The 56303-nt window shown below is 68.5% G+C and carries 56 protein-coding genes (1 of these 56 cut by a window edge); 24 read left to right on the forward strand and 32 right to left on the reverse strand.

Going from position 1 to position 56303, the window contains the following annotated elements; all coding sequences use genetic code 11:
• Window positions 1–59: 59 nt before the first annotated feature.
• Window positions 60–1166 (forward strand): magnesium and cobalt transport protein CorA, encoded by a 1107-nt coding sequence (locus tag ACWF0M_RS30245; protein ID WP_452239124.1) that lies wholly within the window; start codon window positions 60–62, stop codon window positions 1164–1166.
• Between the two features lie 147 nt (window positions 1167–1313).
• Window positions 1314–2336: an ArsR/SmtB family transcription factor gene (locus ACWF0M_RS30250; RefSeq protein WP_452239125.1), complete on the forward strand. Its 1023-nt coding sequence runs from the start codon at window positions 1314–1316 to the stop codon at window positions 2334–2336.
• Between the two features lie 61 nt (window positions 2337–2397).
• Here ACWF0M_RS30250 and ACWF0M_RS30255 read toward each other — a convergent pair whose 3' ends face one another.
• Together ACWF0M_RS30255 and ACWF0M_RS30260 are read right to left on the reverse strand one after the other, a co-directional pair.
• Complete coding sequence (locus ACWF0M_RS30255) at window positions 2398–3588, reverse strand: acyl-CoA dehydrogenase family protein (protein WP_452239126.1); 1191 nt, start codon at window positions 3586–3588, stop codon at window positions 2398–2400.
• 93 nt (window positions 3589–3681) lie between these two features.
• Complete coding sequence (locus ACWF0M_RS30260; RefSeq protein WP_452239127.1) at window positions 3682–5124, reverse strand: serine/threonine-protein kinase; 1443 nt, start codon at window positions 5122–5124, stop codon at window positions 3682–3684.
• Window positions 5125–5260: 136 nt separating this feature from the next.
• Between ACWF0M_RS30260 and ACWF0M_RS30265 the strand changes: the two genes are divergently transcribed.
• On the forward strand, window positions 5261–5911 hold the full coding sequence (locus tag ACWF0M_RS30265) for a peptidylprolyl isomerase (RefSeq protein WP_452239128.1): 651 nt from the start codon (window positions 5261–5263) through the stop codon (window positions 5909–5911).
• 40 nt (window positions 5912–5951) lie between these two features.
• Window positions 5952–6575, forward strand: a complete 624-nt coding sequence (locus ACWF0M_RS30270) for a VOC family protein (RefSeq protein ID WP_452239129.1) — start codon at window positions 5952–5954, stop codon at window positions 6573–6575.
• A gap of 1092 nt (window positions 6576–7667) precedes the next feature.
• On the opposite strand, the gene ACWF0M_RS30275 is transcribed toward ACWF0M_RS30270, so the two are convergent.
• Window positions 7668–8630, reverse strand: a complete 963-nt coding sequence (locus ACWF0M_RS30275) for an HpcH/HpaI aldolase/citrate lyase family protein (RefSeq protein ID WP_452239130.1) — start codon at window positions 8628–8630, stop codon at window positions 7668–7670.
• 197 nt (window positions 8631–8827) lie between these two features.
• Between ACWF0M_RS30275 and ACWF0M_RS30280 the strand changes: the two genes are divergently transcribed.
• The 7 genes from ACWF0M_RS30280 (at window position 8828) to ACWF0M_RS30310 (ending at window position 14456) form a co-directional block, all read left to right on the forward strand.
• Window positions 8828–9343 carry a hypothetical protein gene (locus ACWF0M_RS30280; RefSeq protein WP_452239131.1) on the forward strand — a complete coding sequence of 172 codons (516 nt, stop codon included), beginning with the start codon at window positions 8828–8830 and terminating at the stop codon, window positions 9341–9343.
• A 62-nt stretch (window positions 9344–9405) separates the two neighbouring features.
• Window positions 9406–10683, forward strand: coding sequence for a magnesium transporter MgtE N-terminal domain-containing protein (locus ACWF0M_RS30285; RefSeq protein ID WP_452239132.1), 1278 nt, complete (start codon window positions 9406–9408; stop codon window positions 10681–10683).
• The gene (locus ACWF0M_RS30290; RefSeq protein ID WP_452239133.1) at window positions 10673–11206 is read left to right on the forward strand and encodes a DUF1003 domain-containing protein; all 534 of its coding nucleotides are present in this window, start codon (window positions 10673–10675) and stop codon (window positions 11204–11206) included. The genes ACWF0M_RS30285 and ACWF0M_RS30290 overlap by 11 nt, the downstream gene beginning before the upstream one ends.
• Before the next feature lie 39 nt (window positions 11207–11245).
• Window positions 11246–12139, forward strand: a complete 894-nt coding sequence (htpX, locus tag ACWF0M_RS30295) for a zinc metalloprotease HtpX (protein WP_452239134.1) — start codon at window positions 11246–11248, stop codon at window positions 12137–12139.
• 4 nt (window positions 12140–12143) lie between these two features.
• Window positions 12144–12707: a PspA-associated protein PspAB gene (gene pspAB, locus ACWF0M_RS30300; RefSeq protein ID WP_452239135.1), complete on the forward strand. Its 564-nt coding sequence runs from the start codon at window positions 12144–12146 to the stop codon at window positions 12705–12707.
• A 67-nt stretch (window positions 12708–12774) separates the two neighbouring features.
• Window positions 12775–13920: an Mrp/NBP35 family ATP-binding protein gene (locus tag ACWF0M_RS30305; protein ID WP_452239136.1), complete on the forward strand. Its 1146-nt coding sequence runs from the start codon at window positions 12775–12777 to the stop codon at window positions 13918–13920.
• Between the two features lie 2 nt (window positions 13921–13922).
• Complete coding sequence (locus tag ACWF0M_RS30310) at window positions 13923–14456, forward strand: GNAT family N-acetyltransferase (RefSeq protein ID WP_452239137.1); 534 nt, start codon at window positions 13923–13925, stop codon at window positions 14454–14456.
• A gap of 31 nt (window positions 14457–14487) precedes the next feature.
• Here the strand turns inward: ACWF0M_RS30310 and ACWF0M_RS30315 are convergent, their stop codons facing one another.
• From ACWF0M_RS30315 to ACWF0M_RS30345, 7 genes are all read right to left on the reverse strand, one after another.
• On the reverse strand, window positions 14488–14823 hold the full coding sequence (locus ACWF0M_RS30315; RefSeq protein WP_452239138.1) for a sec-independent translocase: 336 nt from the start codon (window positions 14821–14823) through the stop codon (window positions 14488–14490).
• A gap of 65 nt (window positions 14824–14888) precedes the next feature.
• Window positions 14889–16304: a trypsin-like peptidase domain-containing protein gene (locus ACWF0M_RS30320; RefSeq protein ID WP_452239139.1), complete on the reverse strand. Its 1416-nt coding sequence runs from the start codon at window positions 16302–16304 to the stop codon at window positions 14889–14891.
• Window positions 16305–16377: 73 nt separating this feature from the next.
• Complete coding sequence (locus tag ACWF0M_RS30325; protein WP_452239140.1) at window positions 16378–17442, reverse strand: sigma-E factor regulatory protein RseB domain-containing protein; 1065 nt, start codon at window positions 17440–17442, stop codon at window positions 16378–16380.
• A gap of 3 nt (window positions 17443–17445) precedes the next feature.
• The gene (locus ACWF0M_RS30330; RefSeq protein ID WP_452239141.1) at window positions 17446–18048 is read right to left on the reverse strand and encodes an anti-sigma factor family protein; all 603 of its coding nucleotides are present in this window, start codon (window positions 18046–18048) and stop codon (window positions 17446–17448) included.
• On the reverse strand, window positions 18045–18725 hold the full coding sequence (gene sigE / locus ACWF0M_RS30335) for an RNA polymerase sigma factor SigE (protein ID WP_452239142.1): 681 nt from the start codon (window positions 18723–18725) through the stop codon (window positions 18045–18047). Before sigE ends, ACWF0M_RS30330 begins: the two co-directional genes overlap by 4 nt.
• A gap of 150 nt (window positions 18726–18875) precedes the next feature.
• On the reverse strand, window positions 18876–19097 hold the full coding sequence (locus ACWF0M_RS30340) for a biotin/lipoyl-binding carrier protein (RefSeq protein WP_452239143.1): 222 nt from the start codon (window positions 19095–19097) through the stop codon (window positions 18876–18878).
• 1035 nt (window positions 19098–20132) lie between these two features.
• Window positions 20133–21017: an SIS domain-containing protein gene (locus ACWF0M_RS30345; RefSeq protein ID WP_452239144.1), complete on the reverse strand. Its 885-nt coding sequence runs from the start codon at window positions 21015–21017 to the stop codon at window positions 20133–20135.
• 101 nt (window positions 21018–21118) lie between these two features.
• On the opposite strand from ACWF0M_RS30345, the gene ACWF0M_RS30350 reads away from it, so the two are divergent.
• Entirely contained in the window at window positions 21119–21901 is a 783-nt protein-coding gene (locus ACWF0M_RS30350) for a DeoR/GlpR family DNA-binding transcription regulator (protein WP_452239145.1), read from the forward strand.
• A gap of 150 nt (window positions 21902–22051) precedes the next feature.
• Complete coding sequence (locus tag ACWF0M_RS30355; RefSeq protein WP_452239146.1) at window positions 22052–22753, forward strand: O-methyltransferase; 702 nt, start codon at window positions 22052–22054, stop codon at window positions 22751–22753.
• Window positions 22754–22831: 78 nt separating this feature from the next.
• Here ACWF0M_RS30355 and ACWF0M_RS30360 read toward each other — a convergent pair whose 3' ends face one another.
• From ACWF0M_RS30360 to glgC, 8 genes are all read right to left on the reverse strand, one after another.
• Complete coding sequence (locus ACWF0M_RS30360) at window positions 22832–23554, reverse strand: alpha/beta hydrolase family protein (protein WP_452239147.1); 723 nt, start codon at window positions 23552–23554, stop codon at window positions 22832–22834.
• The gene (locus ACWF0M_RS30365) at window positions 23551–24546 is read right to left on the reverse strand and encodes an amidohydrolase family protein (protein WP_452239148.1); all 996 of its coding nucleotides are present in this window, start codon (window positions 24544–24546) and stop codon (window positions 23551–23553) included. Before ACWF0M_RS30365 ends, ACWF0M_RS30360 begins: the two co-directional genes overlap by 4 nt.
• On the reverse strand, window positions 24543–25058 hold the full coding sequence (locus ACWF0M_RS30370) for a 3-hydroxyanthranilate 3,4-dioxygenase (protein ID WP_452239149.1): 516 nt from the start codon (window positions 25056–25058) through the stop codon (window positions 24543–24545). Before ACWF0M_RS30370 ends, ACWF0M_RS30365 begins: the two co-directional genes overlap by 4 nt.
• Before the next feature lie 2 nt (window positions 25059–25060).
• Window positions 25061–25480, reverse strand: a complete 420-nt coding sequence (locus tag ACWF0M_RS30375) for a RidA family protein (protein WP_452239150.1) — start codon at window positions 25478–25480, stop codon at window positions 25061–25063.
• A complete protein-coding gene (locus ACWF0M_RS30380) occupies window positions 25477–26979 on the reverse strand; it encodes a 2-hydroxymuconic semialdehyde dehydrogenase (RefSeq protein WP_452239151.1) in 1503 nt (500 codons plus the stop codon). Before ACWF0M_RS30380 ends, ACWF0M_RS30375 begins: the two co-directional genes overlap by 4 nt.
• Before the next feature lie 70 nt (window positions 26980–27049).
• Window positions 27050–28351, reverse strand: coding sequence for an FAD-dependent oxidoreductase (locus tag ACWF0M_RS30385; protein ID WP_452239152.1), 1302 nt, complete (start codon window positions 28349–28351; stop codon window positions 27050–27052).
• On the reverse strand, window positions 28348–29583 hold the full coding sequence (gene kynU / locus ACWF0M_RS30390) for a kynureninase (protein ID WP_452239153.1): 1236 nt from the start codon (window positions 29581–29583) through the stop codon (window positions 28348–28350). Before kynU ends, ACWF0M_RS30385 begins: the two co-directional genes overlap by 4 nt.
• Window positions 29580–30839 carry a glucose-1-phosphate adenylyltransferase gene (glgC, locus tag ACWF0M_RS30395; protein ID WP_452239154.1) on the reverse strand — a complete coding sequence of 420 codons (1260 nt, stop codon included), beginning with the start codon at window positions 30837–30839 and terminating at the stop codon, window positions 29580–29582. Before glgC ends, kynU begins: the two co-directional genes overlap by 4 nt.
• A gap of 64 nt (window positions 30840–30903) precedes the next feature.
• On the opposite strand from glgC, the gene ACWF0M_RS30400 reads away from it, so the two are divergent.
• The 4 genes from ACWF0M_RS30400 (at window position 30904) to ACWF0M_RS30415 (ending at window position 34918) form a co-directional block, all read left to right on the forward strand.
• Window positions 30904–31449, forward strand: a complete 546-nt coding sequence (locus ACWF0M_RS30400) for a GNAT family N-acetyltransferase (protein ID WP_452239155.1) — start codon at window positions 30904–30906, stop codon at window positions 31447–31449.
• A 19-nt stretch (window positions 31450–31468) separates the two neighbouring features.
• Window positions 31469–32626 carry a glycogen synthase gene (gene glgA, locus ACWF0M_RS30405; protein WP_452239156.1) on the forward strand — a complete coding sequence of 386 codons (1158 nt, stop codon included), beginning with the start codon at window positions 31469–31471 and terminating at the stop codon, window positions 32624–32626.
• Between the two features lie 70 nt (window positions 32627–32696).
• Complete coding sequence (locus ACWF0M_RS30410) at window positions 32697–33935, forward strand: hypothetical protein (RefSeq protein WP_452239157.1); 1239 nt, start codon at window positions 32697–32699, stop codon at window positions 33933–33935.
• 128 nt (window positions 33936–34063) lie between these two features.
• Window positions 34064–34918, forward strand: coding sequence for an oxidoreductase (locus ACWF0M_RS30415; RefSeq protein WP_452239158.1), 855 nt, complete (start codon window positions 34064–34066; stop codon window positions 34916–34918).
• A 152-nt stretch (window positions 34919–35070) separates the two neighbouring features.
• Here ACWF0M_RS30415 and ACWF0M_RS30420 read toward each other — a convergent pair whose 3' ends face one another.
• Window positions 35071–36606, reverse strand: a complete 1536-nt coding sequence (locus ACWF0M_RS30420) for a leucyl aminopeptidase family protein (protein ID WP_452239159.1) — start codon at window positions 36604–36606, stop codon at window positions 35071–35073.
• Window positions 36607–36720: 114 nt separating this feature from the next.
• The gene (locus ACWF0M_RS30425; RefSeq protein ID WP_012923066.1) at window positions 36721–36888 is read right to left on the reverse strand and encodes a DUF3117 domain-containing protein; all 168 of its coding nucleotides are present in this window, start codon (window positions 36886–36888) and stop codon (window positions 36721–36723) included.
• Between the two features lie 167 nt (window positions 36889–37055).
• On the opposite strand from ACWF0M_RS30425, the gene ACWF0M_RS30430 reads away from it, so the two are divergent.
• The 3 genes from ACWF0M_RS30430 (at window position 37056) to ACWF0M_RS30440 (ending at window position 41112) form a co-directional block, all read left to right on the forward strand.
• On the forward strand, window positions 37056–37874 hold the full coding sequence (locus ACWF0M_RS30430; protein ID WP_452239160.1) for a PaaX family transcriptional regulator: 819 nt from the start codon (window positions 37056–37058) through the stop codon (window positions 37872–37874).
• Between the two features lie 32 nt (window positions 37875–37906).
• Window positions 37907–38698: an enoyl-CoA hydratase/isomerase family protein gene (locus ACWF0M_RS30435; RefSeq protein WP_452239161.1), complete on the forward strand. Its 792-nt coding sequence runs from the start codon at window positions 37907–37909 to the stop codon at window positions 38696–38698.
• A 281-nt stretch (window positions 38699–38979) separates the two neighbouring features.
• On the forward strand, window positions 38980–41112 hold the full coding sequence (locus ACWF0M_RS30440; RefSeq protein WP_452239162.1) for an alpha/beta hydrolase-fold protein: 2133 nt from the start codon (window positions 38980–38982) through the stop codon (window positions 41110–41112).
• 227 nt (window positions 41113–41339) lie between these two features.
• Here ACWF0M_RS30440 and ACWF0M_RS30445 read toward each other — a convergent pair whose 3' ends face one another.
• The 7 genes from ACWF0M_RS30445 to ACWF0M_RS30475 are packed head-to-tail and all read right to left on the reverse strand — an operon-like array spanning window position 41340 to window position 46617.
• The gene (locus ACWF0M_RS30445; RefSeq protein ID WP_452239163.1) at window positions 41340–41900 is read right to left on the reverse strand and encodes a DNA-3-methyladenine glycosylase I; all 561 of its coding nucleotides are present in this window, start codon (window positions 41898–41900) and stop codon (window positions 41340–41342) included.
• Window positions 41897–42376: an SRPBCC family protein gene (locus tag ACWF0M_RS30450; RefSeq protein ID WP_452239164.1), complete on the reverse strand. Its 480-nt coding sequence runs from the start codon at window positions 42374–42376 to the stop codon at window positions 41897–41899. Before ACWF0M_RS30450 ends, ACWF0M_RS30445 begins: the two co-directional genes overlap by 4 nt.
• Entirely contained in the window at window positions 42376–43296 is a 921-nt protein-coding gene (locus ACWF0M_RS30455) for a DivIVA domain-containing protein (protein WP_452239178.1), read from the reverse strand. The genes ACWF0M_RS30450 and ACWF0M_RS30455 overlap by 1 nt, the downstream gene beginning before the upstream one ends.
• Before the next feature lie 54 nt (window positions 43297–43350).
• Window positions 43351–44208 (reverse strand): LOG family protein, encoded by an 858-nt coding sequence (locus ACWF0M_RS30460; RefSeq protein ID WP_452239165.1) that lies wholly within the window; start codon window positions 44206–44208, stop codon window positions 43351–43353.
• Between the two features lie 38 nt (window positions 44209–44246).
• Entirely contained in the window at window positions 44247–45311 is a 1065-nt protein-coding gene (dapE, locus tag ACWF0M_RS30465; RefSeq protein WP_452239166.1) for a succinyl-diaminopimelate desuccinylase, read from the reverse strand.
• Complete coding sequence (locus ACWF0M_RS30470) at window positions 45308–45991, reverse strand: VOC family protein (protein ID WP_452239167.1); 684 nt, start codon at window positions 45989–45991, stop codon at window positions 45308–45310. Before ACWF0M_RS30470 ends, dapE begins: the two co-directional genes overlap by 4 nt.
• Window positions 45992–46014: 23 nt before the next feature.
• Complete coding sequence (locus ACWF0M_RS30475; protein WP_452239168.1) at window positions 46015–46617, reverse strand: CGNR zinc finger domain-containing protein; 603 nt, start codon at window positions 46615–46617, stop codon at window positions 46015–46017.
• A gap of 54 nt (window positions 46618–46671) precedes the next feature.
• Between ACWF0M_RS30475 and ACWF0M_RS30480 the strand changes: the two genes are divergently transcribed.
• Window positions 46672–47337, forward strand: a complete 666-nt coding sequence (locus ACWF0M_RS30480) for a maleylpyruvate isomerase family mycothiol-dependent enzyme (protein ID WP_452239169.1) — start codon at window positions 46672–46674, stop codon at window positions 47335–47337.
• A gap of 105 nt (window positions 47338–47442) precedes the next feature.
• Here the strand turns inward: ACWF0M_RS30480 and ACWF0M_RS30485 are convergent, their stop codons facing one another.
• From ACWF0M_RS30485 to ACWF0M_RS30500, 4 genes are read right to left on the reverse strand one after another with little or no spacing between them, the layout of a single operon-like run.
• Window positions 47443–49467: a DUF4185 domain-containing protein gene (locus ACWF0M_RS30485; RefSeq protein ID WP_452239170.1), complete on the reverse strand. Its 2025-nt coding sequence runs from the start codon at window positions 49465–49467 to the stop codon at window positions 47443–47445.
• 10 nt (window positions 49468–49477) lie between these two features.
• A complete protein-coding gene (locus ACWF0M_RS30490) occupies window positions 49478–50275 on the reverse strand; it encodes a carbohydrate ABC transporter permease (protein ID WP_452239171.1) in 798 nt (265 codons plus the stop codon).
• Window positions 50265–51215 carry a carbohydrate ABC transporter permease gene (locus ACWF0M_RS30495; RefSeq protein ID WP_452239172.1) on the reverse strand — a complete coding sequence of 317 codons (951 nt, stop codon included), beginning with the start codon at window positions 51213–51215 and terminating at the stop codon, window positions 50265–50267. Before ACWF0M_RS30495 ends, ACWF0M_RS30490 begins: the two co-directional genes overlap by 11 nt.
• Window positions 51215–52570 (reverse strand): ABC transporter substrate-binding protein, encoded by a 1356-nt coding sequence (locus tag ACWF0M_RS30500; protein ID WP_452239173.1) that lies wholly within the window; start codon window positions 52568–52570, stop codon window positions 51215–51217. Before ACWF0M_RS30500 ends, ACWF0M_RS30495 begins: the two co-directional genes overlap by 1 nt.
• A 242-nt stretch (window positions 52571–52812) precedes the next feature.
• On the opposite strand from ACWF0M_RS30500, the gene ACWF0M_RS30505 reads away from it, so the two are divergent.
• The 3 genes from ACWF0M_RS30505 to ACWF0M_RS30515 all read left to right on the forward strand — a co-directional run bounded on the left by ACWF0M_RS30505 (window position 52813) and on the right by ACWF0M_RS30515 (window position 55463).
• Window positions 52813–53466 (forward strand): KpsF/GutQ family sugar-phosphate isomerase, encoded by a 654-nt coding sequence (locus ACWF0M_RS30505; RefSeq protein ID WP_452239174.1) that lies wholly within the window; start codon window positions 52813–52815, stop codon window positions 53464–53466.
• On the forward strand, window positions 53463–54395 hold the full coding sequence (locus tag ACWF0M_RS30510) for a ribokinase (protein WP_452239175.1): 933 nt from the start codon (window positions 53463–53465) through the stop codon (window positions 54393–54395). The genes ACWF0M_RS30505 and ACWF0M_RS30510 overlap by 4 nt, the downstream gene beginning before the upstream one ends.
• A 69-nt stretch (window positions 54396–54464) precedes the next feature.
• The gene (locus tag ACWF0M_RS30515; RefSeq protein ID WP_452239176.1) at window positions 54465–55463 is read left to right on the forward strand and encodes a LacI family DNA-binding transcriptional regulator; all 999 of its coding nucleotides are present in this window, start codon (window positions 54465–54467) and stop codon (window positions 55461–55463) included.
• A gap of 108 nt (window positions 55464–55571) precedes the next feature.
• Here the strand turns inward: ACWF0M_RS30515 and ACWF0M_RS30520 are convergent, their stop codons facing one another.
• On the reverse strand, window positions 55572–56303 hold the 3' portion of the coding sequence (locus tag ACWF0M_RS30520; protein ID WP_452239177.1) for a GH92 family glycosyl hydrolase. The gene runs 2349 nt beyond the window's last position; only the last 732 of its 3081 coding nucleotides appear in the window; its start codon lies off the right edge, out of view; the stop codon is at window positions 55572–55574.

Raw genomic sequence — 56303 nt, forward strand, 5'->3', positions numbered from 1 at the left:
TGCTTCCACCCCCATCATTGCCGACAGCTGGTTACCGCGTCTTGATAGCCTCGCCGGTAATGACCGGGCGACGATGGGACATGGGCGCGACACGCCGTGTTGGACGGGTCTTCGCCCGCCGCGGCGTCGGCCCCGGACGCCCGCCGGACGACGTGGTCACCGGCAAGCTCGAGGGCGCCCTGGTCGACTGGGGGCTGTACCGCGACGGCGTCCGCGACAACCGGGTCAACTCCTACACCGAGGCGCTGGTCCGAGCGCAGCGCGGCCAGGGGTTCGTGTGGATCGGCCTGTTCGAGCCGACCGACCATCAGCTCGCGATCATCGGTGCGGAGTTCGGTCTGCACAAGCTGGCGCTCGAGGACGCTTACGAGGCGCATCAGCGCCCCAAGCTGGAGCGGTACGGCGAGACGCTGTTCGCAGTGTTCAAAACGGTCACGTATGTCCCGCACGACGACCTGACCGCCACCAGCGAGGTGGTGGCGACCGGTGAGGTCATGGTGTTCTGTGGACCCGGCTTCGTCGTCACGGTCCGCCACGGTGAGCACAGTGAGCTGACCGGGCTGCGGCAGGAGCTGGAGCGCGAGCCGCAACGGCTCGCCACCGGTCCAGGCGCCGTACTGCACGCCATCGCGGACCACGTCGTGGACCGGTACCTGGAGGTCGCGGACGCCGTACAGGCCGATATCGACCTGATCGAGACCGGCATGTTCACACCGCGTGGCTGGCGGAATATCGACAAGGTCTACCAGCTGAAGCGCGAGGTGCTGGAGCTCAAGCGGGCCGTAGCTCCGCTGACCGGCCCGATGCGGACACTTGCCACGCTGCGGCACCCACTGATCGCCGAAGAGACCAGGAACTACTTCCGCGACGTCGACGACCATCTGCAACGGGTGAAGGAGCAGGTCATCTCGTTCGACGAACTGCTCAGCTCGATCCTGCAGGCCGGGCTCGCCCAGGTGCAGGTGGCCGAAAACGAGGACATGCGGCGGATCTCGGCCTGGGTGGCGATCCTCGCCGTACCGACGATGATCGCCGGGATCTACGGCATGAATTTCGATTACATGCCGGAACTACGGCTCAAGTACGCGTACTTCGTCGTACTCGGAGTGATGGCGTCGGCATGCACCGTCCTTTACCGGTTGTTCAAGCGGAACCACTGGCTCTAGCTGGCAACCTTTTGCCATGGCCAGGACTGCTCCCGGATTGGAATGTTCAAACGGTTGTCGCCGAATCCGCTGCCTTGATTGAATTCCCGAGTCGCATTCGGTCAGTAATTGATTACGTTCCGCGACCATCAGGATGGGAGGGGAATCGTGGTGCTGCGCATTCATTTCACGCCGCGCGACCTGACCCGGGTCACGGTCGCCACCACGCCGGCACCGCTCTGGGAGGTGCTGCTGAGCCTGCACATGCTCCAGCACTCGGAAGGCCGGCTGATCTTCGAGGACTGGCGGCGCCACGTGCGGGCCACCGTCGCACCGGACCAGATGCGGCTGCTGCTGGAACTATGCCCGTCGAAGGGCTACTCCCCCGACTTCCTCACCCCGTCGGAGCCCGCACCGGACTTCGACACCGCACTGGAGCAGGCGCTGGCGACACCGCGGCAGCAGATCCACAGCCAGCTCGACCTGCTCGCGCAGTACCGGCCGGCCTCCCCTTGGACACGGGAGCTGGCGCAGGGCGGCCGGACGTCGATGCAGAAGCTCGGACGGGCCATTCGGACGTATCACGACGCCGCGATTGCGCCGTACTGGAAGTCGATCGGGACGCACGTGTCCGCCGACCACGCCCATCGAGGGGAGGCGTTGGCCCGGCACGGCGTCGACCGGCTGCTGTCGTCGCTGCATCCGCGGGTCCGGTGGGTCGCACCGGTGCTGCAGGTGCTGGACATGAACGACAGAGATCTGTATCTCGATGGCAGGGGAATCGAGTTGCAGCCTTCGGCGTTCTGCTGGCAGGTACCGACCAAGCTGCGGGACCCGGACCTCAAACCGATCCTGGTGTACCCGATCCAGCATGCGCCCGGGATCCTGCGGCAGACGCCGATGGAGCACTCGCCGTCGAGTGATCCCCTGGGCTCCCTCCTCGGCTCGACCCGGGCCGCCGCACTGGAGGCGACCGTCAGCGGCTGCACGACGACGGAGCTGGCGAAACGCTGTCGGATCTCCCCGGCCGCCGCGAGCCACCAGGCGACGGTACTGCGGGAGGCCGGCCTGATCACCACCCGCCGAGACGGCGCGTCGGTGCGCCACGAGATCACCCAACTGGGCATCTGGCTGCTGTCCGGCCACGGCTCCGGCAACACCCGGGAAGTCCCGACCCGCAGTACCGCTTAGCCCCTGCCCCGCCGCGCGCTGGGCCGACCGGCACCGCCCCGCCTGTCGACCCAGCGCACGGTCAGAGCTTGTAGTCCTCGAGCAGGCGGCGGCCGATGATCATCCGCTGGATGTCCGCCGTGCCTTCTCCGATCAGGAGCATCGGCGCCTCGCGGTAGAGGCGCTCGATCTCGTACTCCTTGGAGAAGCCGTAGCCGCCGTGGATGCGGAACGAGTCCTCCACGACCTGCGAGCAGTACTCACTGGCCAGGTACTTCGCGACGCCGGCCTCGAAGTCGTTGCGGGAGCCGCTGTCCTTCTTGCGGGCCGCCTTCACCATCAGCTCGTGCGCGGCCTCCACCTTGACGGCCATGTCGGCGAGCCGGAACAGCACCGCCTGGTGTTCGGCGATCTTCTTGCCGAACGTCTCGCGCTGCTGCGCGTACGAGATCCCGAGCTCGAACGCCCGCCGCGCCACGCCACACCCGCGCGCGGCGACGTTCACGCGCCCGACCTCGACGCCGTCCATCATCTGGTAGAAACCCTTACCCGGTACGCCGCCGAGAATCTGGCCCGCGTCGATCCGGTACCCGTCGAACACCAGTTCCGTGGTGTCGACGCCCTTGTAGCCCATCTTCTCGATCTTGCCGGGGATCGTGAGGCCCTTGTCGACCTCGCCGAACCCGGGCTCCTTCTCGACCAGGAACGTGGTCATGTTCTTATAAACCGACTCCGCGCCCTCGTCGGTCTTGGTCAGCACCGCGACCAGGTTCGACGAGCCGCCGTTGGTCAGCCACATCTTCTGGCCGTTGATCACATAGGCGTCGCCGTCCTTGACGGCCTTGGTCTTGATCGCGGCCACATCGGAGCCGCAGCCCGGCTCGGACATCGAGAACGCGCCGCGGACCTCGCCGGTCGCCATCCGGGGCAGGTACTTCTGCTTCTGCTCGTCGGTCCCGTGCTGGAGCAGCATGTACGCGACGATGAAGTGCGTGTTGATGATGCCGGACACACTCATCCAGCCGCGGGCGATCTCCTCGACGCACAGCGCGTAGGTGAGCAGCGATTCGCCGAGGCCGCCGTACTCCTCGGGGATCATCAGGCCGAACAGGCCGAGTTCCTTGAGGCCCTCGACGATCTCGGTCGGGTACTCGTCGCGGTGCTCGAGCTCGGTGGCGACCGGGAGGATCTCGGCCTCGACGAAGGCCCGGACCGTCTTCAGGATCTCTTCCTGGATGTCGGTCAGCCCGTCGGTCTGCTGCAACCTGCTCATCGTGCGTCTCCTTCGCGCCGGCTTACCCGCGAGTATCCCGGTACGAGGGTGACACACACTGTGACACCGGCCACCTGTCGAAGGTCGCGTGCCTCACTCGTTGTTGTTGTTGTGCTGCTGACGCGGGAGTGACTGGCTGATGGTGGAGAACAGCGCGACGATCTGCTGGGTCGGCTGCCAGCGCTGGCGTTGCTGTGCCTCGAACAGCCGCTGCTGCGCCTCGTAGAAATGCTGCGCGGCGGAGTCGGTGTCGCCGTGATCGATTGCCTGAGCAGCCTGGTCCAGGTCGTTCGCAGCCTCCCGCGGCGCCTTGCTACGGCTGCCTTGCTGCGTTGCGCGTACCTGTGCGGCCAGAGTGCGCAGCTGCTGCACCAGGACCGCCTGCGGGTTCTGCGTCTGCTCGGGCGTCGCCTTTTGCGTCGGAGTCGTCTTGGTGGGACTAGGGGTCGGCTTTGGCTTCGGTGTGGTCTTGGGGGCCGTCGTAGCCCTCTGCACCGGAGCAGCAGACGGTGTGCCGCCTGCTGCTGCGGGCGGATCGTTCGACACGCCCGCTCGCAGCAGGAGGGCCGCAACCACACCCGCCACCACCACGGCAGCAGCAATACCCGCCTTGGCCAACGGGAAGCCTGCGCGGGTCGCCCGGTGCGCCGGTTCGTCCGAGTCCTGCTCCCACGTGCCCACACCGATCACCTCGGCGGCCGCAGGTGGCGTGAAGGACAGCACCTGGGTCTGGCTGGCCGGTGCGAGCAGTGCGGCCACGTCCTGCTCCGACGACGGGCGGTCCGCCGGGTCCTTGGCCAGCAGGTGCGTCACGAGGTTCGACAGCTGAGGCGGTACGTCGGCACGCGTCACAGGCGGAGGCGGTACGTCGAGGTGCTGCCGCATGACCACGTCGACGGTCGGCCCGGTGAACGGCGGCGTACCGGTCAGGAGCTCGTGCAGGACGCAGCCGAACGAGTACCAGTCGCTCGCCGCGGTGGCGGGCTCGCCACGGACCTGTTCCGGTGACACGTACGACGCCGTACCGAGCAGAACGCCCAGTCCGGTCGTCTCGTTGCCGGCCTGCTTCGCGATCCCGAAGTCGGTCATCTTGAGCGTGCCGTCGGGAGCCATCAGCAGGTTGCCCGGCTTCACGTCGCGGTGCACGATCCCGGCTTCGTGCGCCGCGTCCAGCGCGCGGGCGCCCTGCAGGGCGATGTCCTCGACCAGGGCGGCGGCCGGGAGTCCCGACGTACGCATCAGTTTGGCGAGATCGGGGCCTTGCACGAGTTCCATCACCAGGAACACGCGATCGCCCTCGGCGCCGACGTCGTACGTCGCGACGACGTTCGGATGCGTCAATCGAGCGGCTGATTGAGCCTCGGCGCGAAACCTCTGGACAGCATCCATCGGGTCGCCATCGAGGCTGCGCAGCAGTTTCACCGCGACCTGACGGGCGAGGACCGAGTCCTCCGCCTGCCAGACCTCACCTGCACCGCCCCTGCCCAGCAGGGTCAGCAACCGATACCGACCGGCCAGTACCTCGCCGTTCAACACACAACACCTTCCGCAGCGGACCGCATCACTTGAGGCGGACCGCATCACCTTAGGCGGGAAGCGCGGGATGTTCGAGTCCGCGGCCAATTCCTTGAACAACCTCTGCAGAGAGCGAGCGAAGCACTACGGTGTGGTGATGAAGCGATCACTCACCGCCCTGATCGCGGCCGCTCTGGTCGCCACGACGCTCTCCACGACGACTGCCTCCGCCACACCCGTTGCCAAGCCGGTAGCCAAGTGTGAGTTCACTCCGACGCCCGAGAACCCGGCCGCCAAGCCCGTCCGCATCCCGTCGCCGGTCGCCCGCGCGAAGGGCACGGTCGACGTGTACTTCGTGACGAACTACGGACCGTTCGTGGTCCGGATGGACCGCGCGAATGCGCCCTGCGGCGTACACAACTTCGTGCACCTGGTGAACAGCAGGTTCTACGACGCGACGCAGTGCTTCCGGCTGACGAACTCGTCCCGGCTCGGTGTCCTGCAGTGCGGTGACATCTACCGCCAGGAGGAGGGCGGGCCCGGGTACAAGTTCCCGGACGAGGTCACCGGCCAGGAGACCTACCCGCGCGGAACCGTTGCCTACGGCAACCAGGGTCCGGGCACCAACGGCTCCGAGTTCTTCGTCGTGCACTCGTTCGCGAACATCGCCCCGAACTACTCCGTCCTCGGCCACGTGATCGCCGGCATGTCCACCTTCGACCGGATGGTCGCCGCCGGCATCGCCGACCCCGACCAGGACGGCCCGCCCGCGAAGCCGATCCGCATCTACAAGGTCTGGACCCGCTGAGGGGAGGGTAATTCGCGCGATGCGCCGCTAGCTTGAGGGTGTGGGTACACGTGGACGGCCCCGGCATCCCGACGTACTGACACCCGCCGAGTGGCAGGTCGTGCACGCGGTGCGGCACGGGATGTCGAACCGGGAGATCGCGCAGCGGCGGGGAGTCAGCGTCGACGCGGTCAAGTTCCACGTCGCGAATGCGCTGATGAAGCTCGGCCTGAACCGCCGGGCCGAGCTTCGCACCTGGCGCGGCGTGCCCGCGGACAGTGCTCTTCGAGGACAAGGAGGCGCGGACATGCTGCAGCTAGGTGCGATCGGGCAGATCGCCCGCCCGGTGAAGGACATCGAGACCGCGGTCGCGTTCTACGGCGGCGTACTGGGGCTTCCCCACCTCTACACGTTCGGCGACCTGGCGTTCTTCGACTGCGGTGGAACGCGGCTGTTCCTGAGCGCCAACGAAGGACCCGCGGACCCTTCGATCCTCTACTTCCGGGTCGACGACATTCAGGCGGCGTACGACGAACTCAGCGGGCGCGGCGTGGAGTTCGAGAACGCGCCGCATCTGATCCACAAGCACGACAACGGGGTCGAGGAATGGATGGCCTTCTTCCCCGACCCCGACGGCCACCTGCTCGCGATCATGGCGCAGACCGAACCCCTGAACCCGGCATGATCGCCGGGTGACCGAAGACCGCGACCTAACTGGACAGCTGAGCCGCATCGAACGCAGCGTCGGCGCCCTCTTCGGGTACCTGTCGGAGTCGGGATCAAATGGCGCAGCTCGCCGAGGTTCTCGAATTGACCGTCAAGTACAGCCCCAGCAACCGCGGCCTGCCCGTCATCAACCAGCCTGTCGCCGCCGGGTCGTTGCACAGGAAATAGCGTTTGTGACGCACCTGTGGGTTGAGTTGGGAGTCACCCGGTGGCCGGTCGTGGGACACAGGGAATGGATATCCGGCTCTTGTGACCGATGTGTGGGTGGTCGACAGGTCCCAGGGCGGTACCGGGCTCGGCGTGATGTGCACGCTCGACAGGAGATGTCGAGCGGCCGGGTAGTGCACCTGAGCGTGAACGTGCCCGCGCGTACACCGTCTCGCCGGTGCACTACCTGTCGACCTTGCACATCACCCCCGCCACCACGCCACCACGCCACCACGCCACCACGAACCCGATCATCCAGCCGGCACCACCACACCCCCGCCTCGGGCAGAAGAACGGATATCCCCTCGACTGGTGGGTTCTCTGCTCGTACACCAGGGGAGAACCCCCAACGCGAGGGGATATCCGGTCTTGTGACGCAGGTGTGGGTCGGCTGGGCTGAGTTGGGCGGCGCCAGACTCGACGTGAGGCTGCACGGGCGGCCGCGTGAGCTGGCGCGGCGGGGAAAGAAATCGTCGTTCCGCGCAACTTTGTTTCCCCGCTGTTGAGGATTGACGCGGATCGAGCAGGAGTTCTCCCCCACTGACCTCCGTCATTCACGGGTGAGCCCGCGTGGTGGGCAGCGGCCCGCACAACCTGTCCCGGGCCCCTGGTGGAGCGACGACCACCCACACATCAGACAGAAGACCCGGATATCCCCTCGCGCTAGGGGTTCTCCCCTGGTGTACCAGCAGAGAACCCCAACACGGGGGGATAACCGTTCTTGTTGCCGGATCCGTGGGTCCGTTGGTGGGTAGAGACGGTCGGTGGTGGGTGGAGACCGAGAATGTCGAGTCTCAGCTCTCCGTAGCCTGTCTCGAGTCCGTGGCGCGGCCGCCTGCTGGGACTAGTCGGCCGGGGGCTGCCAGATGTCGGTGCGGGTGAGGCCGGCGGCGCGGCCCTTGGCGGAGATGACGAGGGCCATCTTGCGGCTGGCCTCGTCGATCATCTCGTCGCCGAGCATCACCGCGCCGCGGCCGCCGCCGGCCGCGGACGTGTAGTGGTCGTAGGCGTCGAGGATGTTCTCGGCGTGGTCGTAGTCGTCCTGGCGGGGCGAGTAGACCTCGTTGGCGGCGGCGATCTGGTCCGGGTGCAGGACCCATTTACCGTCGAAGCCGAGCGCGGCCGAGCGACCCGCGACGCGGCGGAAGCCGTCGACGTCCTTGATCTGCAGGTACGGGCCGTCGATCGCCTGCTTGCCGTGCGCCCGCGCGGCCATCAGGATCTGCATCAGGATGTAGTGGTACGCGTCGCCGACGTCGTACCCGGGCGGCTGCTCGCCGACCACCAGCGACTTCATGTTGATCGACGCCATGAAGTCCGCCGGCCCGAAGATGATCGTCTCGACTCGCGGCGAGGCTTGCGCGATCGCATTCACGTTGGTCAGGCCGAGCGCGTTCTCGATCTGCGCCTCGATCCCGATCCGGCCCGGCTCGTACCCGTGCACCTTCTCCAGCTGGGTGAGCAGCAGGTCGAGCGCGACGACCTGCTCGGCGGTCTGCACCTTCGGCAGCATGACGCAGTCCAGGTTCGCGCCGGCGCCGCCGACCACCTCGATCACATCGGCGTACGTCCACTCGGTGGTCCAGTCGTTCACGCGGACGACGCGCAGCTTGGTGCCCCAGCCGCCTTCGTTGAGCGCGGCGACGATGTTCTTCCGGGCGTCCGGTTTGGCGATCGGCGCGACCGAGTCCTCGAGGTCCAGGAACACCTGGTCCGCGTCCAGCCCCTTCGCCTTGGTCAGGAACCGCGGGTTCGACCCGGGCGTGGCCAGACACGACCGCCTGCTCCGCAAAACCTGCTCCGACATCGCCGACCTCCACTCGGTTACCCACCGGTCACCGGCAGCGTACGACGCCCGCCCCCACCGCCCCGGTGACCCGCCTCACTTCCCTCCCGAGTGTGTCCCGATTCACCACTTTGAGAAGCCACCAACCATTTCGACGCCGCCGAAATGGTTGGTGGCTTCTCAAAGTTGGGCGGCGAGGGTGTGACACGCTGGGGCGTGTGAGTACCGAGGAGATCGCCGGGGTGATGAAGAAGGCGGGGCTCGTCTGGCTGGCTTGGGGCGGGCGGCGGGCGGTGCCGGCTTGGTTCGCGACCGTTGACGGGCAGTACGTCGTACTCGCGGACTCGGCTGACGGCGCGGAGCAGCCGCTGCCTGGACTCGTCGCTGCCCCCGCGGTCGAGGTCGTCGTACCCGCCAAGCCTGCCACGAACCGCCTGGCGAGCTGGAAGGCGACGGTACGGCGGCTGGAGCCTGGAAGCGACGAGTGGACAGCAGCCGCGCAGGTACTCCGCAGCGAGCGGCTCAACGCAGCCGAACTGGACACGCAGCTGGAGCGGTGGCGCACTGAGGCGGACATCCTGGTACTGGAGCCCACCGGTGAGATCAGCGAGTCGGCTGGGCGGTACGACGCGGCGCCGCGGACCGAGGCCCCGGTACCAACCCGTGCCACGACCCGGGGCAAGCCGCCGACGACACTGCACCGTCCGGTGCGCCGCCGTCCCAAGCTGAGCTAGCCCAAGCTGAGCTAGCCCCAAGGTTCCGCCGAGACCCAGGCTCGACGGGTTAGCCTTCGACCATGAGTGGATCACCGTCGCGGGTCTATGTCGCCCGGCTGGCGGGGTTGCCTGTCTACGACCCGAACGGGGACCAGGTCGGCAAGGTCCGGGACGTGGTGGCCATGATGCGCCAGGGCGACCAGCCGCCCCGCGTGCTCGGCCTGGTCGTCGAGGTGTTCACCCGGCGCCGGATCTTCCTGCCGATGACCCGGGTCACCTCGGTCGACGTCGGCCACATCATCACCACCGGTCTGCTCAACATGCGGCGTTTCGAGCAGCGCACCACCGAGGTACTCGTCCTGGGCGAGCTGCTCGACCGCACCGTCACCATTGCCGACACCGGCGCCACCGCAGTGGTGTTCGACATGGCGATGGAGCAGTGGCGGACTCGGGACTGGTTGCTGACCAAGGTGGCGGTTCGGGAGGGCTCCAAACGGTTCCGGAGCCGCGGACAGACCCATGTGCTCGACTGGGCTGACGTCAGCGGGTTCACACAGGTCGAGGAGGGCCAGGGCGCAACGCACATCCTCGCGGCCTTCGAGTCGATGCGTGCCGCGGACCTGGCCGGCGTACTGCATGACCTGTCGGCCAAGCGGCGCAAGGAGATCGCTGTAGCGCTGGACGACGAGCGGCTGGCCGACGTACTCGAGGAACTGCCAGAGGACATCCAGGTCGAGATCCTCGCCGGTCTGGACACCGAACGCGCTGCAGACGTCCTGGAGGAGATGTCCCCGGACGACGCAGCAGACCTGATCGCTGAGCTACCTACCGAGACAGCCGAGCGCCTGCTGACGCTGATGGAGCCAGAGGAAGCAGAAGACGTACGGCGGCTGCTGACCTACGAGGAGCACACTGCCGGCGGTCTGATGACGTCGGAGCCCGTCATCCTCCCCGCAGACGCCACTGTGGCCGAGGCCCTCGCCCACGTACGCAACGCGGACCTGAGCCCCGCACTGGCCGCGATGATCTACGTGTGCCGGCCACCACTGGAGACGCCGACCGGGCGGTTCATCGGGATCGGCCACATCCAGCGGCTGCTCCGCGAGCCACCGTCCGAGCTGGTGTCCGCCGTACTGGACACCGACCTGGACGGGCTGCGGCCGGACGACAGCCTGCAGACGGTCAGCAAGTACCTTGCGACGTACAACCTGGTCGCCGCGCCGGTGCTCGACGACGAGGGCCGGCTCATCGGCGCGGTGACGGTGGACGACGTCCTCGACCACCTGCTCCCCCACGACTGGCGAGAACACGACCATGCCGATCAGGGCGAACAGGAGGGGGACCACGATGGCTCGTGACGACCGCCTGTCCACGGACGAGCGCCGGCTCTTCCGCGGTACGACGGCGCGGCTCGACGTACCGCGCGACTGGCGACGGACCTTCGTACCGCGGCCGACGTACGACGCGGACGCGTTCGGCCGGCTGTCCGAACGGATCGCGCGCTTCCTCGGCACCGGGCAGTTCCTGGTCTACATGACCGCGACCATCCTGTTCTGGGTCGGCTGGAACATCTTCGCGCCGGAGAGCGTGCGCTTCGACCAGTACCCGTTCATCTTCCTCACGCTGGCGCTCAGCCTGCAGGCGTCGTACGCCGCTCCGCTGATCCTGCTCGCCCAGAACCGGCAGGAGGCCCGCGACCGGGTCCAGTACGAGCGCGACCGCGACGTCGACGCCCGCACCCGCGCCGACATGGAGTTCCTGGCCCGCGAGGTGGCGTCGCTGCGGATGGCGGTCGGCGAGGTCGCGACCCGCGACTTCCTGCGCTCCGAGCTCCGCGCCCTGCTCGCCGATCTCGACACGCGCGAGGACGACCGGGTTTGACGCCGAGCTACCCTCGCTGTGAGTGAGGAAGGACGTGGGATGAAGACTCGATTCGCCCCTGACCGCGGGTTGTCCAGCCGGATGGTGATCACCAGTTTCCTGCTCGGCCTGCTGTACGTCGGCTTCGTGGCGTTGCTGATCGCGCTGACCAAGAGCGCGGTGCTGGCCGTGCTGATCGCGGGCGGCATGCTGTTCGCGCAGTACTGGTTCTCCGACCGGATCGCGCTGTACGCGATGCACGGCCGGATCGTCACGCCCGAGGAGGCGCCGCAGCTGCACGGCGCGATCGACCGCCTGTGCGCGCTGGCCGACATGCCGAAGCCGCGGGTCGCGATCGCGGACGTCGACCTGCCGAACGCGTTCGCCACCGGCCGCAACCCGAAGAACGCCGTCGTCTGCGTGACCACCGGCATCATGCGCCGCCTGGACGCCGACGAGCTCGAGGGCGTGCTGGCGCACGAGCTCTCGCACGTCGCGCACCGGGACGTCGCCGTGATGACGATCGCGTCGTTCCTCGGCGTACTCGCCGGGCTGATCACCCGCTTCGGCCTGTACGGCGGCCTGGGGCGGAACCGCGACCAGAACGCGGCCGTGATCATGCTGACGATCATCGCGGTGTCCATCGCCGTCTACGCGATCTCGTTCCTGCTGACCCGGGCGCTGTCGCGGTACCGCGAACTGGCCGCGGACCGAGCCGGAGCGATGCTGACCGGCAGACCGTCGACGCTGGCGTCGGCGTTGACGAAGATCACCGGGGACATCGCGCAGATACCGTCGCGCGACCTGCGCCAGGCGCAGGCGTTCAACGCGTTCTTCTTCGCGCCGGCGATCAACGGCAAGAGCCTGTCGTCGCTGTTCTCCACGCACCCGTCCCTGGAGACACGCCTCGACCGCCTCGGTACCCTCTCCCGCGAGCTGGGCGAGCAAGCTTAGACCTATGGGCCTCCTCGACATCCTGCTCGGGCGCAGCAAGGCTGTGCCGCCGAACCTCGATCAGCTGTTCTCGCTTCCGTCGGCCGCGATCACCCTGGAGACCGCGGCCGGCTTCCGTCCGACGGGCAGCGGCTCGGTGTGCTTCAAGGCGGCCGAGGGCGGTGGGTTCACCGCACTCCGCGAGGAGGTCGACAAGCTGCTCGCGCTGGACAACGGAAAGTTCACCAGTACGACGGACTCGTACGGCTTCACCTGGCTGGTCCGGCAGACGGCTCCCGACGACCTGGAGACCCTGGTCACCGATCTGCACGCCGTCAACACGTCCCTCGTCGACGCGGGCTTCGGCAGCGCCCTGCTCTGCACCCTGGTCGCCTTCACCAACGGCACCCAGTCCGTGGGCCTCGTCTACCTCTACAAACGCGGCTCCTGGTACCCGTTCGTCCCGGTCGGCACCGACCGCCGCGACAACGCCCAGGAACTCCAGATCAAGTCCGTCGTCGGCGCCGACCTGAACTTCGAGCAAGACCTCTCCCGCTGGTTCCCCATCTACGGCGCCCCCGGCCTCTGAGGTAGGGGTCAGGTACGTCACAGGGACCGTGGTCGGGCGGGGTGGGGTGAGCACGTAGCCTTGGGGTATGGCTGCGACTGCTGAGCAGGTGACCGCGGCGCTCGGTGGAGTGCTGGACCCGGAGATCAAGAAGCCGATCACGGACCTGGGGATGGTTGAATCCGTCGCCGTCCGGGAGGACGGCGTGGTCGGCGTACGGATCCTGCTGACCGTTGCCGGCTGTCCGATGAAGGACACGCTGCGCCGCGACATCACTGCCGCGGTGAGCAAACTGGACGGTGTCACCGGGGTCGAGATCGACCTGGGCGTGATGTCGGCCGAGCAGCGCGCGGCCCTGCAGACCCAGTTGCGCGGTGGCGTGGCCGAGAAGGAGATCCCGTTCTCCCGGCCGGACTCGCTGACCAAGGTGTTCGCGATCGCGTCCGGCAAGGGCGGCGTGGGCAAGTCGTCGGTGACGGTCAACCTCGCGGTCGCGATGGCCCAGCAGGGACTGTCGGTCGGAGTCCTGGACGCGGACATCTACGGGCATTCGGTGCCGGCCATGTTCGGTGTCGCCGACGAGCGGCCGACCGCGGTGGACGACATGATCATGCCGGTGCCCGCGCACGGCGTGAAGGTGATCTCGATCGGCATGCTGAAGCCGAAGCGCGACCAGGTGGTCGCGTGGCGCGGCCCGATCCTCGACCGCGCGCTGGTGCAGATGCTCGCGGACGTGTACTGGGGCGACCTCGACGTACTGCTCCTCGATCTGCCGCCCGGCACCGGTGACATCGCGATCTCCGTCGGCCAGCGGCTGACCAGCGCCGAGGTGATCGTCGTGACCACCCCGCAGGAAGCGGCGGCGGAGGTGGCCGAGCGGGCCGGCACGATGGCGCAGATGGTGCACCAGCGGGTGGCCGGCGTGGTCGAGAACATGTCGTTCCTGCCCTGCCCGCACTGCGGTCCCGAGCACCGCATCGAGATCTTCGGCTCCGGCGGCGGTACGCGCGTCGCGGAGACCCTGTCCGCGCGCCTCGGGTACAACATCCCGTTGCTCGGCGAGATCCCGCTCGACGAGCGCCTGCGCTCCGGTGGCGACCTCGGCCAGCCGCTCGTGGCTGCCGACCCCGACACCCCGGCCGCGCAGGTCCTCGACAAGATCGCGTCGACCCTCGGTGGCAAGCCTCGCGGCCTCCTCGGCCGTCAGCTCGGCCTCTCCCCCGCGGGCCGCTAGCGTTGTTCGAGCATCCCGTCCTGGAGACGTCGCGGCTCCGGCTGCGGACCTGGCGGGAGGACGAGGTACCGCGCATCACCAGCGCCCGCACCAACCAGGCGACTGCGCATTTCCTGCCGTTCATCCCGCAGCCGTTCACGGCGGAGGACGCGCGTTTCTGGCTGAAGGACATGGCCGAGCAGGCAGCCGCCGAGAAGCGGTTCAACTGGTGTGTCGCGGACCTCGAGACCGACCAGGGGCTCGGCAACCTCACGTTGTTCGGGATCCGGGACGGCGAGGCCGAGCTGGGGTACTGGATGCACCCGGAGGCGCAGGGCCGCGGGGTGATGGCCGAGGCGATCCAGCGGGTCGCCCAGTGGTACTTCGGCAGCTTCGGCGGGCGCAGACTGTGCATCCGGACAGCCGAATCCAACGTCGCCGCGCGACGGACCGCCGAGAAGGCGGGCTTCCAGCTGGCCGGGATCGAACGCGAGGCCTTCCAGCTGTCCACCCGCCTCGACGGCAAGGCGACCTACGACCGGCTCGCCTCCGACTGACTCCGGAAGAAGGCCCGCGCGCTGGAGTGAGTCAGGTCGATTCGGGATCGTACGGCGGCTTGGCGCCGGCCGGGAGGCGTTGCGGGGTGGTGTCCGCGAAGTCGGCGACGGGCTTGTCGTCGTCGTCCATCGGCTCGAGCAGGTGCTTGCGGACGAAGTTCTTCGGGTTCAGGTCCTGCAGCTCGAGGTCGGCGTACTCCGGGCCGAGCTCGTTGCGCAGGTCGTTCTGCGCATTCGTCACCATCTGACGGACCTGCCGCAGCAGACGTCCCGCCGTACGGGCGAACTCCGGCAGCCGATCCGGCCCGAAAACGAGTACGGCGACGATCGCGATCACGACCAGTTCGAGTGGCCCGATGCCGAACATGTCCCCACCTCTCCGTACGTCGATCCGGACTGCGCCCAGCCTATCCCGGCACCGGGTAGCACAGGTCAGCCGATCTGCTGGGCGAGAGTGAGCGTAACCGTTCGGGACCGCCCACCGCGCTCGTACGCGAGCCGCACGGCCTCTCCCGGCTGGTGGGTGCGGATCGCGACGATCAGCACCTCGGCGCTGTCCACCGCCTCGCTGTTGATCGCGGTGATCACGTCACCGACCCGCAGACCGGCCCGCGCGGCCGGCGAGCTCGGGCTCACCGCGCTGACCCGGGCGCCGCCCTCGAACATCATGTCCACATTGGCCCCGATCACCGGGTACGACGCCTTACCGGTGGCGATCAGCTGCTGGGCGGTCCGCCGGGCCTGGTCGATCGGGATCGCGAACCCGAGCCCGATGCTCCCGCTCTGCCCCTCGCCTGCACCGCGGACGGTGGCGATCGCGGAGTTCACGCCGATCACGCGCGCGTTCATGTCGACCAGCGGACCGCCGGAGTTGCCCGGGTTGATCGCGGCGTCGGTCTGCAGCGCGCTGATGTACGACGCGGCCTCGGCGGGATCGTCGCCGGTCGTCACCGGCCGGTTCTTCGCCGAGATGATGCCTGAGGTGACCGTGCCGGCCAGCCCGAGCGGCGAGCCGATCGCGACCACATCCTGACCGACGACCGCCTGGTCCGACCGGCCGAACTGCACCGAGGGCGAGGTCAGGCCGGCGACCTGGACGACGGCCAGGTCGTACGCCGGGGAGCGGCCGACGAGCCGCGCGGTCGCGGTCTTGTTGTCGTTGGTGACGACCTGGATCGAGCCGCCCTTGGCGGCCGCGGCGACGACGTGGTTGTTGGTCAGGATGTGCCCGGCGTTGTCGATCACGAACCCGGACCCGGTGGCGTCGGAGTTGTCCGAGCCCTGGACCTTCAGCTGCACCACGCTCGGTAGCAGGGTCGCGGCGACCGCGGACACCGAGCCGGTGCGGATCTTCGGGTCGGCGCCGGTGCCGACCGGCGGCTCGGGCTGCTGCGCGATCGGGGTGTTGTTGCCGCTGAGCGCGACGACGGCCGTGGCCGCACCGGCACCTGCCAGGACACCGATGACCAGAGCGACCAGAGCGGCGATGGTGACGACCTTGTTGAGCTTCTGCGGCTCCGACGCGTACGAGCGGGCCTGCTGCTGGTGCCAGTCGAGGGGTGGCGGCGGGACGTACGTCGGCCGGTACTGCGGCTGCTCGGTCGGCCACGCCTGTCCCTGGTACACCGGGCGGAAGGTCTGCTGCGGCTGCTGCGCCTCCGGACGCCCGAAGCTGCGCTGCGACGTGGACCGACCACCGTTCGTCTGCCGGTACGCCTGGTCCGAGCCAGGCGTCCGCAGCGGCATCGCGCCCGCTCCAGGAGCCGGCGGGGTCAACCCGGTCAGCGGCGCGGTCGGTTCCGCGTTCGCCGGGGTGGGAACTGTCGGCTCGGCGTCGTCGCTCTTCACGGTGTCCGCCTCACGTCGTCGTGGTCGTCTGCGGAGCCCTCCGGAGGTAACCGGGAGGGACTTCCACATTTGATTATCCCAGCTTCGGCGAGAGTGCACCCATCGGAGTGAGCCAGGTCGCGATTTTGGCCAGCCCGGTTCCCAGTCGCTGGATCGCGCTCAGCTCGACCGGCAGCTCGTGCGGGAACGATCTGACCACCCGTCCGAGCTGGTCCGGCGGCAGGTCCCCGATCAGCGTGTAGACGATCCCACCGGACGACCAGACGACGTACGACGGCATGCCGTACCGCAGGTAGACGCCCGGGCTGTCGGTGCTGCTGAAGCCCGCGACCGCGGCAGGATCCAGCGTGCCGCGCTGCTCGAACAGCGAGACGTTGAACAGCCCGTCGGAGTACGAGAACTGCAGCGAGCCGTTGCTGGTGTCCTGGTGCACGTCGTACAGCTTGAGCGACGCAGGCAGCTCCGGCGCGCACATCCAGCCCTCGGAACGCAGGTTGTCGACCTTGCCCATGCCGAGCGCCTCGACACCACTGGGCACTGTCGGCGGCAGGTGGCCGAGGAACTCGGAGCTCTCGATCTCCAGCTCGGTGAACACGGTGGCGCGCACCATGGTCTTGCCGTCCGCACTGAACAGCTGACGCTGCAGCAGCAGTCCGGTCGCCTTGTCGATCCAGAACTTGGCCGCGAGCGTCTCGTCGTCCCGCAGCGCCTCCACGAGCACAGCGGTCCGCCCGATCAGGTCGGTACAGCACTTGTCGACCAGCTGGTACGTCGCCTGCAGCAACGCCAGCGGTCCGCCGTCGATGGCCGCGTCCGTGGTGGTCGCGCGCTGCACGAACGCCTTCGCACCGGGCACGGACGAACCGACCACGCCGATCTCGGAGCCCTGCGACGCCGCGTGCAAGATGTCCAGCATCGCCGAACTGGCGCCCTGCGGTCCCCAGGCGGTGACGATCTGTGTGCCGTGGTACGAGACCTGGTTCGGCGCGGCGGAGGCCCGCTGCAGCCACCTGACCGCCGTCGGCGAGTCCGCCTTCGAGAGCGCCGGCACGAAGGCCGGGACCGCGGCGGCGGACGTGGGCAGGCCGAAGCCGATCAGTGCGGTGCTGACCAGGACGGCGAGCCGGGAGAGGCTCACCGGTCAGCGTCCTGTCAGGGCCACCGGGCGCAGCGTCGGGTTCAGCCCGGCGTACCCCGCACCGTTGTAGGAGTTCAGCAGCGCGACCGGGTCAGCGAACGGCGCTCCGCCGCTGGTGCTCGCATGGTCGGACGAGAAGCTCGCCACCGGCGGTTGCAGCGTCGGCGGCTGCTCCGAGCGGGACGGGTCGCCGACGACGAACGCCGTACCGAGCAGGGAAGCAACTGCGGCAGCTGAGCCGGCTGCACCCAGGACACCGCTGCGACGGCGGGAGCGAGTGCCGCGGGCGGCTCCCGGCCGAGTGCCACCTGTGCGGCCGGCCGGGAACGCGGACCGCTGTGGGAACAGGCTGACCGGCGTGACCACCGGGCGGACCTCTTCGCGTGGCTCGGTCGAGAACGACGAGACACCCATCAGGCGCTGCATGAGGTCGGTCGACGGATCCGGCGACTCCAGCGCCGCGATCTTCGCCTTCAGTCGGCGCTGCGCATCCACCTCGGAACGACAGGTGTCGCAGCCGACCAGGTGGCTCAGGACCTTGTCCCGGGAGTCGTGGTCGAGCTGACCGTCGACCACGGCGGTCAGCTTGTCGAGCGGGTGCGTCATCCGAGGTCACCTCCGTCGCCGAAGAGGCCGCCGTCGACCGGCGGGCCGCCGACCCGGGTCTGGCCGGACCGCGGGGCCCGGTGCTCCAGGTGCTTGCGCAGCATCGACCGGCCGCGGTGGATGCGGCTGCGGACGGTGCCGAGCTTCACGTCCAGGACGTCCGCGATCTCGTCGTACGTCATGCCCTCGATATCGCACAGCACCACGGCCGCGCGGAAGTCCTCGGGCAGCGCGTCGAGCGCGTCCTGCACGTCGTGGTCGAACAGGTCGGAGTCGAGCTTCTCGGCCGGCCCCTCGCCCTTGGCCGGGAGCCGGTCGTGGGCGTCCTCGGGCAGGCCGTCGAACCGGATCCGCTGCTTGCGGCGGGCGCCGTCCAGGAACAGGTTCGTGGTGATCCGGTAGAGCCAGCCCTCGAACGTCCCCGGCGTGTACGACGACAGCGAGCGGAAGACCCGGACGAACACTTCCTGGGTCAGGTCCTCGGCGTCGTGCTTGTTCCCGGTCAGGCGGTACGCCAGCCGGTACACGCGGGCGGAGTGGGTGCGGACGATCTCGTCCCACGACGGCAGCACATCCGGGGCGTCCGGCACCTGCTGGGGTGCGGGGACCGTCGACGTGTCGAACGGCTTCACCGCAACGCCTCCCTGGGTCCTCTCGGCAATAAGCGTGAAGGCCATGGTGCCGCGGTCACCGTCCTCTGCGCACGTCGGGAAAACCCGGGTTGGACCCTGGTTTGTTCGTACGACGGCTCAACGCGGCGCCCCGGCCGGAAGTTCCCGGCCGGTGCCTTCACCGGTAAAGACGCGCGGACGGCCATTTCGGTTGAGTCAGTGCTCCTCGATGACGGCGATCGGGTCGCCGTCGCGGACGACCTCGCCCTCGACGACCTTCAGCTCGACGATAGTGCCCGCCACCTCGGCCAGCACCGGAATCTCCATCTTCATCGACTCCAGGATGACCAGAGTGTCGCCCGGCCCCACCGCATCCCCGGCCTTGGCGGTGACCTTCAGCACGTTGGCCACCAGCTCGGCCAGCACGGTGTGACTCAACTCGCACTCCTCCCACTCCCGAAATCCCACCCCGATCCTAGGCGGACGCGAGAGGCTACCCGGCCCCCCGGCCCCATGTGTGGATGTCGGCGCAGCCCCGGAGACCCAAGCCAAGCCACCCGACATCTCCCACCAACGCCCACCGGCCCCCTCTCCGCACCCACCGCACCCACCGCACCCACACCACCCACACCACCGCACCCACACCACCGCACCCACCACACCCACCGCGTGGACGCACCACACCCAACACACCCACCGCATTGACGCACCGCACCACCCGCACGCACCGCACCACCGCACGCACCGCACCACCGCACGCACCGCACCACCGCACGCACCGCACCACCGCTCCCGGCCTGCGCCGCCCGGGCCGTCCCGCCTGTCGGTCCGACCGGGCGCGGCAAGGCCCCAACACGAGGGGATATCCGGCGGGGTTGTGGCTTCTCCCTTGGTACTAGAAGGGAGAACCCACAACACCAGGGGATATCCGATCGTCTGCCGGATGTCGGCGGCGTTTGAAGGCGGGTCGGATGTCTGGGTGCTGTGGTGCCGGCTGGCGGGTTATGCGTGCGATGGCGGGAAGTAGCAGGCCAGCGGTGACATAGCCCGCCAATGGTGACCAGTTGCGTCCGGCAGAGTGGTGTACGGCGGGGTGGTGGCCGGCATCGGGCTGCCCCGGTCGGGGGAGCCGGCTGGACGATCGGGGTGGTGGCGGCGCGGCTGCTCGGGGCGGGGTGATGTGCACGCTCGACAGGTAGTGCACCGGCGAGACGGTGTACACACAGACACGTTCGCGCTCAGGTGCACTACCCGGCCACCCGACACGTCCTGTCGAGCTGCAGATCACACCGAGCCCGGCACGGTTCAACACCGCCTCGGAACCCTCGACCACCAACACATCAGCCACAAGACCGGATATCCCCTCGTGTTGAGGGTTCTGCCTTGGTATTAGCGGGGAGAACCCACAACGCCGGGGGTTATCCCCTCGTCGTGGAGCGGGGCAGCGGGCTGGGTCGCGTTGGAGTGGGCGTCTCAGGCGTCGAGGATGACGGAGCGGGAGAGGCTGCGGGGCTGGTCGGGGTTGAGGCCGAGGGCCAGGGACTTGGCGACCGCGACGCGCTGGGCGACGACGAGGGATGCCATCGGGTCGAGGTCGGCGTGGTGGACGATGGTCGCGCCGGTGGCGTTGACGTCGTCCAGCAGGCCCGCCGGCGGCTCGCCGAAGATCCAGACGCCGCGGCCGGGCTGGGCGATCGCGATCGGACCGTGCCGGTAGTCCATCGCCGGGTACGCCTCGGTCCACGCGGACGCGGCCTCGCGCTGCTTGAGTCCGGCCTCGTGCGCGAGGCCGACGGTCCACCGGGTGCCGAGGTACGTGACCTGCTCGAGCTTGGCCAGTTCGTCGACGTCGATGGTCAGTGCGGTCTGAGCGTCCGCAGCGGCCTTCGACAGGTCCTCACCGAGCGACGCGCGCAGCAGCGCCAGCGTGGTTGTCGCGAACCGGGTCTGCACCACGGACTGCTCGTCGGCGAAGTCGAGCATGATGGTCTGGTCGGCCAGCTCGACGATCGGCGAGTCGGGCGTAGCGGTGATCGCCACGGTCGGTACGTCGGTCGCGCGGATCAGGTCGAGTACCTCGGTCGTCGTACCGGAGCGGCTGATCACCACGATGGCGTCGTACGAACGACCCGCCGGGAACTCGGATCCGGCGAATGCGTCGGTCTCGCCCTGGCCGAGGTCCTCGCGCAGCGCGGCGTACGCCATCGCCATGAACCAGGAGGTGCCGCAGCCCACCGCGGCGACCCGCTGACCGGCCTTCGGAAGTGAACCGCCATACTGCGCGAAACCGTCCGAGACCTGGCGCCAGAGGTCCGGTTGAGTGGCGATCTCCGTGCTCACGAATGGGGTCTGCGTCATGTCGTCTCCGCACTTCTGATGGTCGAAACTGCTCGAACGTGATCGAATGGTGCCAACCAGCCGCCACCGGGCTGACCGATTGTGTGAAGGAGGAGCCCCGGGTGAAGCGTTATGAACGCCTCAACACGTTGCTCGAGTCGCTCGCCGAGAAAGGCGCCATCGACGTCGACGAGCTGGCCGAGCAGTTGCACGTGTCCGCGGCCACGATCAGGCGTGACTTGGACCATCTCGGCAAGCAGCAGCTCCTCACCCGGACCCGCGGCGGCGCGGTCGCCAACGCGGTGTCGTACGACCTGCCCTTGCGCTACAAGACTGCGCGTTTCGCGTCCGAGAAGCAGCGAATCGCGCAGGCGGCCGCCACGCTGGTCCGTCGCGGCATGGTGATCGGGATGAACGGCGGGACCACTATCTCCGAGGTGGCGCGGACGCTGGCGACCCGGCCGGAGCTGTCCGCGGAGCACGGCGAGCCGGCGTTCACGCTCGTCACGAACGCGCTGAACATCGCCAACGAGCTGATCGTCCGGCCGCACGTGAAGATGGTGCTGACCGGCGGTGTGGCGCGGCCGCAGTCCTACGAGATGATCGGCCCGCTGTCGCACCGGATCCTGTCCGACCTGTCGCTGGACATCGCCTTCATCGGCGTCGACGGGATCGACGAGACCGGCGCCACCGCTCATCACGAGGGCGAGGCGAACATCAACCAGCTGATCGTCAGCCGGGCCGCGAAGGTGGTGGTGGTCGCCGACTCCTCCAAGCTCGGGCAGCGGGCGTTCGCCCGGATCTGCGAGCTGAGCGAGATCGACACCCTCGTCACCGACGCCCAGGCCGACGACATCCAGCTCGCCGTCTTCAAGGAAGCCGGCATCGACGTCATCCGCGCCTGACAGCACTCCACACACCTCCCTCACCAGGTGAGTCACGTCTCCAAGAGACGATCATATCTGATCAGGGCAAGGTTGTTATGAGCAAGAGTGCGCAACCTCCGCGCGTGCACCACGGAATGCGGACCTCCAACCGCTAGGCTTCGGTTCAGCATGGGTACCGCAGCCGCACAGCAGTCCGCAGACCACTCGGCCGATCATTGGGAGGACGCCATCGCCACCGGCATCGACCCGACGTCCTGGGCGTACGCCGAGGACTACACCGGTGAGGACGAGGTCGTCACCGGTGCGCGGGCGAGCGCCGCGGACAGCGGTGTCGCCCCGATCGGCCCCGGCGCGGCCGCCGCGCTGAGCCTGCTGGCCGCCGGCGTGGGCGCCAAGGCGGTCGTCGAGATCGGCACCGGGACCGGCGTCTCCGGGCTCGCGCTGCTGCGCGGGATGCGCACCGACGGCACACTCACCACGGTCGACATCGACGCGGAGAACCAGCGGCTCGCGCGCAAGACGTTCCTCGACGCCGGCGTCACGTCGAACCGGTTCCGCCTGATCGCGGGCGCCGGGCTGGACGTGGTCACCCGGCTCACGGACGGTCACTACGACCTGGTCTTCTGCGACGCGGACCGCCGCGAGAACACGGCGTACCTGCACGAGGCCCTGCGCCTGCTCCGCCCCGGCGGCGTCGTAGCCTTCGCCGGCATCCTCACCGCCGGCCGCGTAGCCGACCCCGCCCGCCGTGACCCCGACACCATGGCGCTGCGAGACCTGATCCGCGCCGTCCGAGACGACGACAACCTGGTCTCAGCCCTCCTCCCCACCTCAGACGGCCTCCTCACCGCCGCCAAACGCCTGAAGTAGCCCTGGTTCGGACAGGAACTGGGGACTGAGCACAGGCTATTTCCTGTCCGCAGCACCCAGTGGGTGTCGCTTCCCCGGCTAGCTGGTCAGGTGGGTTAGTTGGGTGGTTACTTCGTGCCAGGGGTCTGTGAGGGGGTCTATCAGTTCGTAGTGGCCGCTGTGGGGGATGCGGTGGAAGTGGGCGGTGGGGTGGGCGGTGAAGTAGGACTCGGTGATGGTGATGGGGACGACTGTGTCGTGGGTGCCGTGGATGAGGGTGACGGGGGCGATCGACGCGGGGAGGTGGACCGGGTCCAGGTCGTTGCGGACGCCGCCGCCGATGAAGTCCTGTACGGCGCCCTCGCCGATGCGGTCGCGGTCCGCTTTGAGGAGGTCGGCCACGGGAGCCAGGGCGACCACACCGCGCAGTCGGACCGGGTTGAGCGTCGATGCGGCCCACAGGGCGAGCTGGCCGCCCGCGGAGTGTCCCATCAGTACGTAGCCCGCGTGCACGTCCACCAGGTCCGGTAGCGCGTCCAGCGCCGTACGGATGTCTCCGGTCGTCGCGTCGGGGTTACCGGGCTCGCGGCGGTACTCCAGCGACAGGACAGGCCAGCCGAGGTCGGACAGCGCTGCGCCGAGCGAGCGGGCGTGCACCCGGTCGTACTGCGGCCGCCAGAACCCGCCGTGGACGAACACCACCAGCGGCCGGTACTCCTTCGCGTGCCAGTAGTCGATCACCTGGTCCGCGTGGTCGCCGTACCGCAACTCCTCGTCCGGCTCGGGCGCCTTCCGCGACAGTACCGATCGGTCCTCACTCATTCCGACCTCCCGAGATAGCGCAGGGCGTTCACAGTGAGCAATTTGTGCTGCTGCTCCGCGGTCAGGAAGCCGGCCTTCCGTACCACCTCCCCGACCGGCCGCTCGCCCAATGGATAGGGATAGTCACTGCCGACCAGAACGCGGTCTTCCCCCAAGGTATCGACAAGTAGCCGCAATGGCGCTGATTCGAACACCACCGTGTCGACCAGGATCCGGTCCAGGTACGCCGACGGTGGGTGCTCGGAGCAACCACGGACGACGTCCCCGCGCCGCTGCCACGCGTTCTCCAGCCGCCCGAGCCAGAACGCGAAACTCCCGCCGCCGTGGGCGAAACAGATCTTCAGGTACGGCGGCAACCGGTCGAACGCCCCGCCCAGGATCATCGCCAGCAACGACAGATGCGTCTCGGCGGGCATCCCGGTCAGCCAGCGCGCCATCCAGCGATCCAGCCGCGGCCCGCCCGGCATGTCCCACGGATGCACGAGTACCGGCGTACCGGTTTCGGCGCAATGGTTGAGGAAGGCAACGATGCCCGCGTCGTCGAGGTCCTTGTCGCCGACGTGGTTGCCGATCTCCACTCCGACGTGCCCGGCGGCGCGGCAACGGTCGAGTTCGGCGCAGGCCAGGTCCGGATCCTGCAACGGCACCTGGCAGAACGGCACGAACCGCTCGTCACCGGCCAGCGTCTCCAGAGTGAGGTCGTTGAAGATCTCCGCCAGCTTGACGGCCTGCGCAGCCGGGCGTTCGTACCCGAAGAACACCGGGGTCGGCGACACCACCTGGAGATCGATGCCGTCGGCATCCATATCGGAACGCCGTACGGCGGGATCCCAGGCCTGCGGCCCGACCGGGCGGAACTCCGTCGAGCCGATCATGATCATCGCGGCCCGTTCGGAGTCGATCCGCAGCCACGGCCAGCCGTCGCCGCCGCACGCCACCGAGAGATCCGGCCACCCGTGCGGGACCAGATGGGTGTGGACGTCGACGGTCATTTACCCGGGTGCACCGTGCCGCACTCCGGGCAGGTGCGTGCGTCCTCGCTCTCGTAGAACGCCTTGAAGACGGGCGGGAGATCGGCGACGATGTCGGTCACCTGGAGCTCGACCTCGTGCACGATCGCGTTGCAGTTGCCGCAGTACCAGCGGAACTTCTCCAGCACGCCGGGTTCCCGGACTCGCTCGATCACCAGGCCGATCGAGTTCGGGCCGCGCTGCGGGGAGTGCGGCATGTTCCGGGGCAGCACCCACATCTCACCGGCGTTCACCGCGACGGTCGCCGGGCCGTCGTCGGTCATGACGTTGACCTTGAGCTCGCCGGAGATCTGGTAGAAGAACTCCTCGTACGGGTCGACGTGGAAGTCGGTGCGCTGGTTCGGGCCGCCAACCACCATCGTGATGAAGTCGTCCCCGGTCGGGAACATCTGCTTGTTGCCGACCGGCGGCTTCAGCAGGTGCTTGTTCTCCTCGATCCACTCCGGAAAGTTCGTCGACTCCAAGTTCGCCATGCCTACGCCTCCTTCGAATGTTGCGGGATCGCCGCAACAGCCTGAATCTCGATCAGCAGCTGGGGATGCGGCAGCTGATGTACTGCGACAGTCGTCCGGGCCGGCCCGGACTCGTCGAAGAACTCACCATAGATCTCGTTGTACCCGCCGAAGTCGTTCATCGACACCAGGTACGTCGTCACGCTGACGAGATCCTCCAACCCGGCCCCCACCGCCCCGAGGACGTCCCGGATGTTCTCCAGCACCGCCCGCGTCTGCACCCGGATGTCCAACGTGACGGTGCCCATCGAGTCCACCGAGGCACCCGCGATCGTGTTGTCCGGCCGCCGGCTCGACGTCCCCGAAACGAACGCGAACCCACCCGCAACCTTCACATGCGGAAATCGCCCGCGTGGTGTGGCCTTCCCGGGTACGACGGTCATGTGAGCTCCACGCAGACGTTGGTGGTTTCGGTGTAGAAGTCCACCGAATGCCGTCCGCCCTCGCGGCCGACGCCCGACAACTTGACCCCGCCGAAGGGCGTGCGGAGATCGCGGAGGAACCAGGTGTTGACCCAGCACAACCCCACCTCGAGCGCCGCGCCGGCCCGGTGCGCCCGGCCGACGTCGCGGGTCCAGACCGTTGCCGCCAGCCCGTAATCGGAGGCGTTGGCCAGCGCGTAGGCCTCTTCCTCGGTGTCGAACGGGGCGATGTGGCAGATCGGTCCGAAGATCTCCTCGCGGTTCGTCCGGGCGTTCGCGCCCAGACCGGTGACGACAGTTGGTTGCACGTAGCAACCGCCGTCGCGGGCGTCGCCGAACGTCGGTACGCCGCCGCCGGTGAGCACCTCGGCGCCTTCCGCTCGCGCGAGGTCGTAGTACGACAGGACCTTGTCGCGGTGCTGTTTCGAGATGAGCGGCATGTTCATCGTGGCCTCGTCGGCGGGCCAGCCGTACGTCAACTCGGACGCGCGGCGGGCCAGCCGGGCGCAGAACTCGTCGTACACGGATCCCTGTACATAAAGGCGTTCCGTGCACAGGCAGACCTGCCCGCCGTTGGTGAAGACCGAGCGGACCGATCCCTCGACCGCGGCGTCGAGATCGCAGTCGGCGAAGATGAGCCCCGCGTTCTTCCCGCCGAGCTCGAAGGACACCGCCTTGACCCGGTCGGCGGCCACCTTCGCGATCGCCGTACCGGTCGCGGACTCGCCCGTGAACGTGATCGCGTCGACGCCCGGGTGCCGAGTGAGGTACTCCCCCGCTGACGACGGCCCGAACCCGTGCACCAGGTTGAAGACACCATCGGGTACGCCGGCCTCCGACATCACCTCGGCGAGGACGGTCGCCGACGACGGCGTCTCCTCGGACGGCTTCACCACCACCGCGTTGCCGCAGGCAAGCGCCGGCGCGACCTTCCAGGTGAGCAGCAGCAACGGAAGATTCCACGGTACGACGATCGCGACCACCCCGACCGGTTTCCGTACGGCGTAGTTCAACGCCCGCCGCCCGTCCGGGAGCACCGTCGTGTACGACTCGGTCGGCAGCGTCGTCGCGAAGTCCGCGAACGCTCGGAAGTTGGCTGCACCACGCGGGATGTCGAGCGTGCGCGCCTGGCTGATCGACTTCCCGGTGTCGCCGACCTCCGCCGCCACCAGATCCTCGAACCGCCGCTCGAGCCCGTCGGCGACGCGCCGCAGTACGGCGGCCCGCTCCTGCTCGCTCATCCGGCCCCACGGCCCTTGGAGCGCCGCACGCGCGGCACCGACGGCCGCGTCCACGGTCGACTCGTCGGCCTCGCAGACATCGAAGATCTGCTGCCCCGTCACGGGCGAGACCTTCGCGAACCGCGAAGCGCTCTCCACAAAGGAGCCGCCGACGAAGTGCCGCAGCAACCCCACGGAGCTGGGCTGTCCAGTCAGCAGATCAGCCGACCACAAGCTCACGACGCCACCTCCCCTGCCCGCAAGCACATTCGAGGGGATATCGCGTGGACCGGCACGGCGGCTGGTGTGCTCATCGGCGTTTCCGCGCGCGGACGAGGGTCAGCAGGACGCCGGCGACGGCGAGGGCGCCTGCCCCGAGTGCCTGGTGCTGGCGTTGCACTCGGCGTTGGACTTCGGCGTACGGCGTGGTTGAGAAGGACACGAGCTCGTAGCGGGAGACGTACGTGCCGGGGAGTACTCGTTCCAGCAGATGCTCCACGCGTTTCTGGAGGCGGAAAACGGGTGAGGCGACCTTGTCGCGCATCTCGACGAAGTTCGCCAGGGCCATCTCCGCGATCGCCTCGGTGTTCTCGCGCCGTCGGGCCTCGAACAACGGCAGAGCCCGCGCCCAGGTCCCGCCCGTGTCGTCCAGGCAGCGGTCGAGCTCGACGACGTCCTCGAAGGCACAGTTCGCGCCCTGCCCGTAGAACGGCACGATCGCGTGCGCCGCGTCGCCGAGCAACGCCGTACGTCCGTGAGCCTGCCACGGCAGCGTGTGCACGGTCCCGAGTACCCCAACCGGATTGTGCAGATAGTCATCGACCAGTGAAGGTGCCAAGGGCAACAGATCTGGATAGTGCTCCTGAAAATGCGCTGAGATGCCGTCGGCGGTGGTCAGCGCGTCGAACGACCCGGCCGGCCAGAACAGCGTGCAGGTGAACGAGCGGTCCGGGTTCGGCAGGGCGATCATCATCGACGTACCGCGCGGCCAGATGTGCAGCGCGCCGGGGTCCAGCGCGAACTCGCCGGCGGCTGCGGGGATCGACAGCTCCTTGTACCCGTAGTCGAGGAAGTCGACGTCCTCAGCGACGATGCCCTCGGCAAGCAGTTGCTCGCGCACCGCGGATCCGGCGCCGTCGGCCCCCAGCACCACGTCCGCCGCGACCGACACCTTCCCGGACGGCGTCGCGAACACCATCTGTCCGACGGCCGAGTCCAGCTCCACCAACCGGTGCTCGAACTCCACCGACACACCAGGAGCCGCCGACGCCGCGGACAGCAACGCGTTGTTCAGTGCACCCCGGCTGATCGAGTTGATCGCCCGGTCCCCGGACGCCGAGTACGCCTGGAAGTCCAGCGGCCCCGCCACGGGATGGATCATCCGGCCCTTCATCGGCAGCGCGTCCGCCATCACGTCGTCGACCAGATCGATCCGCCGCAACGCGTCCAGCCCGCGTTCGGAGATCGCCAGGTTGATCGACCGGCCGCGTTCGACCTGAGCGACCCGAGGATCCGGACGCCGCTCGTACAGCGTCACGGTCAGCCCGCGGCGCGCGAGGAAGCAGGCCAGCAGCGAGCCGGTCAGCCCAGCGCCGACGATCGCGACCCTCATGCCATCACCTCGGACAATGCCGCCCCGGCCCGCCAGCAGTCGTGGTACGTCGAGTACAACGGCACCGGCGCGAGCCGCAGTACGTCGGGCTCCCGCGAGTCCGCGATCACGCCGTACTCGAACCGCAGCCGTCGCGACAGCTGACCCGCGCCGCCGCGCACCCGCAGGGACAGCTGCGCACCACGTCGCGCCGGATCGGTCGGGGTGATGACCTCGAACCCCGCCAGAAGCTCCGAAAGGTACGCCGTCAACCGCACACTCCGCTCCCGTAGTACCTCGATGCCGACCTTGTCGAAGATCTCCAGCGACGTCCGCACCGGGCTCATCGAGAAGATCGGCGGGTTCGACACCTGCCACGCGTCCGCGGTCGCCGGCGGACGGGACTCGGGCGTCATCTCGAACCGGGTCTTCGCGTCGGTGCTCCACCAGCCCTCGAACCGCGGCAGGTCCGCGCCGAGATGCCGTTCGTGCACGAAGGCGCCGGCGATCGCGCCCGGCCCGGAGTTCAGGTACTTGTACGAGCACCACGCCGCGAAGTCCACGTCCCAGTCGTGCAACGCGAGCGGCACGTTCCCGGCCGCGTGCGCGAGGTCCCACCCGACGATCGCCCCGGCCGCGTGCCCGGCCTTCGTGATCGTGGGGATGTCCATCAACTCACCCGTCAGGTAGTTCACGCCACCCAGCAGTACGAGCGCGACGTCGCCGCCGAGCTGCTCGACCACATCCGCCGTCCGCAGACTGTTCTCCCCCGGTCGCGGACGCAGCCGGATCACCGCGTCCTCCGCGTCGTACCCGTGGAACTCGACCTGCGACCGTACGGCGTAACTGTCCGAGGGGAACGCCGCGTCCTCGATGACGATCCGGTGCCGGGACCGCGTCGGCCGGTAGAACGACACCATCAACAGGTGCAGGTTGACGGTGAGCGTGTTCATCACGACCGTCTCGCTCGGCAACGCGCCGACGAGTCGCGCCGCGGGACCGGTCAGCAGCTCGTGGTACGGCAGCCAGGGCCGGGCCGCGTCGAGATGCCCTTCGACGCCGAGGGCCGCCCACGAGTCCAGGTCCTCGAGCAGCTCGGCCCGCGTCGCCTTCGGGCGCAGGCCTAACGAGTTGCCGGCGAAGTACGCGACCTCGGGATAGGCGCCACCCTGGGCCGGCGGTACGTCGAACAGCTCCCGGTGCCCCGGATCGTTGGCATCGAGTTCCAGTGCCCCCGTCTCGGAAAGGGTCACGCCTCGGTGACCTCGTCGGCGGCGGCCTTGGGCGCCTCGATCACCTGCCCCTTGCCGAGCACCGTCACGCCGCCCTTGGAGACGATGAACCCGCGCTCGCGGTCGTAGTCCGGGTCGACACCGATCTGGGTGCCGTCCGGGACCACGATGTTCTTGTCCAGGATCACGTTCTTCAGCACCACGTTCTTGCCGATCTTGCAGTTGTCCATGATCACGGACTGCTGGATGTCGGCACCGGCGCTGACGATCACGTTCGCCCCGAGCACCGAGTGGTCCACATGCGCGCCGGACACGATCGAGCCCTGGCAGACGATCGACTCGCCGACGGTCGCGTCGTCGGTGAACTTCGCCCCCGGCAGCTGCGGGTGCGACGTGTAGATCGGCCAGTCGCTGTTGTACAGGTTGAACACCGGCTGGATCGACACCAGGTCCATGTGCGCCTCGTGGTACGAGTCCAGCGACCCGACGTCGCGCCAGTACGAGCGGTCCCGGTCGAGCGCACCCGGTACGTCGTTGTCCTTGAAGTCGTACACGCCCGCCTTGCCCTCGGCAACGAGCATCGGGACGATGTCGCCGCCCATGTCGTGCCGCGACGCCGGGTTGGCGGCGTCCTTGCGCAGCGCCTCGACCAGCACGTCCCGGCTGAACACGTAGTTGCCCATCGACGCGAACGTCTCGTCCGGCGAGTCCGGCAGCCCCGGCGGGTCGGCCGGCTTCTCCAGGAACTCCTCGATCGAATGCCCGTCCGCGCCGGTCCTGATCACGCCGAACTCGGTCGCCTCGACCCGCGGCACCCGGATCCCGGCCACGGTCACGCCGTTCCCGCGCTCGATGTGCGCGGCGACCATCAGCGACGCGTCCATCCGGTACACGTGGTCGGCGCCGAAGACCACGATGTACTCCGGGTCGGCGTCGTTGATCAGGTTCATCGACTGGTAGATCGCGTCCGCGCTGCCCTGGTACCACTGCGGGCCCAGCCGCTGCTGCGCCGGTACACAGGTCACGTAGTTGCCGAGGAAGGTCGACATCCGCCAGGTCAGCGTGACGTGCCGGTCCAGTGAATGCGATTTGTACTGCGTCAGCACACAGAGATTTCGATAGCCCGCGTTGACCAAATTCGACAGCACGAAATCGATGAGGCGATAACTGCCGCCGAACGGCACGGCCGGTTTGGCCCGGTCCGCTGTCAGCGGCATCAACCGCTTCCCCTCACCACCGGCCAGCACGATTCCGAGAACTCTGGGCGCCTTTGCCATGTCCGCACCTTAACGCTCGATGCCCACTGGCATAAGCGCTTGTGGGTGTCGCGACACTGGGAGGATGCCGATCCTCGTCGTACCGACCACTGCCGTTCACCGATCGTTTCTCGCGGCCTGGGACGAGCTCGGTCCGGATCATGAACGCTGGATGGGTGCGCGGTCGATCGCCGGGGCCGAGGAGGAGTGGACCCGCGGGCAGGCGGCGGATCCGGCCGAGTTCGCCCGCTTGGTCGAGGCGATCAGGGCGGAGGCCGAGCCGGAGACCGAACTGGCGGCCGGGCTCGTGCACCAGACCGTGCTGTGGTTCGTGGACGGCGTCGAGTTCCTCGGCCGGCTCTCGATCCGCCACGACCTGACACCGGCGCTCACCGAGGTCGGCGGGCACATCGGGTACTTCGTCCGCCCGTCGGCCCGGCGCCGCGGGTACGCGACCCAGATGCTCGCCCAGTCCCTCCCGATCGCCGGCGCGCTCGGCATCGAGCCGGCCCTGGTCACCTGCGACGTCGACAACACCGGATCGCGCAAGGTGATCGAGGCAGCTGGTGGCGAACTGGAAGACGAACGACACGGAAAGCTGCGCTTCTGGGTGCCGACACACGTCGTCTGATGACCTATGGTCGGAGCTTATGAAGGTCGCCATCCTGACGCGTGAGTTTCCTCCGGACGTGTACGGCGGGGCGGGGGTGCACGTGGACTTCCTGGTCCGCGAACTGCGCCGGCTGATCGACGTCGACGTCCATTGCATGGGCGAGCCCCGGAAAGGCGCGACCGCGCATTCCGAGGACGACCCGCGGATCCCGAACGCGAACGCGGCGCTGCGCATCCTGTCCACCGACCTGACCATGACCGCGGCGGTCGGCGAGGCGGACCTGGTGCACTCGCACACCTGGTACGCGAACATGGCGGGTCATTGGGCCAAGCTGCTGTACGACGTACCGCACGTGGTGACCGCGCACTCGCTGGAGCCGCGCCGGCCGTGGAAGGCCGAGCAGCTCGGCGGCGGATACCGGCTGTCGAGCTGGGCCGAGCGGACCGCGTACGAGGCGGCCGATGCGGTCGTCGCGGTGAGTCGCGGGATGCGGACCGACGTACTCGACTGCTACCCGTCGATCGACCCGGCGCGCGTTCACGTGATCTCCAACGGCATCGACGCCGACTTCTACCATCCCGATCCGTCGACGCATGTCCTCGAGCGGTTGGGCGTCGACCTGAACCGTCCGTACGTGACGTTCGTCGGCCGCATCACCCGGCAGAAGGGCGTGCCGCACCTCCTCCGGGCGGGGCTGCAACTGGACCCGTCCGTGCAGCTCGTGCTGCTGGCCGGCGCGGCCGACACGGTCGAGTTGAAGGCCGAGACCGACGCCCTGATCGACGACCTGAAGCTCGCCCGCGACGGCGTGTTCGTGGTCTCCGAGATGCTGCCGCGCGAGGAGGTCCGGCAGGTTCTGACGCACGCGCTGGCGTTCTGCTGCCCGTCGATCTACGAGCCGCTGGGCATCGTCAACCTGGAGGCGATGGCGTGTGAGACCGCGGTCGTCGCGAGCGCGGTCGGCGGCATTCCCGAGGTCGTGGACGACGGCGTGACCGGCATCCTGGTCCCGTACGACGAGAACGACACGGACACCTTCGAGCGCGCCCTCGCGGACGGGATCAACGCGCTGGTCGACGACCCGGCGAAGGCCGAGGCGATGGGCAAGGCCGGGCGTTCCAGGGCCGTGTCGGAGTTCGGCTGGGACGCGGTCGCGCAACGCACGGTCGAGCTGTACAGCAGCCTGCTCGGGTAGGGGAAACCCCACCCAGGTTTCGGGGGATCGCACCATTCTGTGGCTGCGCCGGCGGCGGTTGGGTTGAGGTATGACTTCTCGCCTGACGAAAACCGTCGCCGCCACCCTCGCGACCGCCGCCCTGCCCACGTTCCCGCTCTCCGCCTTCGGCGCAGTCCACCAGCCGACGCTCTCCGAGGCCGCGGTGTCCAGCGTGCATGCGCCGCGTGGCGCGCTGGTTTCGGCCGTCCCGGTTGCGCAACTGACGGCGGCTCAACTGGATGCGACAGCGGCTGACTTCCCCGGCACACCACAGGCGTCGTACGGCGTCACGGCGTACCGCTTGATCTATCGGACGGTCGACACCCTCGGGCGACCGACAACGGCAAGCGGGATCGTCGTACTCCCGGACGGGCGCCGCGGTGCGCTGACCGTCGCGGAGTACCTGCACGGGACCAGCGCGACCAAGGTAGACGCCGGCTCCATCGACGACACCTCGACAGATCGCCTGGTCACGGCACTGTTCGCGGGTCAGGGGCTGGTCGGCGTGGCGCCCGACTACCTCGGTCTGGGACTGGGCCCGGGCCGGCACCCGTACCTGGACACGAAGACCGAGACCTCGGCCTCAGCGGACCTCCTCCTCGCCGCGCGGACGTTCGCGGCCAAGCACGGCGTCGCGCTGAAGCGGGACGTGCTCGTGACCGGGTTCTCGCAGGGCGGGCGAGCATCGCTGGCGTTCGGGCGCGCGCTGAGCCGTGGGGAGGTCGGGCCGTTCCGGCTCGGCGCGATCCGGGCCGTCGCGGGACCGTACGACCTGCTCGGCGAGGAGCTCCCGGCGGCGTTCGACGGGCGCGTCATCCCGCCGACCGCGACGTTCTACCTCGGGTACTTCGTGACCGCGTGGAACCGGACCGTCGGGTTGTACGACGATCCGCGCGAGGCGTTCCAGGCGCCGTACGCGTCGACCGTCGAGGGGCTGTTCGACGGGTCGCACAGCTATCCGGAGATCGTGGCCGGGCTGCCGGACTCGCCGGAGAAGCTGTTCACGCCCGAGTTCGCCGCGAAGCTCCAGCATCCGAGCGGACGATTCCTGCAGGCGCTGCGCGCGGCCGATCAGGTTTGCCAGGACTGGACGCCGCGGGTCCCGGTGCACCTGTACAGCGGGACGAAGGACACCGACGTGGTCGCCTCCAACGCCGACTCGTGCGCGGCGTCCCTTCACAAGCGCGGCGCGGACGTGACAGTGCACTCGATGGGCGCCGTCGACCACACGGGTACGGCGTTCGCGGCGTACCCGGAGATCATTCGGGCCTACGCGCGCTGGGCCTGACACTCCGGTCGGACGGCCTCTCCATGACTTCCACGGTAGACCGCAGCTACCGTCTCAGCCTGTGCCCTGTCACTCCCAGGAACAGCGAGGTACTCCCTGTTCCTGGTGCGCCGACGAACAGTGGAGACATGACGAACTCAACCATCACCCTCGCCGAGGACCTGACCATCACCCGGATGGGGTACGGCGCGATGCAACTCGCCGGCCCAGGCGTCTTCGGACCGCCCAAGGACCGCGACCAGGCGATCGCCGTACTGCGGGAGGCCGTCGAACTCGGCGTCACCCACATCGACACCAGCGACTTCTACGGACCGACCGTGGTCAACGAGATCATCAAGGAGGCGCTGCACCCCTATCCGGCGGACCTGCACCTCGTCACCAAGGTCGGCGCCCGGCGCGGCGACGACGCCAGCTGGCTTCCGGACCACGCGCCGGACGCGCTGCGCGCCCAGGTCCATGACAACCTCGAGCACCTCGGCCTCGACGTCCTCGACGTGGTCAACCTCCGCAGCATGGCGCACGAAGGCCACAGTGAGGACTCGATCGCGGAGGCCTTCACCACCCTGGTCGAACTCCAGCAGGAGGGCCTCATCAGGCACCTCGGGCTGAGCAGCGTGACGATCCCGCAAATCCGGGAGGCGGTGGCGATCGCCCCGATCGTGACGATCCAGAACCTGTACAACCTCGTCCAGCGAGACGACGACCCGATCGTCGACTACGCGGCCGAGCACAACATCGCGTTCGCGTCGTTCTTCCCACTGGGCGGATTCAGCCCGATCCAGTCCGAGACGCTCGCGAAGGTCGCGGCCCGCCTGGACGCCACCCCGCAGCAGGTCGCCCTCGCCTGGCTCCTCCAGCGCTCCACGACCAGCGTCGTCATCCCCGGTACGTCGTCGCTGGCCCACCTGCGCGAGAACGTCGCCGCGCGCGACCTCGTCCTCCCCGCCGACGCCATCACCGAGCTCGACGCGATCGGCGCCTGACGGGCTCCTTTCCGGAACATTTGTGCCACATAGCGCGACAAATGTTCCGGAAACCTAGCGGAGGTCGCGCCTCGTACCGCAGGCCTGGGCGGCGCGTGACCGGATCGTGGAGTTCCGCTGCCGGCAGTTCAGGTAGTTGCCACCGACCCCGATCAACCGATCCCGGAGGTCGGCGTGTCGGAGCCCAGCCAGGTGCTGAGCAGGCGGGCGCCGGCGCCGGTCGCGCCGACGGAGTACTCGAACCGGTCGGCCGGGGCCTCCGCGATCGATGACAGGTCGAGGTGCGCCCACGGGAGGTCGCCGGTGAACGCCTTCAGGAACAGCGCCGCGGTGATCGAGCCCGGGCCCTTCGAGCTGTTCACCGAGTCGGCGATCGGCGTCGAGATCAGGTCCTCGTACTCGGCCGGCAACGGCATCCGCCACAGTTCCTCGCCGGACACCCGGCCGGCGTCCGCGAGGTTGTCCGCGAGCGCGTCGTCGGTCGCGAACATCCCGCCGTACAGCATCGCGCCGAGCGACACCTTGATCGCGCCGGTCAGCGTGGCGACGTCGACGAGTACGTCGGGCTTCAGCTCCTGCACGGCGTACGCGAGCCCGTCGGCGAGCACCAGCCGGCCCTCCGCGTCGGTGTTCTTCACCTCGGTGGTGCGGCCGCCGAAGTGCCGGATCACGTCGTCCGGGCGGTACGCCGTACCGGACGGCATGTTCTCCGCGGCGCAGACCAGCCCGGTCACCCGGACGTTCGCGCCGAGGTCCCGCAGCGCCGACATCGCCGCGATCACCGAGCCGCCGCCGGTCATGTCGCGCTTCATCGACACCATGCCCTCGCGCGGCTTCAGCGACAGGCCGCCCGTGTCGTAGGTGATGCCCTTGCCGACGAGCACGACGTACGGCGTCTTCTTGGTCGCGCCCGCGGGGACGTAGTCGAGCCGGATCAGCCGCGGCGGGCGGGTCGAACCCTGGCCGACCGCGAGGATGCCGCCGAACCCGTCGGCGGCGAGCTTCTCCTCGTCCCACACCGTTGCCACGAGACCGGTCGCCGCAGCCACCTCGGTCGCGCGCGCGGCCAGCCAGGACGGGTCCTTCTCGTTCGACGGGGTGATCGCGAGCTGCCGGGCCAGCCAGCCGGTGCGCCCGATCACGACACCGCGGTCGATCACCGGCTGCCGCGCGTCCGCCGATCCGTCGGTCAGCGTGACGGTGCCGACGGCCGGCTTGCCCGCGTCGACCGTCTTCTGCGTGTACGAGAACGAGCCGAGTACGACGCCCTCGGCGAACGCCTGCAGCGCCGCGTCATCGATGCCCTCGGCAACGACGGTGGTGAGCTCGTCCTTGCCGCGGCCGAACCGCGCGATCGCCGCACCGGCGTGTCGCAGATCCTTGGCACTCCCGCCACCGGCCCCGACCAGCAGGATCTCGGCCACCTCACCGGTCAGCAGCGGGTACGCCGCGGTCGCACCGGCGGACGGGGTGAACCCGGTCGCGCGCTGCACCTCCAGCAGCCGGTCGAGGTCGACGCCGAGCCGGCCCCCGGCCTCCTTCGCGGCGGCCGGCAGACCGTCTTCGTCGCCGACGACGACAACCCACGTCGATGACCCGTGCACCGGCAGACCGGGCTGCCAGGCAACGACCGGAAGACTGGGAAAAGGAGACGAACTACTGCGGCGAGCCACTGGGTCGAACCTCACTGTTTGATCAGATAGAAGCTGCATAACCGTAACGACCCCGGCCGGTGCCGGAAAAGGCACCCACCGGGGTCGGAGTGATAGGTAGGGGCGAGCTGGCACCCCTGGAGGATGTGATCAGCCGACGACGGCCTTCAGTGCGTTGCCGAGCTCGGTCGCTTCGTCGGCGTTGAGCTCGACGACGAGCCGACCGCCGCCCTCGAGCGGAACCCGCATCACGATCCCGCGGCCCTCCTTGGTGACCTCGAGCGGACCATCGCCCGTCCGCGGCTTCATCGCCGCCATGCGCGCACCCCTTCCCAGTGTCGGTGTTGAGCGACGACACCGCGCGGGCGTTCCGTCGCCGGCGCCCTTGCGGTGATGCGCCGTCGGCGCGTATCGCAGTGTGTATCAGACCCCATTATTCCCGATCCCAGGCCAGAGCCGTGCACCATACGGCAGACTCGAGTCTTGTGCACGCCCGTTCAGCCCTCTTCGACCTCTACGGCGACCACCTGCGCGCGCGCGGTGCGCAGGCTCCGGTCGCGGCCCTCGTCCGGCTGCTCGCACCGCTCGGGGTCCACCCGCCCGCGGTCCGGACCGCCGTCTCCCGGATGGTCCGGCAGGGCTGGCTGGAGCCGCTGCGGCTCGACGGCCAGCCCGGGTACGCGCTGACGTCCCGGGCGCGTCGCCGCCTCGATGACGCCGCCGCCCGCATCTACCGGACCGCCCCGGACGGCACGCCGGTGGCGACCGGTTCGGAGGGTCCGGGCGACTGGGACCGGCACTGGCACCTGGGCATCCTCCGCGAGGTCCCGAACGCCCGCCGCCGCGAGCAGCTGGCGAGCCAACTCTCCTTTCTGGGTTGGGCTCCGCTGTCCGACGGCGCCTGGGTCGGGCTGCGCAACGACGCCGAGGTGGACCAGATCCTCGGCCTGGAGGGCATCGCCGCGGACCGGTTCCGCGCCCCGGTCGACGCGGGCGCGGTCGAGTTCGCCCGGCGGGTCTGGAAACTCGACGAGCTCGGCGCGTCGTACGACGCCTGGCTGATCGAGGCGAAGGCGCTCGTGGACGCCGCCGGTACGGAGACGGGCGACGAGCACGCGTTCGCCGTACGGTCGGAGCTGGTGCACGAGTGGCGCAAGTTCCTGTTCCGCGACCCGGGCCTGCCAGACGAGTTGCTGCCGGCCGGCTGGGCCGGGACGAAGGCGGCCGCGTTCTTCGATTTCCATGCGGAACGATTGGGCCCCGCGGCCGGGCGTTTCGTCGACGACTGCCTGACGCAGCACTGAAAATTTCACTGACAGTCAAGGAGTGGACCACGATGAGTGATTCCGTGACGTACGGCGTCGCCGAAGGTGTCGCGACCATCACGCTCAACCGGCCGGACGCCATGAACGCGCTCGACACGCCGACCAAGGTGCTGCTCCGCGACACCGTCCAGGCCGCCGCCGAGGATCCGGCCGTGCGCGTCGTCGTACTGACCGGGACCGGACGGGCGTTCTGTGTCGGCCAGGACCTCAAGGAGCACATCGGGCTGCTGCAGGCGAACGACCAGGCCGCGCTGTGGAGCACGGTGCCGGACCACTACGCGCCGATCGCGCTGGCGCTGGCCGAGATGCCGAAGCCGGTGATCGCGGCGGTCAACGGCGTGGCGGCCGGCGCCGGCGCGTCGATGGCGTTCGCGTGCGACTTCCGGATCGTCGCCGACACCGCGGGCTTCAACCTCGCCTTCACCGGCATCGCGCTGTCCTGCGACACCGGAATCTCCTGGACACTCCCCCGCCTGATCGGCCACGCAAAGGCGCTCGAACTGCTCTATTTCCCCCGCACCGTCCCCGCCGCCGAATCCCTCGACCTCGGCCTGGCCACCTCGGTCGTCCCCGCCGCAGACCTGGAGACCGCGGTCGCCGAACTAGCCACCAAACTCGCAGCCGGCCCCACCGTCGCGTACGGCTCCGTCCGCCAGTCCCTCGGCTACTCCGCCAGCCACACGCTCGCCGAGGCCCTAGCCTTCGAGGCCACCAAAATGCAACTCACCGGCAGCACAGAAGACCACCACAACGCCGTAGCATCCTTCGTAGCCAAACAAAAACCCACCTTCACCGGCCACTAACCCGCGCCATCCGCCGGGGGTGTGAACAGGAACCGGGGGCGGAGCACAGGAAATAGCCTGTTCACCGCCCCCGCCGCGCGGGCTCACCCCGCCGCGCGCCTCCGCCCGCCCCCCGCGCATCCGCTGGCCATCCGCCGGGGGTGTGAACAGGAAGTGGGGGCTGTGCACGGGAAATAACCTGTTCACCGCCCCCGCCACGCCGGCCCACCCCCACAACCTCCCCGGATCCGCCGTGTCGCCAGCTCTTGTAATCGTTTACGTAAGCGATTACAACCTGACGTGTGAGGAAACTGCTGCTGCCTGCCCTGACCCTCGCCGCGCTGGTCGGGAGCCTCGTCGTACCCGGATCCACCGCCGCGCCCACAGCCGAGCCAGGTGTCATCAAGCCTGCCGCCGCGCACTCGGCGACGCTAGGCGAGGACATCAACTACAACGTCTACCTCCCGGCCGGGTACGACGCCTCGGACCGGCGCTACCCCGTCATCTACCTGCTCCACGGGCGTGGCGACTCGATGAGCGCCTGGACGCAGGTCAAGAGCCGCCTGGACGAGCTGATCGGCAGCGGCGAGATCCCGCCGACGATCGCGGTCATGCCCGACGCCCCCTGGAGCAGCCGGGCCAGCTGGTACGTCGACTCGGCGTACAAGGGAGCCCAAGACAATCAAACACAGCCGGGACGCCCCGTCGAGACCGCGTTCTTCAAGGATCTCGTGCCGCAGATCGATGCGACGTACCGCACGATCGCGGACCGCACCGGCCGCGCGATCGCCGGCTACTCGATGGGCGGCGCCGGAGCGCTCCGGTACTCACTCGCGCATCCGGACGTGTTCGGCGCGGCGATCGCCCTCAGCCCGGCCGTGTACTTCCCGTTGCCGCCGAGCGATTCGAGCACCCGCGATTTCGGTGCCTTCGGCAAGGGTAACGACCCGTTCGTCGAGTCGACGTACCTGAAGCTGAACTGGCCCGCCGCGCTGAAGTCGTTCGCGGCGACCGGGCTGCAGTCGCACCTGTTCCTCGCGGTCGGTGACGACGAGTACAAGAACCCGAAGGCGATCGACGCGACCCACGACCTCGACTTCGAGACGCATGTGGTGTTCAACCAGGCGGCGCGGGTACCGACCCTCACCTCGGAGTTCCGGGTCGTGGACGGCGGGCACGACTGGGACGTCTGGGGGCCGACGTTCGCCGAAGGCGCGAAGTACATCTTCCAGTACCTCGGCAAGCCGCCGGCCACGCCGATGCAGGCCGCGATCACCGGTACGGCGGGCGAGGACCGCGCCGGCGGGATCGCAACAGATGCCTCAGGCAACGTTTATCAAGCGGTCGCGGCGGCGGGCGCACTGGACGGGCAGCCGTACGCCGGCGGCACGGATGTCGCGCTGGTCAAGTACCGCGCCGACGGATCGCGGGAGTGGACGCGATCGCTCGGGACACCTGGCACGGAACGCGCGTACGGCGTTGCGGTGGACGCGGACGGGCGCGTCGTGGTGACCGGATACACGAACGGCGATCTGGACGGCGCACATGCGGGGAACGCCACGGACGATGCGTTCGCGGCGCAGTACGACGCTGACGGGAATCGCCGGTGGCTGACGCAGTTCGGCGTACCGGGGGTGGCGGATCGGAGCTACTCGGTGACGGTCGACGGGTCCACGGTGTACGTCGGCGGCTACACGAAGGGCGCACTGGGCGGCGCGAACCAGGGCGACAAGGACGTGTTCGTCGCGCGGCTCGATGCGGACGGAAAGCAGGTGTGGGTGCGCCAGACCGGCAGCGCGGGCGAGGACAAGGGCATGTCCGTCGCGGTCTCGAGCGGCGCGGTCTACCTGGCCGGGATGACCGCCGGCGAACTCGGTACGTCGGCCGGCGGCATCGACGGCTTCCTCGCGCGCTACTCGGCCGACGGCGATCCGGTGTGGACGAAACAGTTCGGCACCGCTGCGTCCGACGAGCTGTGGGGCGTCGCGCCGGATCCGTCAGGCGGCGTCTATCTGACCGGCTACACCGCGGGCGATTTCGCCAGAACGCTGATCGGCGACAAGGACATCCTGGTCGCTCGCGCCGACGCGGACGGCGTACTGACCTGGCGGGATCAGTTCGGAACGACCGGCAACGACAAGGGCGCCGCAGTGGCTGTGGATGCGAGCGGTTCGGTGTTCGTCGGCGGCTTCACGGACGGATCGTTGGAGACCCCACTGGGCAAGTTCGACGGCGTACTGACGAAGTACGCGCCCGACCACGCGCGCAGCTGGACACGACAGTTCGGTACGGCGGACGATGACGCCGCAGATGCTTACGCCGAAGCGAATCTCTACCTCACCACGAACTCCGCCGGCACCCAACTGTCCGGTCTGACCGGTACCGACGTGTTCCGCACGACCTTCTCGACGGACGGCACGAACTCACATCCGTAGAAGGTGTCCGGGTGCGCTGCGCCCGGACACCTTCTCGACGTTTGGTGGGCTCCACGACCACGTTCCGGCAGGGCGAGTCACGGCCGGACAACCACCTGACGGTCGGGGAGCCCGCTGAACACCACATCACGTTCAGTGCCCGAAGCACAACTCGTTCAGCCGTTTGTCTTTTGTTTCCGCCAAAGTACCTTTTGCATCTGCAGAAGGCTTCTGCACGTGCACGCAGATTACCGGGCTATACAGGTCTTCAAGTGGTCGTTCACGATGCCGGTGGCCTGCATCAACGCGTACGCCGTGGTGGGTCCGACGAAGACGAAACCCTTCTTCTTCAAGGCCTTCGACATCGCCACGGACTCCGGCGTCGTCGCCGGTACGTCGGCCATCGTCTTCGGCGCCGCGTGCTTCGCGGGCCGGAACGACCAGAGCAGGTCGCTGAACTCACCCTCGGCCAGGTCGAGCAACGCGCGGGCGTTGGAGATCGTCGCGTTGATCTTCAACCGGTTACGCACGATGCCCGGATCGGCCATCAACCGGTCGAAATCCGCGTCGCCGTACTTCGCGATCGTCGCCGGATCGAACTGCGCGAACGCGGCCCGGAAGTTCTCCCGTTTGCGCAGGATCGTGATCCACGACAGGCCGGACTGGAACCCTTCGAGGGTCATCCGCTCGAACAGCGCGATGTCGTTGCGGATCTCCTTGCCCCACTCGGTGTCGTGATATTCGACGTACTCCGGTGCGGACGTCGCCCACCCGCAGCGCGGCTGCCCGTCCGGTCCGACGACCGTCATGCTCCTGCCTCCTTGACCAGCCGGCGGAGCGAGATCCGCATCATCGCCTCGAACGCCGGACGCACCACCGGCCAGGCGAACGCGCCCAGCCGACCGAGCGGCGGTACGACGTCCTCGGACCAGGTGAACGTGCTAGCGAAGGCCGACGGCCCGCGGTCGACGCCACCGAACACTCTCGGCTCGATGCCGAACGTCCCGGTGCCGCGGACGATCTTGCCGAGATGTTTCACCGTGCACTCGCGCGGTGGATCCCAGTGTGTGATGACCATGTCGTCAGTGAACCCGATGCCACCGACAGAAGTCCGCGCCGCCACTCCCCCGCCGACGCCGACACCGTCGTTCTCGGTCCCCCAGACGCGCGTGAACAGCATCCAGCGGGACTGCCGCTCCCAGTCCATCACCACGCTCCACGCGTCCTCAGGCGCGAGCCGCAACCCGACCGACGCCTCCGCGTGACAGCTCCTCGTCGCGTCCATCAGCTGGGGCGCTGATACGCCCCTTCACCCTGCTGATCCGCAGGCGGCCAGAACCGCCACCCCTCGCCGTTCTCGTCCCCCGCAACCCCGTTGGCCTCCGCCTCCGGCGTCTGCTGCTGGGTCTGCTGCTCAGTCTGCGGCTGCGGCTGCGGCTCGGTCTGTTCCTGGGCCTCCTGCTGCGGCGGCTGCGGCGGCAAAGCGGTCCAGTGCGTGGCAGGCGGCTCAACGGCAGCTGGCGGCTCGTCCGGCTCACCCGCAGGCTGCTGATGCGGAGCCGGAACGCGGCGTGGAGTGACTGGCTGGGACTGAGCTTCGAGCACCGCGCGGGCCTCGGCCTGCAGGCGCTCGTACTCGTCCGCAGCCACCTGGCTCGCTCGCGGCAGTTCGGTCGTCTCTGGTTCGTCGTCCGCGTCGTCGGGAGCTACGGACGCCTGCGGTACGTCGGACGTCGCGCCGTCAGACTCCCCAGACCCGGCGGGCTGGACGGTGTCCTCTACGCTGGCAGGCTCTGCGACCGGCGTAGGTTGGATGATCGGATCGGGCCCGCCGACCAGGATCGGCTGCTGGGTTCCGGTGTCCTCGAACTCGGCCGGGTCGTACGGCCGGGAGCTGAACCCATGCCCGTCCGGCGCCTCGACGATCGGGGCGACGGCGCGCTCCAGGTCGGCGATCCGGCGGTCGCGTTCGGCGACCTCCTTCGCGACCCGTTCGAGCAGCGTGTCGACCTCGTCCATCCGGTAGCCGCGCACCCCGACCGCGAACCGCGCCGACTCGATATCGGTCGACGTGAGCGCCTGCCGCGCCGGCACGGTCATGTCGGGCCGGTCGTCGTACGCCGTGCTCATGGCACCCCAACGACCCGAGGCGACTACCGCGACAGCCCCGATCAACAGCACCACGATCAGCCCGAAGAACCACATCACGGGACCGATCGTGCCATGCCGACCGAGTCAACCGCGAAAACCCCCAAGATTTCAGCTCCCGTCGGAGCCGAGGCGATGCGCCCGGACGGCCGGATCGTTGGCGGCGTCGACTTCACGCGCGGCCACTTCGGCGGCTTCCTGGGCGGCCTCGTCGGCGAGTTCGCCGGCCTTGACGATGTAGCTGATCGCCTCGTCGATGTCGTCGGTGACGACGAACATCTCCAGGTCGGCGGCCGAGATCTTCCCGTCCTCGAGCATCGTGGTGCGCAGCCAGTCGACCAGTCCGCCCCAGTACGACGTACCGAACAGGACGACCGGGAACGACGTGACCTTCCGGGTCTGCGCCAGCGTGAGCGCCTCGAACATCTCGTCCAGCGTGCCGAACCCGCCCGGCATCACCACGAACCCCTGCGCGTACTTCACGAACATCGTCTTGCGAGTGAAGAAGTACCGGAAGTTCATCCCGATGTCGACCCACTCGTTCATGCCGTTCTCGAAGGGCAGTTCGATACCGAGCCCGACCGACACCCCGCCGGCCTCGGAGGCGCCCTTGTTCGCGGCCTCCATCACGCCCGGTCCGCCGCCGGTGATCACGGCGTACCCGGCCTCGACCAGCTTCCGCCCGAACTCCTCGGCGGCACCGTACATCGGGTCGTCCACCTTGGTCCGCGCCGACCCGAACACGCTGATCGCGGCGCCGAGCTCGGCCAGCATCCCGAAGCCCTCGATGAACTCCGACTGGATCCGCAGCACCCGCCACGGGTCGGTGTGCACCCAGTCCGACGGCCCGCGACTGTCCAGCAGCCGCTGCTCGGAGGTGGAGTGCTGCACCTGCTTGCGCCGCATCGTGATCGGCCCGCGCTGCTGCTGGCCGACCGGACGGTCGGGGTGGATCGACGGTTCTGACATGCCTCCAGGTTATTGCCTGGCCGGTAACCCCCGCGCGTTCACGCGCGGTCTGTCAACCAACTCCTCAGCCGCTGTTCACACAGCTCGATCTCGGCCTCGGGCACGAACTCGTCCTGCTTGTGCGCGTACAGCGGGTCGCCCGGCCCGTAGTTCACCGCCGGTACGCCGAGCAGCGTGAACCGCGCCACGTCCGTCCACCCGAACTTCGGCTGCGGCTCCCCGCCCACCACCTGCAGGAACGCCGCCGCGGCCGGCCGCTCGAGCCCCGGGAGCCCGCCCGGAGCGGAGTCCGTCACGGTCACGTCGTACCCCTCGAAGACCTCGCGCAGGTGCGCCTCGGCCTCCGCCTCGGACCGGTTCGGCGCGAAACGGTAGTTGATCGTCACCGTGCACAGATCCGGTACGACGTTGCCCGCGACACCGCCCGTGATCGCGACCGCGTTCAGCCCCTCGCGGTACTCGAGGCCGTCGATCGGCACCCGCCGCGGCTCGTACGCCGTCAGTCGCGCGAGCACCCCGCCCGCGGTGTGGATCGCGTTGCTGCCCATCCACGAGCGGGCCGAGTGCGCGCGCTCGCCGCGGGTGGTGACCTCGATCCGCATCGTGCCCTGGCAGCCGGCCTCGACGACCGCGTTCGACGGCTCCATCACGACCGCGAACACGCCCTCGAGCAGTTCCGGGTTGGAGCGGGTCAGCTTGAACAGACCGTTCCGCTCGGCCTCGATCTCCTCGCAGTCGTAGAACACGTACGTGACGTCCCGGTTCGGCTCGTCGAGGGTCGCGGCGAGCCGGAGCCCGACCGCGACGCCGCCCTTCATGTCACACGCGCCGAGGCCGTGGATCAGGCCGTCGGCGCGGCGCGCCGGGAGGTTGTCGTTGAGCGGCACGGTGTCGAGGTGCCCGGCGAGGACGACCCGCTCGGCCCGGCCCAGATCGGTGCGGGCGACGACGGTGTTGCCGTGCCGGAAGACCTTCAGATGCGGGTACGCCGAGAGCGCCGTCTCGACCTTGTCCGCGAGCTTCTCCTCCGTCCCGCTGACCGAGGAGATGTTGACGAGGGCCTCGGTCAGGTCGGGACCGCTCGCAGTGAGATCCAGCTTCATGGGGCCTCCGGGGGCAGGAACACGCAGAACTCGTTGCCCTCGGGGTCGGCGCAGACGTGCCAGCCGATCTCGTCGTCCTTGGGCCGCAGCAGTGTCGCACCCGCGTCGAGCACCGGCTGCAGGGCGGGTGCGGTGACGTCCCAGTGCACGCGATTCTTCACCGTCTTCGGCTCCGGGACCGGGTTGAAGACCCAGTACCTGAACGGCAGGCCGGGGACGTTCTCGAGCCAGTAGTACGGCCGGCCGGACCGGGACGAGAACTCGCCGCCGACCACACTCGCCCACCACCGCGCCTGCGCCTCCGGCTCGGCCGAGTCGACGATGAGTTCCATCAGCCGGTACGCCGGGACCGTCTCGCGGACGAACCCGCAGAACTCACCGCCCTCCGGGTCGGTCAGCACCGTCCACTGCTGCTCGGTCGTCTCCGGAGACTGGATTGTCGCGCCGGAGCGTTCGAGGTCCGCGATGTCACCGGTGATCACGTCGAGGTGCACCCGGTTCTTCACCGTCCTCGGCTCCGGGACCTTGCACATCCAGATGGTCTTCTCCGGGACGTCACCGACCAGCACGTTCGGGTTGTCGGCCGGCGAGGTGAGCCCGATCGCCCGCCCCCAGAAGGCAGCCATCCCACTCGGGCTCGCCACGTCCACACACAGGTCCTTGAACCGCGCGACGCTCATACCGCACAGATTATCCGGCTGATTTATCCGGCGGTGCGTTTGCGGTAGTGGCGGTTCACCCGCTCGCGATTCCCGCAGGCGGGCGAGCACCACGTCTGCCGCGGGTCGTCCTGCAGGAAGTACTTCACACACCGCGCCGCCGGACACGCCCGCAACCGCGCCCGATCCGGTCCTGCCAAGAAGTCGATCGCCGACCGCCCGACGGCGCCGATCAGCAACGCGACCGGATCCTCCGTCAGGCACGCCCATCGCAGAACCGGCTCCTCCGCCCACTCGAGGTGCGTCGTACCCAACCGATCCGCCGCCTCGTTCACCACCCGCAGTGCATCCTCGACCTTCATCAGCTGCCCGGCGTCCGCCTTGCTGGGTTCCCCAGGCGCAACCGCCCGAGCAAACAACGCCCGCACGGCGCGCCTCATCCGTAGCAGTTCCTCCAAGTTGGGGAGGATTTCTTGCCGATTCGGGTACACAAACCTCCCCAAGTCACACCGCAACACGTGCGCGACCAGCTGCTTGTGGTCGGTCAGCCAGGCGGCTGCGTCCTCCCGGGTCGACAGGAGGTCTGTGATGCCGCCGTGGCCGTCGTGTTTGATCGTGGCGGCCAACTCGAAGGCGAGGGTGGTCATCTGGTGATACTAATGGGACATTCGATTGATGGCATGTGAAATGAAGGAGCTGCTGTGGGCCTGAACGAAGTACGCGCGATCGCTGACGAGCTGCTCGCCCTGACGGCAGACCTCGACGACGCCATCGCACGCGTCGACTCCGCGCTGCCCGGGTGGTCGCGTGGACATGTGATCACGCACATCGCGTACTTCTCCGAGGCGATGACGCGTCAGGTCGACGAGGCGCTGCAGGGTCGACTGATCGAGGTGTACGACGGTGGGCGCCCGGCGCGGGATGCCGCGATCGAGGCCGGCGCCGACCGCCCCGCCGCCGAGCTCCGGTCCCACCTGACGCAGGCCGTCACCACGTTGCTCGCCTCCTGGGACAAGGTCGGCCCCACGGACTGGCCGCTCCCGATCCTGCACCGCAACAGCAATCTCTCCGCGGGCCTGCAGGCGACGTGGCGCGAACTCACCATCCACACCACGGACCTCGACCTCGGCATCACCGCCACCACCTGGTCCGAGGACTTCTGCGTGCACCTCCTGGACTTCCTCCGCGCCCGCACCCCCGACAACACCCACCTGATCCTCAAGTCCCCCGCCCTCACCTGGGACAACGGCATCGGCGCGGACATCACCCTCGAAGGCGCCCTCACCGACCTCACCGCCTGGTATGCCGGCCGCCCAACCCCAGCCCCCATCACAGGCCCGGCGCCCGATCTCCTCCCTTGGCCGTGAGCCGGACTCCCACCACTCACCAACCCCGGCCACGCCGGGCACTCCAGGCGGGCACCGGCGAAGCTCGAGGTCCTCGCGGGCGTTTGGTGAGTGGTGGGCGTCCGCTCAGCTCACGGTGAAGTCGTCTACCTGGATCCAGGTGTCGAGGTTGGGTGCGTTGAAGCCCGCGTAGACGGTCAATTCGTGGACGTCGGGCGGGACCTTCACCGTGACCTCGTGGTGCACGTAGCCCGTGCCGGCGCCGAAGGTGGTGCTTGCGAGGTCGGTTGTTCCGGCGCGGACGCCGAAGCGCCCCTGGCCGGCGGGGAGGTTCGCCGACGCGTTGACCCAGGAGCCGAACGTGTACGTCGTACCCGGGACAACAGGGACGGTCTGGTAGAGCGCGCTCCAGCCCGTACACGTGCAACGGATCCAGCCGTTGTTGGCGCCCGAGTGCGCGAAGCCGAGGCCGCGGTCGACGCCGTTGGCCGCCGTACCTTCGAAGAGCCACGCGGGCTTGCCGCCGCCGGTGCCCTCGAATCCACCGTCAGCGAGCTGCGACACGTAGCGAACAGCCACCTCGGATGCAGTCGAGTACGAACGCGTCCCACCAGGCAGACCGATCACCCGGACCCCGTCCGTCTCCTGCACCGGGAACGTGATCGTGTACGTCGTGTTCGCGCCGGCCGACGCATCGCCCGGGTACGTCGGCGACACGGTCTGGGACCCGACCTCGACCCACTGCCCGTCCTGGCGTACCTGGACCCGCGGCCGCCCGGTGAAGTACCCGCCCTGGGCTGATACCGCTCCGGACGTGAACTCCACGTTGTTCACCTTGTGCCGCGCGGGCCACTCGTACCCCCACCACGACGCGCCCTTCACCTCGTCGTCGAAGTCGGATTCGCTCCCAGTGCGCGAGCCGTCGTTCAGCAACGCGAGACTGCCCGACTGCGTGGACTTGGAGATCGCCACAGCACCCGTCGCGAGGTTCTCGGGCCCGGGCAGGTTCGACGCCGGCGCGTTCGACGAAGGTGTCACGACGAGCTTGCGCAGGTTGAAGTTGTAGACCGACGTTCCGATCCCGCCGCCACCGCACGGGCACACGTTCGCCTGCAGGTACATCGTCTTGCCGTCCGGCTGCACGAACTTCGACGGGATCGTGACGCCGTACCCGCCGTACTTCGAGGTCGACCACGGATACCCGCCGAAGTCCTTCGAGAGGAAGTGTTTCCAGGGCCCCCACGGGGTCGGCGACTCGTAGAACTCGAAGGTGTACTCCGTCCACGACGTGTACACGTACCGCTTCTGCTGGGCCAGATACGTCACGCCGCCCTGACTGATCACGCTCAGGTTGGACGCGTTCGTCCCGTACGTCTGCGCGTACAACCGCCGCGGATCGTTGAGCACCGGTTTGCGATCGGCGATCTTCGCGGACCACCCGGCCCCGGTGTAGAACTTCCACGCGCTGCGGTCCTGCACGTCCCGCTTGGGCACCCGCGCCAGGAACACCGATTGCGGATCGGCGACCGTGTCGTCGAACGAGTCCCGCCAGTTCCCGTCCAGCCCGTAGGCGTACACATAACCGTCGGGCGCCGCGGCACCACCCTTGCCATAGTCCGCGAACCAGATCGTCGTGAAGACATGGTCCGCGAACATCGGCTTCGACTTGTCCCGCGTCCAGGTCCGCCCGTGGTCGGTCGACTTCAGGATCGTCGCCGCCGGTACGTCGTTGAAGTCGAGCGCGAGGTCCTGTACGGCGACGTACAGCGTGTCCCCGACGCACACCATCCCGGTCGGCTTCCGGTTGTACCCGGGACCGCTCCAGACGGACCCGACCTGGTCCCCGCGTGAGATCGTTGCCCCGGACAAGTTTCCCGGCGTACCGGTGATCTCGCTGACCGCGATGTCGGCGAAGTCGCCGTCGACGCTGAATCCCTTGCCGTCACCGTTCGCGGCGTACAGCTTGTCGTTGCCGGCCCAGCACGACGGCCACAGATCGCCGTCACTCTTGCTGGGCGTGCCCTTCGACTCCACCTGGGCGGTGCCGATCGCGGTCGTCGAGACGGCCGGCGGGGTGGCGGACGATTGGGTGAGCAGCGTCGCCGTTCCGAAGACCAGCGGCAAGAGAGCAAGCAAAGCCCCACGTTTCATGGCAGTTCCTTCACTTGAGGCCGGTCGTCTTCATCGCGTCGACCAGCCGGCGCTGGCCCGCGACGAACACCACGACGGTCGGAACGGCCGCGATCACGGCGGCCGCGAGGATGAGGTTCCAGGCTGAGGCGTACTGCCCCTGCATGCCGGACACGCCGAGCTGGATCACGCGCAGGTCCGGGTTCCGGGTGATGGTCAGCGGCCACAGGAACGCGTTCCAGTTGGCCAGGAAGAACAGCACCGACAACGACGCGAGCACCGGCCGGCTGAGCGGCAGGATGACGCTCCAGTACCGCCGCCAGTACCCGCAGCCGTCGAGGTCGGCCGCTTCCTCCAGCTCCCGCGGGATGTTCAGGTAGTACTGACGGAGCAGGAAGATCCCGAACGCGTGGAAGATGCTCGGCACGATCAGACCGGCGTAACTGTCCAGCAGACCTAGTTGCTTTGCCACTAGAAACAGTGGAACTAGTATCACCGGCAGCGATACGAGCAGCGTCGACATGATGCCGGAGAAGATGATCCCGCGCCCCGGGAACCGCAGCCTGGCCAGCGCGTACGCCGCCATCGAGTGGAAGAACAGTGCGATCACGGTGACCGTCACCGACACGATCGCCGAGTTCAGCATGAACCGCGGCATCGGGATCTTCAGCAGCACGTACTGCAGGTTGTCCAACGTCCACGTCGACGGCCACCCGAAGTTGAACACGTCCTCGGGCGGCTTCAACGCACTGATCACGATCCACAACAGCGGCGCGACCGCGATCAGCGCGAGAAGGTGGGCCAAGATCGGGAAGAACCTAATCTTCATCGAAGCGACCTCCGCGGGTGAAGGCGAACATCACGCCCGTGCACACCACGAGGATCGCCACGACCACAGTGGTCAGCGCGGCGGCGTACCCCATGTTGTTGAAGGTGAAGGCCTGCTCGTAGATGTAGAGCACGACCGTGCTGGTCGCGCGGGCCGGGCCGCCTTTGGTGAGCACGAAGACCAGGTCGAACGCCTGCAGACCGGTGACCGCGCCGATCGTCGAGTTCACCACGACGAAGAAGCTGGTCGGCCGGAGCAGCGGCCAGATCACGTACCGGAACCGTTGCCAAGGGCCCGCACCGTCGATGGCCGCGGCGTCCTCGAGCTCCTTCGGCACGTCCTTCAGACCGGCCAGGAAGACCAGCATCTGATACCCCATCAGGAACCAGACACTGATGACCACATAGGTGCCTAAGGCAAGCGACGGCGTACCGAGGAACGACACGTCGCCGAGCCCCAGCGGCGCGAGCATCTTGGAGAGCGCGCCTCGCTTGTCCACGAGCAGGAACTGCCAGATCAGGCCGACCACGACGAGGCTGACCACGTTCGGCAGGAAGAACGCCGACCGGACCCAGCCGATGCCCTTGAAGTGGTTGCGGACCAGCATCGCCAGCGCGAAACTCACGACGAAAGCGATCGGCACGAAAGTCACGACGTACGTCGCGGTGACCTTCAGCGACGCCCACAACTGGTCGTCGCCCGCCATCAGCTTGTAGTTGCCCAGACCGACGTACCGGTAGTTGCCGAAGCCGTCGACCTTGAAGAACGCGACCCCGAAGGCGAGCACCATCGGGATCGCGACGAAGATCAGCAGGCCGAGGGTGTCCGGCGCGAGGAAGGCATACGCCGCCAACGCCTCGCGCCGTTTCCTCGTCATGCCGGTCTTGCGCGGCCGGGCCCTCACCAGAGGCTCGGACGGCGGAGCTGTTGTCGTCACCATCAGCTGATCGGCGCGCCCTGGTAGGTCTTCAGGAACGTGTCGATCTTCTCGGCCGCGTCGGCCGCCGCCTTGGCCGGATCGGCCGCGTTCAGCTGGCAGGCCTGGATCGCGTCCGCGATCGGCTGGTACACCTCCGGTGGGAACCGCGGCTCCGGCTTGCCGGTCGGCGCGATCTCGCTGACGAACTTCTTCAAGGCGCCTTCGTTGAACGCGCCCTTCGCGTCCGCGGCCTGCTGCACCGACTTGCGCGGCGGCACGTTGGTCTTCACCACGGTGTTCCACTGTCGCTGCCGCTCGACCCCGGCCGCGTCGGTGGAGCCGAGCGCCCAGGCGATGAACTTGGCCGCGGCCTCGGGGTTCTTGCCCTTGGAGTTCGCGACGAACGCCCAGCCGCCGAGGTCGGTGGCCGCCTGGCCGCCGTCCGGCGTCGGCAGCGGAATGATGCCGTACTTGAAGCTCTTCGCCTTGGTGCGCAGATCGGAGACCGCCCAGATACCGCTCTGCTGCATCGCGGCCGCGCCGGTCCCGAGGTTCGACAGCACGTCCCCGCCGCCGTCGCCGAGGGCCTTGCGCGGAGCGACCTTGTTCTTGATCGTGTCACCCCAGAACTTCAGTGCCTGTACGGCGGCCGGCGAGTCGAACGCGGACTTGCCGTCCTTGATCGCGCTGCCGTCGCCCTGCCACAGGAACGGGTACCAGGTGAAGTTCTGGTAGTAGCCGGGAGCCGTTTCGAACATCACGCCGTACTGCTTCTTGTTGGTGAGCTTCTGCGCGACGGCGAGGGTCTGGTCCCAGGTCTTGGGCAGATCGGCCTCGGACAGGCCGGCCTTCTCGAACGCGGTTTCGCTGTAGTACATCGCGAGCGGCTCGATCTCCATCGGCAGGCCGTACACCTTGCCGTCGACGCTGCGCGCCTCGAGCAGACCGGGCAGATAGTCCTTCTTGGACTCGTCCGGCAGTGCGGATCCGAGGTCCTGCAGTACGCCGCCGTTGTAGTAGCGGAGGAAGTCGCCGGGGCTGATCAGGAAGATGTCCGGACCTTGCCCCGACTGGAACGCGGTCTGCAGCGTGGTCCCGCTCAGGTAGTCCTTGCCCGGGATGTAGCGCAGCTTCACCTTGACGTCGTTGTTCTTGTTCCACTCCGCGGCGGTGTCGACGAACCACTTGCTCTGCGGGCCTTGGTCGTCGGACGGTCCGTAGAAGTTCCAGAACGACATCTCCTTGGCGTTGCCGCCGGATTCGTCGCCACCGCAGGCGGACAGCAGCGGTACGCCGGCAGCGGACGCGGCGAACGCGCCCAGTCCGCCGCGCAGGACGGACCGGCGGCTGAGGGCAGGGGAGGGTGTTGCGGCCATCAGGTGCTCCAGGGGTCTCTCGAACGGCCGAGCCGTGGGCTTCGAGGGGCAATCGATTTCTCGCAATCTACGATCGGCGGCCTGGCCGGTCAAGGGCCGACGGGGTGACGATGTGATCCACTCCGGGGATTTCCGCGTGTACACAAGGGTTTCGACCTGGGCGCAGACGTTGACACCACTCGACCCCGCTGCCTAATCTGCGGAAATCGATTTCTGAGATGAGAGGCGCTGGGATGCCAGTTGTGCCGAACCGTGCGGCCGCCCACCGCACGGCCGACGAGCTGTCCAGGGACCTGGTGGCACGGGGACTGCAAGCGGCGCGGGACGCCATCGAGACCGAGGCCGCGGCCGTGTCGGCACTCGCCGACCGCCTGGACGGGGTCTTCCTGGAGGTGCTGATCGCCGTCGCCCGATGCGAAGGCCACCTGGTGGTGACCGGCCTCGGCAAGTCCGGCCTGGTCGGACGGAAGATCGCCGCAACGCTCGCGAGCACAGGTACTCCGGCCACTTTCATCCACTCCGGCGACGCGTTGCACGGGGACTCCGGAGCGGTGACGACCCGCGATCTCGTTCTCGCCTTGTCTGCATCCGGGGAGACGGCCGAGGTGTGCGAGTTCGCCCGGATGTTGCGGGACCGCCAGATCCCGGTGATCGCGATGACCGGCCGCGAGGAGTCGACGCTGGCGCGGTTGGCGAGGTACACGCTGGACACGATGGTGCTCCGCGAGGCGGATCCGTTGAACCTGGCGCCGACCGCGTCGACGACCGCCTCACTCGCGATGGGCGACGCGCTGGCGTGCGCCCTCGTCGTACTGCGGGAGTTCAGTCATCACGACTTCGCGCAGTTCCATCCGTCCGGTGCCCTGGGCAAGCGTCTCTCGGAGGACCAGGCATGAATGATGTCTGTGTGCTCGGGTCGTTCATGAAGGACCTGGTCGCGTCGGCGGAGCGGCGGCCGTTGCCGGGTGAAACGTTGCACGGCACCGGATTCGCGGAGTTCCTCGGCGGCAAGGGCGTGAACCAGGCGATCGCGGCCGCCCGGATGGGCGCGCGGACGGCGATCGTCGGGACGATCGGCGAGGACCGGTACGGCGAGGAGTTCCTGGAACTGCTGTCCGCGAACGGGGTCGAGACGTCCTGGGTGGTGCGGCATCCGTCGCTGGGCACCGGGGTGGGGCTGCCGCTGGTGCTACCGGACGGCGGGAACTCGATCATCATCGTGTCCCGCGCGAACGCGGCGATCACCGCGCTGGACGTCGAGGGCGCGACCGACGTACTGACCGCGAGCAAGGTGCTGAGTGTGCAGCTCGAGCTCCCGGTCGAGGCGAGCCACACCGCCCTCCGGCTCGCCTCGGCCGCGGGCGTCACCACGATCCTCACACCGGCCCCGGTCGGGCCGGTTGACCCGACGTTGGCGTCGTACGTCGACATTCTGGTGCCGAACGAGGTGGAGGCCGCGGCGCTGACCGGGCTGAACTGCGACGACGAGTCGCAGGTGCCGATGATCGCGCGCAAACTCGCCGAGGACTGGGACCTGCGGGCCTGTGTGGTGACGCTCGGGGCTCGCGGTGCCTATGTCCTGGACCGGGTCGGCGGGTTCGAGGAGCGGATCAGCGCGCACGAGGTCGACACCGTCGACACGGTCGGCGCCGGCGACGCGTTCTGCGGTTCGCTGGCCGCGTCGCTCGCGGACGGGGCCGACCTGGTGGACGCCGTACGGCTGGCGAACGCGGCGGGTGCCCTCTCGACCACAGTGCACGGGGCGGCCGACTCGGCCCCGGGCCGCGCCACCGCCGTCGCCCTCCTGGAGTCTGCTGCCTCATGAGATCCTTTGGGCGGGATCGGAGTTAGAGTGCGATCCAGACGACCATCGGATCTCCAGCGGGGAGCGGGTATGACGACGATCTACGACGTCGCGCGTAGGTCGGGGGTTTCACCGGCGACGGTGTCACGCGTGCTGAGCGGCCGGCGGAACGTGGATCCCGAGCTGTCCGAGAAGGTCCGGGCCGCGGTCGCGGAGCTCGGGTACCGTCCGAACGGGGTCGCGCGGAACCTGCGCAAGTCCTCGACGAACCTCTGGGCGGTTGTCATCTCGGACATCGAGAACCCGTTCTTCACCTCGCTCGTCCGCGGGCTCGAGGACGTGGCGCAGACCGAGGGGTACCACGTCGTACTCTGCAACTCCGACGAGGATTCCGCGAAGGAAGCGGCGTACGCGTCGGCGGTCCTGACCGACCAGATGGCCGGCGTCGTGATCTCCCCGACGTCGACGGCCGAGGGCGTCCACCTGCTGGCGAACGCGAAGATCCCGCTTGTGATGATCGACCGTCGCGTCGAGGGGGTCGAGGCCGATACCGTGCTGGTGGACAACGAGCACGGTGCGTTCGAGGGCGTCAAACACCTGATTGACGGCGGGTACCAGCGGATCGCCTGCATCACCGGGCCGCGCAAGGTGTCGACGGCGATGGACCGGCTGGCCGGGTACCGGTCCGCGCTCCGGGCCGGCGGGATCCGGTACGACAAGGACCTAGTCCGGCACGCCGACTTCCGCGAGGCCGGCGGGTACGCCGCGATGGAAAGCCTGCTCGAACTACCCGATCCGCCCGAGGCGCTGTTCGCCACCAACAACCTGATGACCGTCGGCGCGCTGGAATGCCTCGCGAAGAAGGGCCTGCGCGCGCCCGACGACATCGCGATCGTCGGCTTCGACGACATCCCCTGGGCCGACCTCGTCGTACCCAGCCTGACAACCGTCGCCCAGCCGACCTACGAACTCGGCCGCACCGCCGGCCTCCTCCTCAAAGACCGCACCGCCTCCCCCGGCCGCCCACCCTCCACCGTCACCCTCCGCACCGAACTCCACATCCGAGCCACCTCAGCCCCCAAGAAGTAAAAGACCCCACTCCGCCGAGTCGTGGCGATTGGTTGTGGACGCGGATCGCGAGTCGTGGATTTTGGCTCGCGAAATCAGCCAAGATCCACGACTCGACGGAGCGCGGCGTTAGTGGAGGAGTTCAACCTGGGCGAGGGGGGTGCGGGTGGGGAACGTCAGGCGGTAGTGCTGGTAGTTGGCTGGGGAACTGATTTTGAAGGGGCGGGTTTGGCGGGGCCAGGGGAAGGTTTGGTTGGTGCGTTCGTCGATGAGGGTCCACGTGGTGCCGTCGGTGGAGGCTTCTAGTTGCCAGGTGGTGGGAGCCGCCTCGGCGCCTGACGTCAGGGTGTAGATGGTGGGGGTCGCGGGGGCGGGGAGGGACCACGTGGTGACCCGGTCGACGGTGGTTTCGGTGGCCGAGGTGTCGTCGAAGAGGGGATTGCCGGCGTCGACGGGGATCAGGTCGACGAGGGGCGTGGGTACGGCGTCGCCGGTCGTGAGCGCGGGTGGGAGTTCCAGGGTCGCCCAGTCGGACGGTTCGGCGCCCAGGGTGAAGTGGAGTTGGCCGGCAGCGGTCAGGTTCGCGTGGGTGATTGATGCTACGGACAACTGTTTGCCGTCGACCTGGAGATCTTGTACATAAGGGTGTTCGGGGTTGGTCGCGGTGATCGTGAGCGGACGGCCGCCCAGCGGGGAGACGAGTACGCGCGAGAAGAGCGGCGAGCCGATCGCGTACTCGGGGGCGCCGACCCGGAGCGGGTAGAGACCGAGCGCCGCGAACAGGTACCACGCGGACATCTCGCCGTTGTCCTCGTCGCCCGGGTACCCCTGCCCGATCTGCTCACCGACGTACAGCCGGTC

Source organism: Kribbella sp. NPDC055110, assembly GCF_053607525.1.

What these genes read in the sequence shown, in the direction of transcription:
- ACWF0M_RS30400 (WP_452239155.1), top strand. Translation starts at nt 30,904, where the DNA reads ATGCCGATCCTCGTCGTACCGACCACTGCCGTTCACCGATCGTTTCTC.
- ACWF0M_RS30455 (WP_452239178.1), bottom strand. Translation starts at nt 43,296, where the DNA reads ATGTGGTTCTTCGGGCTGATCGTGGTGCTGTTGATCGGGGCTGTCGCG.
- ACWF0M_RS30510 (WP_452239175.1), top strand. Translation starts at nt 53,463, where the DNA reads ATGAATGATGTCTGTGTGCTCGGGTCGTTCATGAAGGACCTGGTCGCG.
- ACWF0M_RS30415 (WP_452239158.1), top strand. Translation starts at nt 34,064, where the DNA reads ATGACGAACTCAACCATCACCCTCGCCGAGGACCTGACCATCACCCGG.
- ACWF0M_RS30435 (WP_452239161.1), top strand. Translation starts at nt 37,907, where the DNA reads ATGAGTGATTCCGTGACGTACGGCGTCGCCGAAGGTGTCGCGACCATC.
- ACWF0M_RS30425 (WP_012923066.1), bottom strand. Translation starts at nt 36,888, where the DNA reads ATGGCGGCGATGAAGCCGCGGACGGGCGATGGTCCGCTCGAGGTCACC.
- glgC (WP_452239154.1), bottom strand. Translation starts at nt 30,839, where the DNA reads ATGGCAAAGGCGCCCAGAGTTCTCGGAATCGTGCTGGCCGGTGGTGAG.
- ACWF0M_RS30355 (WP_452239146.1), top strand. Translation starts at nt 22,052, where the DNA reads ATGGGTACCGCAGCCGCACAGCAGTCCGCAGACCACTCGGCCGATCAT.
- ACWF0M_RS30450 (WP_452239164.1), bottom strand. Translation starts at nt 42,376, where the DNA reads ATGGACGCGACGAGGAGCTGTCACGCGGAGGCGTCGGTCGGGTTGCGG.
- ACWF0M_RS30470 (WP_452239167.1), bottom strand. Translation starts at nt 45,991, where the DNA reads ATGAGCGTCGCGCGGTTCAAGGACCTGTGTGTGGACGTGGCGAGCCCG.
- ACWF0M_RS30410 (WP_452239157.1), top strand. Translation starts at nt 32,697, where the DNA reads ATGACTTCTCGCCTGACGAAAACCGTCGCCGCCACCCTCGCGACCGCC.
- ACWF0M_RS30305 (WP_452239136.1), top strand. Translation starts at nt 12,775, where the DNA reads ATGGCTGCGACTGCTGAGCAGGTGACCGCGGCGCTCGGTGGAGTGCTG.
- ACWF0M_RS30515 (WP_452239176.1), top strand. Translation starts at nt 54,465, where the DNA reads ATGACGACGATCTACGACGTCGCGCGTAGGTCGGGGGTTTCACCGGCG.
- ACWF0M_RS30290 (WP_452239133.1), top strand. Translation starts at nt 10,673, where the DNA reads ATGGCTCGTGACGACCGCCTGTCCACGGACGAGCGCCGGCTCTTCCGC.
- ACWF0M_RS30285 (WP_452239132.1), top strand. Translation starts at nt 9,406, where the DNA reads ATGAGTGGATCACCGTCGCGGGTCTATGTCGCCCGGCTGGCGGGGTTG.
- ACWF0M_RS30500 (WP_452239173.1), bottom strand. Translation starts at nt 52,570, where the DNA reads ATGGCCGCAACACCCTCCCCTGCCCTCAGCCGCCGGTCCGTCCTGCGC.
- ACWF0M_RS30330 (WP_452239141.1), bottom strand. Translation starts at nt 18,048, where the DNA reads ATGACGCACCCGCTCGACAAGCTGACCGCCGTGGTCGACGGTCAGCTC.
- ACWF0M_RS30265 (WP_452239128.1), top strand. Translation starts at nt 5,261, where the DNA reads ATGAAGCGATCACTCACCGCCCTGATCGCGGCCGCTCTGGTCGCCACG.
- pspAB (WP_452239135.1), top strand. Translation starts at nt 12,144, where the DNA reads ATGGGCCTCCTCGACATCCTGCTCGGGCGCAGCAAGGCTGTGCCGCCG.
- htpX (WP_452239134.1), top strand. Translation starts at nt 11,246, where the DNA reads ATGAAGACTCGATTCGCCCCTGACCGCGGGTTGTCCAGCCGGATGGTG.
- ACWF0M_RS30445 (WP_452239163.1), bottom strand. Translation starts at nt 41,900, where the DNA reads ATGACGGTCGTCGGACCGGACGGGCAGCCGCGCTGCGGGTGGGCGACG.
- sigE (WP_452239142.1), bottom strand. Translation starts at nt 18,725, where the DNA reads ATGGCCTTCACGCTTATTGCCGAGAGGACCCAGGGAGGCGTTGCGGTG.
- ACWF0M_RS30460 (WP_452239165.1), bottom strand. Translation starts at nt 44,208, where the DNA reads ATGTCAGAACCGTCGATCCACCCCGACCGTCCGGTCGGCCAGCAGCAG.
- dapE (WP_452239166.1), bottom strand. Translation starts at nt 45,311, where the DNA reads ATGAAGCTGGATCTCACTGCGAGCGGTCCCGACCTGACCGAGGCCCTC.
- ACWF0M_RS30315 (WP_452239138.1), bottom strand. Translation starts at nt 14,823, where the DNA reads ATGTTCGGCATCGGGCCACTCGAACTGGTCGTGATCGCGATCGTCGCC.
- ACWF0M_RS30245 (WP_452239124.1), top strand. Translation starts at nt 60, where the DNA reads ATGACCGGGCGACGATGGGACATGGGCGCGACACGCCGTGTTGGACGG.
- ACWF0M_RS30375 (WP_452239150.1), bottom strand. Translation starts at nt 25,480, where the DNA reads ATGACCGTCGTACCCGGGAAGGCCACACCACGCGGGCGATTTCCGCAT.
- ACWF0M_RS30485 (WP_452239170.1), bottom strand. Translation starts at nt 49,467, where the DNA reads ATGAAACGTGGGGCTTTGCTTGCTCTCTTGCCGCTGGTCTTCGGAACG.
- ACWF0M_RS30365 (WP_452239148.1), bottom strand. Translation starts at nt 24,546, where the DNA reads ATGACCGTCGACGTCCACACCCATCTGGTCCCGCACGGGTGGCCGGAT.
- glgA (WP_452239156.1), top strand. Translation starts at nt 31,469, where the DNA reads ATGAAGGTCGCCATCCTGACGCGTGAGTTTCCTCCGGACGTGTACGGC.
- ACWF0M_RS30255 (WP_452239126.1), bottom strand. Translation starts at nt 3,588, where the DNA reads ATGAGCAGGTTGCAGCAGACCGACGGGCTGACCGACATCCAGGAAGAG.
- ACWF0M_RS30370 (WP_452239149.1), bottom strand. Translation starts at nt 25,058, where the DNA reads ATGGCGAACTTGGAGTCGACGAACTTTCCGGAGTGGATCGAGGAGAAC.
- ACWF0M_RS30490 (WP_452239171.1), bottom strand. Translation starts at nt 50,275, where the DNA reads ATGAAGATTAGGTTCTTCCCGATCTTGGCCCACCTTCTCGCGCTGATC.
- ACWF0M_RS30385 (WP_452239152.1), bottom strand. Translation starts at nt 28,351, where the DNA reads ATGAGGGTCGCGATCGTCGGCGCTGGGCTGACCGGCTCGCTGCTGGCC.
- ACWF0M_RS30360 (WP_452239147.1), bottom strand. Translation starts at nt 23,554, where the DNA reads ATGAGTGAGGACCGATCGGTACTGTCGCGGAAGGCGCCCGAGCCGGAC.
- ACWF0M_RS30495 (WP_452239172.1), bottom strand. Translation starts at nt 51,215, where the DNA reads ATGGTGACGACAACAGCTCCGCCGTCCGAGCCTCTGGTGAGGGCCCGG.
- ACWF0M_RS30475 (WP_452239168.1), bottom strand. Translation starts at nt 46,617, where the DNA reads ATGACCACCCTCGCCTTCGAGTTGGCCGCCACGATCAAACACGACGGC.
- ACWF0M_RS30345 (WP_452239144.1), bottom strand. Translation starts at nt 21,017, where the DNA reads ATGACGCAGACCCCATTCGTGAGCACGGAGATCGCCACTCAACCGGAC.
- ACWF0M_RS30275 (WP_452239130.1), bottom strand. Translation starts at nt 8,630, where the DNA reads ATGTCGGAGCAGGTTTTGCGGAGCAGGCGGTCGTGTCTGGCCACGCCC.